This window comes from Thiovibrio sp. JS02, from assembly GCF_053485635.1.
The window spans coordinates 1,076,643-1,134,313 of sequence record NZ_CM130715.1; the positions used below are offsets into that span (position 1 = coordinate 1,076,643).

Annotated in this window: 52 protein-coding genes and 1 tRNA gene (2 of these 53 cut by a window edge); 44 read left to right on the plus strand and 9 right to left on the minus strand. The window is 53.5% G+C overall.

Annotated features, from left to right (window positions below; translation table 11 throughout):
- Window positions 1–269, plus strand: partial view of a GTP 3',8-cyclase MoaA gene (gene moaA / locus ACUUL3_RS05155; protein ID WP_448555213.1) — the 3' end only. It extends 811 nt beyond the left edge of the window; the window shows 269 of its 1,080 coding nt (coding positions 812–1,080); its start codon lies beyond the left edge, outside the window; it ends in the stop codon at window positions 267–269.
- 105 nt (window positions 270–374) lie between these two features.
- On the opposite strand, the gene pheA is transcribed toward moaA, so the two are convergent.
- Window positions 375–1,460, minus strand: a complete 1,086-nt coding sequence (gene pheA / locus ACUUL3_RS05160; RefSeq protein ID WP_448555215.1) for a prephenate dehydratase — start codon at window positions 1,458–1,460, stop codon at window positions 375–377.
- A gap of 403 nt (window positions 1,461–1,863) precedes the next feature.
- On the opposite strand from pheA, the gene ACUUL3_RS05165 reads away from it, so the two are divergent.
- From ACUUL3_RS05165 to ACUUL3_RS05185, 5 genes are all read left to right on the plus strand, one after another.
- Window positions 1,864–2,463: a CBS and ACT domain-containing protein gene (locus ACUUL3_RS05165; protein ID WP_448555217.1), complete on the plus strand. Its 600-nt coding sequence runs from the start codon at window positions 1,864–1,866 to the stop codon at window positions 2,461–2,463.
- A 41-nt stretch (window positions 2,464–2,504) separates the two neighbouring features.
- Window positions 2,505–3,674 carry a homocysteine biosynthesis protein gene (locus ACUUL3_RS05170; protein WP_448555219.1) on the plus strand — a complete coding sequence of 390 codons (1,170 nt, stop codon included), beginning with the start codon at window positions 2,505–2,507 and terminating at the stop codon, window positions 3,672–3,674.
- Window positions 3,675–3,683: 9 nt separating this feature from the next.
- Window positions 3,684–4,472: an ATP-dependent sacrificial sulfur transferase LarE gene (locus ACUUL3_RS05175; protein WP_448555221.1), complete on the plus strand. Its 789-nt coding sequence runs from the start codon at window positions 3,684–3,686 to the stop codon at window positions 4,470–4,472.
- 197 nt (window positions 4,473–4,669) lie between these two features.
- Window positions 4,670–4,942 carry an HU family DNA-binding protein gene (locus tag ACUUL3_RS05180; RefSeq protein ID WP_448555223.1) on the plus strand — a complete coding sequence of 91 codons (273 nt, stop codon included), beginning with the start codon at window positions 4,670–4,672 and terminating at the stop codon, window positions 4,940–4,942.
- A 165-nt stretch (window positions 4,943–5,107) separates the two neighbouring features.
- Window positions 5,108–5,184 (plus strand) — tRNA-Pro (locus ACUUL3_RS05185).
- Window positions 5,185–5,314: 130 nt separating this feature from the next.
- Here ACUUL3_RS05185 and xseA read toward each other — a convergent pair.
- A complete protein-coding gene (xseA, locus tag ACUUL3_RS05190; protein WP_448555225.1) occupies window positions 5,315–6,670 on the minus strand; it encodes an exodeoxyribonuclease VII large subunit in 1,356 nt (451 codons plus the stop codon).
- A 173-nt stretch (window positions 6,671–6,843) separates the two neighbouring features.
- On the opposite strand from xseA, the gene ACUUL3_RS05195 reads away from it, so the two are divergent.
- The 15 genes from ACUUL3_RS05195 to ACUUL3_RS05265 all read left to right on the plus strand — a co-directional run bounded on the left by ACUUL3_RS05195 (window position 6,844) and on the right by ACUUL3_RS05265 (window position 20,120).
- Window positions 6,844–7,518 carry a YfgM family protein gene (locus ACUUL3_RS05195; RefSeq protein WP_448555227.1) on the plus strand — a complete coding sequence of 225 codons (675 nt, stop codon included), beginning with the start codon at window positions 6,844–6,846 and terminating at the stop codon, window positions 7,516–7,518.
- A gap of 42 nt (window positions 7,519–7,560) precedes the next feature.
- A complete protein-coding gene (gene panC / locus ACUUL3_RS05200) occupies window positions 7,561–8,421 on the plus strand; it encodes a pantoate--beta-alanine ligase (protein WP_448555229.1) in 861 nt (286 codons plus the stop codon).
- 50 nt (window positions 8,422–8,471) lie between these two features.
- Window positions 8,472–8,852 carry an aspartate 1-decarboxylase gene (gene panD / locus ACUUL3_RS05205; protein WP_448555231.1) on the plus strand — a complete coding sequence of 127 codons (381 nt, stop codon included), beginning with the start codon at window positions 8,472–8,474 and terminating at the stop codon, window positions 8,850–8,852.
- 27 nt (window positions 8,853–8,879) lie between these two features.
- Window positions 8,880–9,527: a futalosine hydrolase gene (mqnB, locus tag ACUUL3_RS05210; RefSeq protein ID WP_448555233.1), complete on the plus strand. Its 648-nt coding sequence runs from the start codon at window positions 8,880–8,882 to the stop codon at window positions 9,525–9,527.
- A 15-nt stretch (window positions 9,528–9,542) separates the two neighbouring features.
- Window positions 9,543–10,406 (plus strand): 1,4-dihydroxy-6-naphthoate synthase, encoded by an 864-nt coding sequence (locus ACUUL3_RS05215; RefSeq protein ID WP_448555235.1) that lies wholly within the window; start codon window positions 9,543–9,545, stop codon window positions 10,404–10,406.
- Between the two features lie 220 nt (window positions 10,407–10,626).
- The gene (ilvB, locus tag ACUUL3_RS05220; protein WP_448555237.1) at window positions 10,627–12,327 is read left to right on the plus strand and encodes a biosynthetic-type acetolactate synthase large subunit; all 1,701 of its coding nucleotides are present in this window, start codon (window positions 10,627–10,629) and stop codon (window positions 12,325–12,327) included.
- A gap of 32 nt (window positions 12,328–12,359) precedes the next feature.
- On the plus strand, window positions 12,360–12,842 hold the full coding sequence (ilvN, locus tag ACUUL3_RS05225; RefSeq protein ID WP_448555239.1) for an acetolactate synthase small subunit: 483 nt from the start codon (window positions 12,360–12,362) through the stop codon (window positions 12,840–12,842).
- 146 nt (window positions 12,843–12,988) lie between these two features.
- The gene (locus tag ACUUL3_RS05230) at window positions 12,989–13,633 is read left to right on the plus strand and encodes a phosphatidylserine decarboxylase family protein (protein ID WP_448555241.1); all 645 of its coding nucleotides are present in this window, start codon (window positions 12,989–12,991) and stop codon (window positions 13,631–13,633) included.
- Window positions 13,634–13,735: 102 nt separating this feature from the next.
- A complete protein-coding gene (gene pssA / locus ACUUL3_RS05235; RefSeq protein WP_448555243.1) occupies window positions 13,736–14,512 on the plus strand; it encodes a CDP-diacylglycerol--serine O-phosphatidyltransferase in 777 nt (258 codons plus the stop codon).
- Between the two features lie 60 nt (window positions 14,513–14,572).
- Complete coding sequence (locus tag ACUUL3_RS05240) at window positions 14,573–16,105, plus strand: 2-isopropylmalate synthase (RefSeq protein ID WP_448555245.1); 1,533 nt, start codon at window positions 14,573–14,575, stop codon at window positions 16,103–16,105.
- Window positions 16,106–16,198: 93 nt separating this feature from the next.
- Window positions 16,199–17,227, plus strand: a complete 1,029-nt coding sequence (locus tag ACUUL3_RS05245; RefSeq protein ID WP_448555246.1) for an aspartate-semialdehyde dehydrogenase — start codon at window positions 16,199–16,201, stop codon at window positions 17,225–17,227.
- A 158-nt stretch (window positions 17,228–17,385) separates the two neighbouring features.
- Entirely contained in the window at window positions 17,386–17,970 is a 585-nt protein-coding gene (gene rsmD, locus ACUUL3_RS05250) for a 16S rRNA (guanine(966)-N(2))-methyltransferase RsmD (protein ID WP_448555248.1), read from the plus strand.
- The gene (gene coaD, locus ACUUL3_RS05255; protein ID WP_448555250.1) at window positions 17,963–18,487 is read left to right on the plus strand and encodes a pantetheine-phosphate adenylyltransferase; all 525 of its coding nucleotides are present in this window, start codon (window positions 17,963–17,965) and stop codon (window positions 18,485–18,487) included. Before rsmD ends, coaD begins: the two co-directional genes overlap by 8 nt.
- 193 nt (window positions 18,488–18,680) lie before the next feature.
- Complete coding sequence (locus tag ACUUL3_RS05260; RefSeq protein WP_448555252.1) at window positions 18,681–19,115, plus strand: QcrA and Rieske domain-containing protein; 435 nt, start codon at window positions 18,681–18,683, stop codon at window positions 19,113–19,115.
- A 168-nt stretch (window positions 19,116–19,283) separates the two neighbouring features.
- Window positions 19,284–20,120 carry a cytochrome b N-terminal domain-containing protein gene (locus ACUUL3_RS05265; protein ID WP_448555254.1) on the plus strand — a complete coding sequence of 279 codons (837 nt, stop codon included), beginning with the start codon at window positions 19,284–19,286 and terminating at the stop codon, window positions 20,118–20,120.
- 30 nt (window positions 20,121–20,150) lie between these two features.
- Here the strand turns inward: ACUUL3_RS05265 and ACUUL3_RS05270 are convergent, their stop codons facing one another.
- The 7 genes from ACUUL3_RS05270 to ACUUL3_RS05300 all read right to left on the minus strand — a co-directional run bounded on the left by ACUUL3_RS05270 (window position 20,151) and on the right by ACUUL3_RS05300 (window position 29,235).
- Window positions 20,151–21,821: a two-component system sensor histidine kinase NtrB gene (locus tag ACUUL3_RS05270; protein WP_448555256.1), complete on the minus strand. Its 1,671-nt coding sequence runs from the start codon at window positions 21,819–21,821 to the stop codon at window positions 20,151–20,153.
- 84 nt (window positions 21,822–21,905) lie between these two features.
- Window positions 21,906–23,276, minus strand: coding sequence for a sigma-54-dependent transcriptional regulator (locus tag ACUUL3_RS05275; RefSeq protein ID WP_448555258.1), 1,371 nt, complete (start codon window positions 23,274–23,276; stop codon window positions 21,906–21,908).
- Between the two features lie 192 nt (window positions 23,277–23,468).
- Window positions 23,469–25,232 carry a sodium:solute symporter family protein gene (locus ACUUL3_RS05280; RefSeq protein ID WP_448555260.1) on the minus strand — a complete coding sequence of 588 codons (1,764 nt, stop codon included), beginning with the start codon at window positions 25,230–25,232 and terminating at the stop codon, window positions 23,469–23,471.
- A 65-nt stretch (window positions 25,233–25,297) separates the two neighbouring features.
- A complete protein-coding gene (locus ACUUL3_RS05285; RefSeq protein ID WP_448555262.1) occupies window positions 25,298–25,552 on the minus strand; it encodes a DUF4212 domain-containing protein in 255 nt (84 codons plus the stop codon).
- A gap of 338 nt (window positions 25,553–25,890) precedes the next feature.
- Window positions 25,891–26,604, minus strand: coding sequence for a 3'-5' exonuclease (locus ACUUL3_RS05290; protein WP_448555264.1), 714 nt, complete (start codon window positions 26,602–26,604; stop codon window positions 25,891–25,893).
- A 39-nt stretch (window positions 26,605–26,643) separates the two neighbouring features.
- Window positions 26,644–28,581: a DUF294 nucleotidyltransferase-like domain-containing protein gene (locus ACUUL3_RS05295; RefSeq protein WP_448555266.1), complete on the minus strand. Its 1,938-nt coding sequence runs from the start codon at window positions 28,579–28,581 to the stop codon at window positions 26,644–26,646.
- 396 nt (window positions 28,582–28,977) lie between these two features.
- Window positions 28,978–29,235, minus strand: a complete 258-nt coding sequence (locus tag ACUUL3_RS05300; RefSeq protein ID WP_448555268.1) for a ComEA family DNA-binding protein — start codon at window positions 29,233–29,235, stop codon at window positions 28,978–28,980.
- 396 nt (window positions 29,236–29,631) lie between these two features.
- Here ACUUL3_RS05300 and ACUUL3_RS05305 point away from each other — a divergent pair, with 396 nt between their 5' ends.
- From ACUUL3_RS05305 to ACUUL3_RS05415, 23 genes are all read left to right on the plus strand, one after another.
- Entirely contained in the window at window positions 29,632–30,693 is a 1,062-nt protein-coding gene (locus ACUUL3_RS05305) for a Wzz/FepE/Etk N-terminal domain-containing protein (RefSeq protein ID WP_448555270.1), read from the plus strand.
- Window positions 30,674–32,113, plus strand: a complete 1,440-nt coding sequence (locus tag ACUUL3_RS05310) for a mannose-1-phosphate guanylyltransferase/mannose-6-phosphate isomerase (RefSeq protein WP_448555272.1) — start codon at window positions 30,674–30,676, stop codon at window positions 32,111–32,113. The genes ACUUL3_RS05305 and ACUUL3_RS05310 overlap by 20 nt, the downstream gene beginning before the upstream one ends.
- Window positions 32,114–32,231: 118 nt before the next feature.
- Window positions 32,232–33,344 carry a polysaccharide biosynthesis protein gene (locus tag ACUUL3_RS05315; protein WP_448555274.1) on the plus strand — a complete coding sequence of 371 codons (1,113 nt, stop codon included), beginning with the start codon at window positions 32,232–32,234 and terminating at the stop codon, window positions 33,342–33,344.
- A 3-nt stretch (window positions 33,345–33,347) separates the two neighbouring features.
- Window positions 33,348–34,496, plus strand: a complete 1,149-nt coding sequence (locus tag ACUUL3_RS05320; RefSeq protein WP_448555275.1) for an NAD-dependent epimerase/dehydratase family protein — start codon at window positions 33,348–33,350, stop codon at window positions 34,494–34,496.
- 245 nt (window positions 34,497–34,741) lie between these two features.
- Window positions 34,742–36,103: a transposase gene (locus ACUUL3_RS05325; RefSeq protein WP_448555277.1), complete on the plus strand. Its 1,362-nt coding sequence runs from the start codon at window positions 34,742–34,744 to the stop codon at window positions 36,101–36,103.
- A gap of 54 nt (window positions 36,104–36,157) precedes the next feature.
- Window positions 36,158–37,279, plus strand: coding sequence for a non-hydrolyzing UDP-N-acetylglucosamine 2-epimerase (gene wecB / locus ACUUL3_RS05330; RefSeq protein WP_448555279.1), 1,122 nt, complete (start codon window positions 36,158–36,160; stop codon window positions 37,277–37,279).
- Window positions 37,267–38,523 (plus strand): UDP-N-acetyl-D-mannosamine dehydrogenase, encoded by a 1,257-nt coding sequence (gene wecC / locus ACUUL3_RS05335; protein ID WP_448555281.1) that lies wholly within the window; start codon window positions 37,267–37,269, stop codon window positions 38,521–38,523. The genes wecB (ACUUL3_RS05330) and wecC overlap by 13 nt, the downstream gene beginning before the upstream one ends.
- A gap of 109 nt (window positions 38,524–38,632) precedes the next feature.
- The gene (locus ACUUL3_RS05340) at window positions 38,633–40,729 is read left to right on the plus strand and encodes an alginate lyase family protein (protein WP_448555283.1); all 2,097 of its coding nucleotides are present in this window, start codon (window positions 38,633–38,635) and stop codon (window positions 40,727–40,729) included.
- Between the two features lie 112 nt (window positions 40,730–40,841).
- On the plus strand, window positions 40,842–41,540 hold the full coding sequence (locus ACUUL3_RS05345) for a class I SAM-dependent methyltransferase (RefSeq protein ID WP_448555284.1): 699 nt from the start codon (window positions 40,842–40,844) through the stop codon (window positions 41,538–41,540).
- A 61-nt stretch (window positions 41,541–41,601) separates the two neighbouring features.
- The gene (locus tag ACUUL3_RS05350; protein WP_448555286.1) at window positions 41,602–43,041 is read left to right on the plus strand and encodes a lipopolysaccharide biosynthesis protein; all 1,440 of its coding nucleotides are present in this window, start codon (window positions 41,602–41,604) and stop codon (window positions 43,039–43,041) included.
- 23 nt (window positions 43,042–43,064) lie between these two features.
- A complete protein-coding gene (locus tag ACUUL3_RS05355; RefSeq protein WP_448555288.1) occupies window positions 43,065–44,420 on the plus strand; it encodes a hypothetical protein in 1,356 nt (451 codons plus the stop codon).
- A 15-nt stretch (window positions 44,421–44,435) separates the two neighbouring features.
- Entirely contained in the window at window positions 44,436–45,674 is a 1,239-nt protein-coding gene (locus ACUUL3_RS05360) for a glycosyltransferase (RefSeq protein ID WP_448555290.1), read from the plus strand.
- A 191-nt stretch (window positions 45,675–45,865) separates the two neighbouring features.
- Entirely contained in the window at window positions 45,866–46,969 is a 1,104-nt protein-coding gene (locus ACUUL3_RS05365) for a glycosyltransferase (RefSeq protein WP_448555292.1), read from the plus strand.
- A gap of 30 nt (window positions 46,970–46,999) precedes the next feature.
- Window positions 47,000–48,151, plus strand: a complete 1,152-nt coding sequence (gene wecB, locus ACUUL3_RS05370; RefSeq protein WP_448555294.1) for a non-hydrolyzing UDP-N-acetylglucosamine 2-epimerase — start codon at window positions 47,000–47,002, stop codon at window positions 48,149–48,151.
- Complete coding sequence (locus ACUUL3_RS05375; RefSeq protein ID WP_448555296.1) at window positions 48,148–48,768, plus strand: acyltransferase; 621 nt, start codon at window positions 48,148–48,150, stop codon at window positions 48,766–48,768. The genes wecB (ACUUL3_RS05370) and ACUUL3_RS05375 overlap by 4 nt, the downstream gene beginning before the upstream one ends.
- Entirely contained in the window at window positions 48,761–49,768 is a 1,008-nt protein-coding gene (locus ACUUL3_RS05380; RefSeq protein WP_448555298.1) for a Gfo/Idh/MocA family protein, read from the plus strand. The genes ACUUL3_RS05375 and ACUUL3_RS05380 overlap by 8 nt, the downstream gene beginning before the upstream one ends.
- 189 nt (window positions 49,769–49,957) lie before the next feature.
- Complete coding sequence (locus ACUUL3_RS05385; protein ID WP_448555300.1) at window positions 49,958–51,316, plus strand: SGNH/GDSL hydrolase family protein; 1,359 nt, start codon at window positions 49,958–49,960, stop codon at window positions 51,314–51,316.
- Between the two features lie 40 nt (window positions 51,317–51,356).
- Window positions 51,357–52,457, plus strand: a complete 1,101-nt coding sequence (locus ACUUL3_RS05390; RefSeq protein WP_448555302.1) for a DegT/DnrJ/EryC1/StrS family aminotransferase — start codon at window positions 51,357–51,359, stop codon at window positions 52,455–52,457.
- A gap of 27 nt (window positions 52,458–52,484) precedes the next feature.
- Complete coding sequence (locus ACUUL3_RS05395) at window positions 52,485–53,723, plus strand: glycosyltransferase family 4 protein (RefSeq protein ID WP_448555304.1); 1,239 nt, start codon at window positions 52,485–52,487, stop codon at window positions 53,721–53,723.
- Window positions 53,716–54,435, plus strand: coding sequence for a class I SAM-dependent methyltransferase (locus ACUUL3_RS05400; RefSeq protein ID WP_448555306.1), 720 nt, complete (start codon window positions 53,716–53,718; stop codon window positions 54,433–54,435). Before ACUUL3_RS05395 ends, ACUUL3_RS05400 begins: the two co-directional genes overlap by 8 nt.
- Before the next feature lie 58 nt (window positions 54,436–54,493).
- Window positions 54,494–55,669, plus strand: coding sequence for a DegT/DnrJ/EryC1/StrS family aminotransferase (locus ACUUL3_RS05405; protein ID WP_448555308.1), 1,176 nt, complete (start codon window positions 54,494–54,496; stop codon window positions 55,667–55,669).
- Window positions 55,666–56,265 carry a sugar transferase gene (locus ACUUL3_RS05410; RefSeq protein ID WP_448555310.1) on the plus strand — a complete coding sequence of 200 codons (600 nt, stop codon included), beginning with the start codon at window positions 55,666–55,668 and terminating at the stop codon, window positions 56,263–56,265. Before ACUUL3_RS05405 ends, ACUUL3_RS05410 begins: the two co-directional genes overlap by 4 nt.
- A gap of 83 nt (window positions 56,266–56,348) precedes the next feature.
- Window positions 56,349–57,671, plus strand: the 5' portion of a protein-coding gene (locus ACUUL3_RS05415; RefSeq protein WP_448556438.1) for a polysaccharide biosynthesis protein. Its footprint extends 579 nt past the window's final position; only the first 1,323 of its 1,902 coding nucleotides appear in the window; its start codon is at window positions 56,349–56,351; the stop codon falls past the right edge of the window.

Sequence of the window (57,671 nt, forward strand, 5' to 3'; positions counted from 1 at the left end):
CGGTGGGAAGTCTTGGCTTCATCAGCCCCATCAGCCATCATTTCTGTGACCGCTGCAACCGGCTGCGGCTTACCTCGGAAGGCAAGCTGCGCTCCTGCCTCCTCTCCGATCAGGAGACGGACCTCAAGGCCCGGTTGCGTGGCGGGGCCACGGATGATCAGCTCAGGGAGCTCATCGTGGCCACCATTTTAAACAAGCCCAAGGGCCACACCCTTTCAACGGAAGGGGGCAGCAACTGTCACGGCAAGATGTCGAGGATCGGCGGGTAGTCGCGGTAGAAAAGACATCGGGCCGATGTCTGACCGCAATGCGCGGGTCGGTACCATTGCCTGGCGAACCGAGACAGAAGAGATTTTTCACCCCGTCGCTGCCGGCTAATCGCTCACGCGCGGGTAGGAGCCCAGCCACTCGAAGTACGAGCAGATTCCCTTCAGTTTTCCGCAGCCCTCCCGGACAATGTCGTCCTCCATGTGTCCCAGCATATCGATGAAAAAGAGGTAGCGGCCAGGTTCATCCTTGACCGGGCGGGATTCGATTCTGGTCAGGTTGATGGAGCGCTGGGCGAGTATGGCCAGGGCCTCGTTCAAAGCGCCGGGACGATCCAGCAGCCCCACCAGGATCGATGTTTTATCCTTGCCGCTTTTGGAGGGGGAGTCCTTGCCGATCAGGAGGAAGCGGGTGGTGTTGCCCCGGTAGTCCTCAATGCCCTTGGCCACGGTCTGCAGCCGATAGGTTTTGATGGCAAGGGCGCTGGCGATCGCCGCGGTGCCCGGATCCTCGGTGGCCATCCTGGCGGCGACGCCGGTGCTGAATACGTCCTGGGTCGGGATGTTGGGCAGGTGCTTCTTCAGCCATTGCCGGCATTGGGCCAGGGGTTGCGCGTGGGAAACCACCAGCCTGATATCAGCCATCTCCCCGGACTGGTTGACCAGATTATGGACGATGGGGAGGTTCAGTTCCCCGCAGATTTTGACGTTGTATTTGATGAAGGAATCAAGCGTCGAGGTCACCGCGCCTTCGATGGAATTCTCCACCGGCACAATGCCGTACTCGGTGCGGCCTCTTTCCACCTCGATAAACGTATCCTCAATGGTTTCCATTGCCCGATAGATGGCCGCGTGGCCGAAATATTTCACCCCGGCCAGGTGGGAAAAGGTCGCCTCGGGACCAAGGTAGGCCACCTCCACCATCTTCTGGGAAAGGCGGCAGGTGGTGATGATTTCATGGAAGATGCTCAACAGGGCCTGCTCGGGGAAAAGGCCCTCGTTTTCGGCCAGCAGGCGGTCAAGAATCTCCCGCTCCCGCAGGGGATCCCATTTCGCCTTGTTTTTCATCGCCTTGAGTTCGCCTATTTTTCTTGCACACTGGAGGCGGTCTTTGAGGAGGCCTAACACCCGGCTGTCGATGGCATCAATCTGGCGGCGAACATCGGCCAGGGTAAGTTCTTTTTTCTTTTCCATAAGGAGATTGCGGTGTGGGGTTGGGGTTTCAGCTCAGCGCAGGGTTGTTGCCTGCCGCGAACGCTGATTTTTTGCCGTACGCATGCGAAAATAAGGAAAAGCCGCAAAACGGCGACATTGAGTCAGTGGCCCGCAACAGGGAAAACCGTTCCCGCGGACCTTGTCGCGACGCCACCATTTGTTAATCATATCCTGCCGGAAAATAAAAGGGAAAAGTGTTTGCCTAAGGGAGTTGAAATCATGACACGAAGCGAGGGGGAGGGTTATTAACTTCTTGCTTCTCTTGGAAGATAGAGTATCTTGAATTCATGAAAAATTCTGGGCTTTGCCGTGTTGTCACTGCAAGGCCCCTTTTATTCGAGGCAAATGAACGCCTTGGCAATTTGTCTTCCAGGCCGCGACCATGAAAGTTAAAAGCTGCATGCACAAAGACCTGATAACCATAGGCAAGAACGCCCTGCTTCAGGAGGCGGGTGTTTTGATGAAAAAGCATTCCATTCGTCATCTGCCTGTGGTTGAGGATGATCAGATGGTCGGTTTTATTACGGAAAGCGACTTGCGGCAATATTCCTTCCCTTCCCTGGAGAAGGATATCTATGTGCATGAGGTAATGGTCTTGAATCCCATTACCATCAATGTGAACGCCAGTATTGAAAGCGCGGCCCGACTGATTCACGATTATAAAATCGGCGGGCTGCCGGTGCTCGACAAGAAAAAACTGGTGGGGATCATCACCGCCATCGATCTGCTTTCCGCCTTCATCGACATGATGGGGCTGCTCCGCGCCTCGTCGCGGCTTGATGTGCTGGTTGCCAAAGGCAGCGGGGTCGAGGATGTGACAAGAATAATCAAAGAACATGGCTGCGAAATCATCAGTGTTGCGACGGAGAGCCACTCCTCACGCCGGAAACTCTACTGCTTCCGCCTGGAAAAAGGCGAAATCGACGAGGTGATTGAATCCCTTGAAGAGGCCGGACACAAGGTTGTTTCCGTGGTTGACTGAATTTTCGTTTCCACTGTTTTCCCCGATAAGGAGTTTCATTCATGACTGAATTCAAGGTTCAGAAAACATACGAAGAAATCAACGCCAGGATCAAGGCGGGCGAGGCCGTGGTTGTCACCGCCGAGGAGATGGTCGGCATCGTCAAGAAAAACGGAGCCGTTGAGGCGGCGAGAAAGGTGGACGTGGTCACCACCGGCACCTTTTCTCCCATGTGCTCCTCCGGGGCCTTTATCAATTTCGGCCATGCGAACCCGACCATCAAGGCCTGGCGGGCGTGGTTGAACAATGTGCCGGCCTATGCCGGGCTGGCCGCGGTTGACGTCTTTATCGGGGCGACCGAGCCGACGGAAGACGATCCTTTGAACAAGGTGTTTCCAGGTGAGTTTTTGTATGGCGGCGGGCATGTGCTTGAGGATCTTGTTGCCGGGAAGAAGGTACTTTTGAAGGCCATTGGCTACGGGACGGACTGCTATCCCAACAAAAACGTCGAGAAAGAGGTGACCCTGGCCGAGCTGCCCTACGCGCTGCTCGTCAATCCCCGCAACTGTTATCAGAATTACAACTGCGCCGTGAACCTTTCCGAGCGGACCATCTATTGCTACATGGGCACCCTCAAGCCCCACGGCAGGAACGCAACCTACTGCAGCGCCGGTGAATTAAGCCCCCTGATGAACGATCCCTTCTATAAGACCATCGGGCTTGGCACCAAGATTTTTCTGGGCGGCGGGGTCGGTTATGTGACCTGGCACGGCAGTCAGCATAACCCAAGGGCCATCCGCTCTGAAAACGGGACCACAAGAAGGCCGGCCGGGACCATGATGGTTCAGGGCGACCTGAAGCAGATGTCTTCCCGCTGGCTCAAGGGGGTGAGCATGCAGGGGTATGGCAGCTCGTTGGCGGTCGGCATCGGCGTTCCCATTCCCATCCTCAACGAGGAGATGGCCGCCTATACCGGTGTTTCCGATGCGGAAATCTTTACCCAGGTTGTTGATTATTCCTATGATTATTCCCATGGCGTGGCCCGCAACTACGGCGAGGTGAGCTACGCGCAGTTGAAGAGCGGCCAGATCGAGGTGAACGGGAAAATGGTGCCCACGGCCCCGCTTTCCAGCGTGGTGCGTGCCCGGGAGATTGCCGTGACCCTCAAGGATTGGATTGTCAGCGGGAAGTTCCTCCTGGAAAAGCCGATCCGCACCCTGCCCAGCGAGTAAGAACACTTTTTGCAGAGTAAATATAAAAAGCTCCAGACCATCCTCGCGCAACATGCCTCGGTTGCGGTTGCCTATTCCGGCGGCGTGGACAGCACTTTTCTTCTCCACACCGCCTGTGCGGTGCTGGGCCCCGGCAAGGTGACCGCCTTGCATGCCAAATCCCCCCTTCTTGCCCGGCAAGAGGCGGGACGGGTCAGCGTCGTCATCGAGACCCTTGGCTGCCAGGCAGCGTATTTCCAGGTAGATCCCTTCATCTGGCCGCAATTTGTCGCCAATCCCCCCAATCGCTGCTATCTCTGCAAAAAAAGGATTTATCAAACCATTCTGCGGAGCAGGATTCTCTCCGGTGGCGCGGTGCTGCTTGACGGCACCAACCATGATGATCTTCAGGAGTCCCGGCCGGGCCATGCCGCCATAGCCGAGTTGCGGGTGCAAACACCCCTTGCCGCCGCCGGGCTCACCAAAAAGGAAATTCGACGGCTCAGCCGTGAACACGGCCTTTCCACCTGGAATTCCTATTCCGCCTCCTGTTTCGCGACGCGAATCGCCCATGGTGAGCCCATAACCCCGGGAAAAATTTTGTTTGTCGCCAGCTGTGAATCATTTTTGGCAACGCTTGGCTTCAATGGCGTCCGGGTAAGGCTTTCCGGGCAGGTGGCCACCCTGGAGGTGGTGCGTGATGATCTTGACCGTGTTCAGGAAAAAGACGTAATTTCAATGATAAGCAATGAGTTTATGCGTTTGGGGGCAGGCCGGGTTCAGGTGAATCCCTGCGGAAGGCCCCCTCTTGACTTGTGACAAATATGTTATTTTTGGCCGGTTTTTAGGGGGGGCAATCAGCCGTTTTTTTCATATTTCATGGTACTTTTTGTTTGACAGCGCGGTTTTTTTGTTTGACAATCACATCACATGAGGCTAAATCCTCAGTAAGCAACTTACTTACGGCTTTGTAGAAGGCAGAGAATCTCTAAATTCACGAGGAGGAAGGAAAGGAAATGAACAAGAGTGAATTGGTCGAGAAAATGGCAAAGGCTGGCGGCATTAGCAAGGCAGCAGCTGAAAAGACCCTTGGTGGCATGCTCGACGCAGTTACCGCCGCATTGAAGAAGGGTGACAAGGTGACTTTGGTTGGTTTTGGTACCTTTTCCGTCGCCAAGAGGGCTGCTCGCCAGGGTCGCAATCCTCAGACCGGCAAGCCCATCACCATCAAGGCTCGTAAAGTTGCTCGCTTCAAGGCTGGCAGCAAACTTGCTGACACTGTAAAGTAATCTGATCAATTCAGACTCTTTACTGCAGTAAAAACAAAGGCAGGCATCCGCGGCGTGGGTGACTGCCTTCTTTTTTGTTGACGCCGGGAAATTCTCTGGTTACATATGGACCTCACTTATTTCCGACCGGAAGCGGTATCGGAAAAGAGGCGACCAAGACGATGTCGGGATGTGGCTCAGCCTGGTAGAGCACATGCTTCGGGAGCATGGGGTCGGAGGTTCGAATCCTCTCATCCCGACCAGAAAAATCAAGGGCTTGCGGGTTTTTCCGTGAGCCCTTTTTTTGTGGTTTGTCTGCACCTGATTACGCTGGGGGGGGGCACCCCCAGTTCCCGCCCTCTGCGGACCTGTTCTTTTCCGGTTTTGCCGGGGTCAGGCAGGCCTGTCGGCTGGAGTCTTACCGCTTACCGTGCAGGCGATTTCCCCCTGATGGAGGGTGATGGACAGCTCCTCGCCCATGTCAACCTCCGCCGCGCTTCGCACCACCGTTTCACCCCGCGTTTTTTTGACGATGGCATAGCCTCGGGCCAGGACGGCCAGAGGGCTTACCGCGTCAAGGATGCCGACGGCTCTTGCGAATCGGTTTTCACCGTCTGCCAAAAGGCGTTGCATGGCGCCCGTCATCTGCCTCTGCAGTTCCTGCACCCTGTATTGCTGATGATTGAGGCGCAGGGACGGATCCTGGCGGCAGAGGCGGTTGCGCATCCTTTCCAGGGAAAGTTCGTGGGCGTGGATCTGGCGCGAAAGTGCATATTGCAATGCGGCGGAAGCATGATCGGTGGCCAGGCGGAAATGGTCAAGCAGCGAGGTCGGATCCCCCAGAATCCTTCTTTGCGCCTGGACGGTGTGGCGCAGGGAGGAGAGCCTGTCTCTCATCGTTCTGGCGAGTTGCCTTGAGACGTTGCGGACCTGCGCCTGCAGCTGTGCCTGATTGGGGATTATCGCCTCAGCCGCTGCGGAAGGGGTTGGCGCCCGGAAGTCAGCCACGAAATCGGCGATGGTGAAATCGACCTCATGGCCGATGGCGGAGACGACGGGGATGGCGGAGTCGGCAATGGCTCTGGCCAACCGCTCTTCGTTGAAGGTCCACAGATCTTCCAGCGAGCCGCCGCCGCGGCAGAGAACGATGAGGTCGCTGCGGGGGCCCTGGTTGCAGAATTCGATGGCTGCGAGGATATCCTCAAGCGCGCCTTCTCCCTGAACCCTTACCGGTACGATTTCCAGGGGCAGCGAGGGGAACCGCTGGCCGGCTATCTTGAGAAAGTCATGCAGCGCCGCTCCTTGCGGAGAGGTGATCAGGGAGATTTTTTCGGGAAGCAGGGGCAGGAGCCTCTTCCGCTCCGGGGCAAAAAGCCCCTCTGACGCGAGCTTTTCCTTCAGCCGTTCAAAGGCGAGCTGCAGGGCGCCTGTCCCCTTGCCTTCCATGGTGTCGACAATGAGCTGGTACTCCCCCCTCGGCTCATACAGGGATATTCTCCCCCGGCACACCACCTCCATGCCGTCTTGTGGCTTGCAGGCGAGATAGCGCTGCTGGGTTTTGAAGAGCACGGCCTTGAGCTGCGCCGCCGCATCCTTGAGGGTGAAGTAGAGATGCCCTGAAAACGGGGTGCGCAGGTTGGAGATCTCGCCCACCACCGAGACAAAGGGGAATTGCACCTCCAGTACCCCGCGGATGGAGCGGGTGAGTTCGGTGACCGTCTGGATTCGTTCCTGGGTGTTCAATTGCATTTCAGATACCTAGCACAGGGGCGGGCAGGGAAACAAGGATTTTGTTTGCCCGGCCTCGGAGAGGCGTACCTGCGGTATCATCTGTAAATCACGGGTGATTTTTTTGCACCCACCATGTATAGTGTCTGAAAAACAGGGTCTATTTGCGAAAATAAGAAAAAGAGGATGAATGCATGTCTGACCAGGATACTTATTTTCAACAGGAAATACTGAACAAGCCGCTCCAGAAGCATGGTCTGCTTGAAGAGCTGAATCTGCCGCCCAAGGCGATCAAATTCATCCGGGAAAACCGCCGCAATCTCTTCATCGCTCTCTGCTGCCTGGTCGTCTCCATCCTGGCCTGGTCATCCTACACGCGCTATACGGCAAACCGGAACGACCGGGGGGCGGCGATGCTTGCCGAGGCCATGGCGCAGAATCTTCCGGAAAAGCGTCAAGAGCTTCTGAAACAGGTTCTCGCTGAATATGGGCGCACAGGTTCGGCAAAATGGGCCACGGTCGAACTGGGCCATCTTGCCTTTGAGTCGGGAAATTATGAGGAGGCGATCCGCAACTACCAGGAGGTGTTGCGCGATATTTCCGCGAAAAGCCCGTTGTTTCCCCTGGTGCAGCTGAATCTGGCCCAGGCCTATGAAAATAAAAAAATGCTGACCGAAGCTCTGGCCGCCTATCAGAAGCTTGCCGAGAAAAAAGGCTTTGCCGGCGAGGCGTATCTCGCCATGGCGCGGATTCATGAGGAGCAGGGCGCCCTGCCTCAGGCAAAGGAGATGTATCAGAAGGTGCTTGCCCTGGCGGAGACACCCGCTGCCAGCAAGGATCTGGTCCAGGCTAAACTTGACCGCCTGTGATCCGGGGCGTTTTGCGCAGTCTGGCAGGGCGGGGTGGGCCTGATGAGGATTATTGTCGAGCCGACTGAGATAACCGCGTGGGCGAACCAGGCCTTGCGGACAGGGAAGAGCATCGGCCTGGTGCCGACCATGGGCTACTTCCACGAGGGGCATCTCGCCTTGATGCGGCGGGCAAAAGAGTTGGCCGATCAGGTTGTGGTGAGCCTCTTCGTCAACCCGACTCAGTTCGCTCCTGGCGAGGATCTTGCCCGTTATCCAAGGGATTTCGTCAGGGACCGGCAACTTGCCGAGGCGCAGGGGGTGGATCTTCTTTTTGTCCCGGAAGTTTCCGGTATGTATTCCGAGGAAGCCAGGACCAGGGTGGTTGTTTCCGGTATCAGCCAAGGCCTGTGCGGCCGCAGCCGTCCCGGCCATTTCGAGGGGGTTGCCACGGTTGTCGCCAAGCTTTTTAATTTGGTAAAACCTCAGGTGGCCGTGTTCGGGGAAAAGGATTTCCAGCAACTGGCGGTTATCCGCAGGATGGTGGCGGATCTCAACTGGGACATCCGCATTGTCGGCCATCCCATTGTCCGCGAACCCGACGGGCTGGCAATGAGCTCAAGGAACTCTTACCTTTCTCCCGCGGAGCGGCGGAAGGCCCTCTGTCTGTATCAGGCCATATCCCATGCCCGCAAACGGTTGCGGGAAGGACTTTCCGAGGCAAAGGTGCTGCTCGCCGAGTTGCAGGAAATAATTTTGCGGCAGGAAGGGGTGGAAATAGATTATATCAGTTTCGTTTCCCCAGACGAGCTCACCCCGGTGGGTGTGCTGCAAGATGGAATTGTGCTCGCCATGGCCGTCAAGGTCGGCAAGACGCGGTTGATCGACAATGATACGCTCAAGGGGCCTGAGTCTTTGCCCTGAGGATTCGCGATCTTTGCTTTAAATTTCTCCCCAATCTCAAGAGACCGAAAATGCTGCGATATATGCTGAAATCCAAGTTGCACCGAGCCACGGTGACCGATGCCAACCTCAATTACGAGGGGAGCCTTACCGTGGACAAGACCCTGCTCAAGGAGGTGGATCTCTATCCTTCCGAGCGGGTGAAGATTTACAATGTCAATAACGGTGAACGTTTTGATACCTACATCATTGAAGGACCCGCGGATTCAGGGGTTATTGCCCTGAATGGCGCCGCCGCCAGAAAGGGCATGCCGGGAGACCTCATCATCATTGTCAGCTATGCCTTTTATACTCCCGAAGAGTTGCTTACCTATCAGCCCAAGATCGTTGTCCTTGACAAGGATAACCTCATCAAGAAGATCGTGCACACCGAGAAACTGCACCTCGAGTAAGGGGTGGCGCCTCTCCTTTGAAAAGAAATGATTTTACTGGTAGCAGCCACGGAAATGGAAGCAGCCCCCTTTCTTTCTCTCCGTAAGGGGGGAGGGGTGGAACTGCTTGTTTCCGGGGTGGGCCTTCTTGAAACCGCCGTCCGGCTCGGGCGGCGACTCTGCGAGGGCGGTGGCGATGTTTCCCTTGTCCTGAATTTCGGGGTGGCTGGCGCTTATCCTGGCGCGGGTGCGGAGATGCTTGACCTCTGCCTTGCCGAACAGGAGGTGTTGGGGGATTTCGGCATCTGTCATGGCGAGACCACCGAGCCTTTTGGCCATCATCTGGCAACGCGGGCGGTATTTTCCTTGTCTTCTTCCCATCTCGATCAGGCGGCGGATGTTCTGGCCGGCCACGGCTTTGCGGTGAAAAGGGGCGGCTTTGTCACGGTGCACGGAGCGAGCGCCACGGCCAGTCGTGGCCTTTCCCTGCAGAGGGCCCATGATGCCCTTTGTGAAAACATGGAAGGGGCGGCGGTGGCTCGGCTCTGTGCCGAGTTTTCAGTGCCCTGCCTTGAGTTGCGTGCGGTAAGCAACATGGTTGAAGACCGTAACCTGGCCAACTGGCAGCTCGCGGCGGCGAGCGAAAGATGCGCGGCCGCCGTTTCCGTGCTGCTTGCCGAACTGGCGATCAATTAGGCCCCGAGATTCCCCGTGACCAGCCCCCCGGAAAAACTCAGCATCGGCTTTTCTCCCTGCCCCAACGACACCTTTATCTTCCATGCCCTGATGCATGGCGAGACCGGCCTGACGTGGCCGGTCTTTGCCCCTGAAATTCTCGCCGACGTGGAAACCTTGAACGAGTGGGCCCTGGAGGGACGGCTGGATGTGAGCAAAATCTCCTTTCATGCCCTGGGGCATGTGCTTGACCGCTATGTGCTGCTCACCGCCGGCAGCGCCCTGGGACGTGGTTGCGGGCCGCTGCTGGTCTCCGGCCGTGGTTACGGCAGGGGGGAGGAACTTGGTGGGCTGAAGATCGCCATCCCCGGCCGTTATACCACGGCGGCATTGCTTCTGCGGATGTATGCCGGAGAGCCTCTTGAGACCACGGTGATGCGTTTCGACCGGATCATGCCCGCCATTGCCGCCGGTGTGGTGGATGCCGGGGTGATCATCCACGAGAGCCGCTTTACCTTTCAGGAACATGGTCTGCATCTCCTTCAGGATCTCGGGGTCTGGTGGGAGGAGGCGACCGGTCTTCCCATTCCCCTGGGCGGCATTGTCGCCAAGCGTTCATTGGGGAGCGAAAGGATCAGGGCCATTGACGCCTGCCTTCGGGCAAGCGTCAGGGCCGCTTTTGCCAGGCCGGAGCGCGGCATGCCCTACATCCGCCAACACGCCCAGGAGCTTGATGAGCAGGTTATCCGGGCCCATATCGGCCTTTATGTAAATCCCTTTTCCCTTGCTCTCGGGGAGGAGGGGCTGGCCGCGGTGCGGCAATTTCTGGCGAGAGGAAGGCAGGCTGCCCTCCTGCCCGACGATTTCAAGGATTTCCCCCTGAGCTGCGACGAGTTGTAGTCTCCTTGCCTGCAATGCGGCCCGGCCTGCCCGGGCTTTGGCTCGCTCTTTCCCGCCCTGGGCGAGAAACCTACTTGACAAGATATATATTCATAATATATTCCAGAGTTCCCTGTTTTTTTGAGGCTCGTCCTTCTTGATCTAGGCCGGTCTTCTTACTGGTAATCAATGCATACGTTTTAGATAGATTCGAGTTGAATTTAACGGTAAGGAATACAGTATGAAACTCACAGGTGCGCAGGCATTTATAAAATGTCTGGAAGAACATGGCGTGGAGGTTATCTTCGGGTATCCGGGCGGAGCAATCATCGATATTTACGATGAGTTGATGCAGAACGACAAAATCAAGCACGTTCTGACCCGTCACGAGCAGGCCGCGGTGCATGCCGCCGATGCCTATGGCAGGGTCAAGGGGGAAGTCGGCGTTGCCCTGGTGACCTCCGGCCCCGGCGCGACCAATGCGGTAACCGGCATTGCTTCCGCGTATATGGATTCCATTCCCATGGTGGTTTTTACCGGCCAGGTTCCCACCAAGCTGATCGGCAACGATGCCTTTCAGGAGGTGGACATCGTAGGCATCACCCGCCCCGTGACCAAACATAATTATCTGGTGAAGGATGCGGGCGAACTGGTGGCGGTCATCCGCGAGGCTTTCCACCTGGCCCGTACCGGCCGACCGGGTCCGGTTCTCGTCGATCTGCCCAAGGATGTCCTTGCCACGCGGATTGATTATCCCGAGGCGAAGCCCATCAAGATGCGTACCTACAAGCCGACCTACGAGCCGCATCCCGGTCAGATCGAAAAGGCCTGCCGGGCGATCCTGAAGGCGAAAAAGCCGGTCATCTATGCCGGCGGGGGCGTGATCCTCTCCAACGCCAACGAGGAGCTCACCGAACTCGCCAGAAAGCTTGATGCGCCGGTTACCATGACCCTCATGGGCCTGGGCGGTTTTCCGGGTACCGATGCTCTTTCCATGGGCATGCTCGGCATGCATGGCACCTATTTCGCAAACATGGCGGTGGCCAATTGCGATCTTCTGATCGCGGTGGGCGCCCGCTTTGACGACCGCGTTACCGGCCGGGTCGATGCCTTTGCCCCCCATGCGGAAATCATCCATATTGACATCGATCCCTCCTCCATCAGCAAGAACGTCAGGGTGGACATCCCCATTGTCGCCGATTGCAAGCATGCCCTCACCGCCATGAATGCCTGGTTCAACCGCTGCGAGGAGTTTAATGCCAAGGATGCCGCCGCGCAGCATAAGGCCTGGCACGAGCAGATCAAGGAATGGAAGAGCAAGCATCCCCTGGGATATGTCGAGGAAACCGGCGTTATCAAGCCTCAGTTCGTTATCCAGAAGCTTCATGAGCTGACCGGGGGGGATGCCATTATCACCACCGAGGTCGGCCAGAACCAGATGTGGGCTGCCCAGTTCTACCATTTCAACAAGCCGCGGCACTTCATGACCTCCGGCGGTCTGGGCGTGATGGGCTATGGGTTTCCCGCCGCCATTGGCGCGCAGATGGCGGCGCCCGGCAAGGTTGTCATCGACATTGCCGGTGACGGCAGCATCCAGATGAACATCCAGGAGCTGGCCACGGCCAGGCAGGAGCGGTTGCCGGTCAAGGTCGCCATCCTGAACAACGGCTACCTCGGCATGGTCCGGCAGTGGCAGGAGCTTTTCTACAACAAGAAATACTCCCAGACCGTCATGGAGGTTGCCCCTGATTTCGTCAAGGTTGCCGAGGCCTATGGCGCGGTCGGCCTGCGGGCGACCACGCCCAGCGAGGTGGAGCCTGTCATCAAAGAGGCATTACGAATCGACAACACGGTCTTCATGGACTTTGTCATTGCCCGGGAGGAAGGTGTGTATCCCATGGTTCCCGCTGGTAAGGCCACAACAGAGATGCTGTTGGTTTAAATTAGAACTTCGAGAAAGAGTAGGTTAACGCGATGAAACATACCATTTCTGTCCTGTTGCAAAACAAGCCCGGCGTGCTGTCCCGGGTTACCGGCCTTTTCAGTGGACGCGGCTTCAATATCGAGAGCCTGTCCGTCGCCCAGACCCTTGATCCTGAGGTTTCCTGCATGACCCTGGTGACCTCGGGCGACGACATGATCATAGAGCAGATCACCAAGCAGCTCCATAAGCTCATCGACGTCATCAAGGTCACCGACATGTGTGAGCATGAATACGTCGAGCGGGAAATGGCCCTGATCCGGGTGAAGGCCGAGGCGCATACCAGGGCCGAGGTGCTCAGGATCATCGACATTTTCCGCGGCAAGGTCATTGATGTCGGCCCGAAAAGTTATATCGTCGAGGTTACCGGCAAGGCGAGCAAACTGCAGGCTGTGATCGACATCCTGCGGCCCATCGGCATCCAGGAGATTGTCCGCTCCGGCGCCATCGCCATGACCAGGGCGAAAAAGTCGTAACGATCGCCTTTTTTTCAACGTTTTGCATGTGAATGAACTGACAGGCTGCCCGCCCCAATCCGGGCCGGCAGCCTGTCAGTTCATTTTTATATGGGCTCCGGATAACCCGGGCCTTCAAGTTCGCAACCCTCAGTGACGGGGAAGATATGAAAAGACCGCAAGTGCCGGTGGCCCTGGAAGGATATCCGTTCATCGGTTTTACGGCGTTGACGACGCTTGTTCTTGCCGTGCTTGGTCATGATTTGAGTGCTCTTTTCGCCCTTGCGCTGACGGGCTTTGTCCTTTACTTTTTCCGGGATCCGGAACGGATATTCCCCGAGGATGAGGATGTTCTCGTCTCGCCGGCGGATGGGAAAATAATTCTCATCGAGAAGGTTTTTGACGACAAGTTCGTGAAGGAGCATGTCTATAAGGTGAGCATCTTCATGAACGTCTTTAATGTGCATGTGAACCGGGCTCCCTACTCGGGCACCGTGACAAAGGTGCAGTATTTCCCTGGCCAGTTTTTTTCCGCCAATACCGAACGGGGTGCTCTTGAGAACGAGTCCTGCGCCCTGACCATCGAAACCAGGAACAACCGGAAAATGGCGGTGGTGCAGGTGGCCGGGCTCATTGCCCGTCGCATCGTCTGTTGGGCCGGCAAGGGGGATACCCTGGTGCGCGGGGAACGGTTTGGCCTGATCCGCTTCGGCTCCCGGGTTGACCTCTATCTGCCCCAGCAGGTGCAGCTCGAGGTCGCGGTCGGGCAGAAGGTGAAGGCCGGGGAGACCGTGCTCGGGTATCTGGCCTGAGTAGCCCGTGATAGTGCTTTATAAAAGAGGGCTTTTCCTCTAAAATGAAGCGTCCAACAAATTGTGCCGTGTTCACTGTTGTGTGGTAACGAGGAGAACCGTATGACAAAGCATCATAAGAACAAAAACGCAAGTCCCAACAAAAAAGGCAGGATTTCGCTGCTGCCGAGCATCCTCACCACCGCCAGCCTTTTCAGCGGCTTTTACGCCATTGTCTCCGCGATCAACGGTCAGTATCTCCATGCCGCGGTCGCCATCATTGTTTCCGGGGTATTTGACGGACTCGACGGGCGGGTTGCCCGGCTGACCGGCACCACCAGCAAATTCGGCATGGAGTATGACTCGCTCTGCGATCTGGTCGCCTTTGGCGTGGCTCCGGCCATCCTTGCCTATGAATGGGTGCTGCGGCCCTATGGCCGCTACGGCTGGCTGGCCGCCTTTCTCTACGTGGCCACCACGGCCCTGCGGCTTGCCCGCTTTAACACCCAGGACACCGGTTCGGCAAAAAACGAATTTACCGGCCTGCCTTGTCCGGCGGCGGGCGGCATGATCGCGACCTCCGTGATGTTTTGCGGGTTTTTCGATATTACCGGTTCCGTGAAGAGTATCGTCATGCTGGTGGCGGTCTACAGCCTTTCCTATCTCATGGTCAGTTCCGTCAAGTACCTGAGCTTCAAGCACCCGGAAACCGATCGGGCAAAGAAGTTTCAGGTTCTGGTCGGGCTTGTGCTGCTCATCATGGTCCTTGCCACCGAACCCCAGGTTACCCTCTTCGTCCTCGGCGCCACCTATGTTCTATCCGGACCGCTTGCGGCGGTGTATCATTTGCTGGTAAGGGACAAAAAAGTGGTTGAAGAGGAACAGGAAGACATGGTCTAGCCGTGTCCGCCCGGTCGCCAGGGTGGTTGGGCGCGGCTTTGGCCGTAAGGAGCGATAACGATGTCTGAAAAAATAGTCATCTTTGATACGACGCTGCGTGACGGGGAACAATCCCCCGGCGCCAGCATGAATATGCAGGAAAAGTACCGCCTGGCCCAGCAGCTGGTCAAGCTGAAGGTTGATGTCATAGAGGCGGGCTTTCCGGTTGCCTCGCCCGGTGATTTCGAGTGCGTGAAGAACATTGCCGAAAATATCAGGGGCGCCCAGATTGCCGGCCTTGCCCGCTGTAATGTCAAGGATATCGACACCGCCTGGCAGGCACTCAAGGGCGGGGAAAACCCGCGAATCCATACCTTTCTCGCCACTTCGGACATCCACCTGAAGCATAAGCTGAAGATGAACCGGGATCAGGTTCTGGAGCTGGCCGTTGCTTCCGTGCGGCATGCCGCCGGGTATACGAGCAACGTGGAGTTTTCGGCGGAAGATGCCTCGCGCAGCGATCTCGATTTTGTCTGCAAGGTCTTTGCCGCAGTCATTGAGGCGGGCGCCACCACCCTGAATTTCCCCGACACCACCGGCTATGCGCTGCCCGACGAATTCGGGCGGCAAATCAGCTATCTGATCGCCAATATCCCCAATATTCACAAGGCGGTATTGAGCGTGCACTGCCACAACGATCTGGGGCTGGCCGTGGCCAACTCCCTGGCCGCGGTGAACAGCGGGGCCAGGCAGGTGGAGAGCACCATCAACGGCCTCGGCGAACGGGCCGGCAACACGGCCATGGAAGAGTTTGTCATGGCGATTCGCACCCGGGGGGAACGGCTGCCTTTTTACACCGACATCGTCACCGAGCACATCTACCCGACCAGTCGTCTGGTGAGCACCATAACCGGCATGTCGGTGCAGCCCAACAAGGCCATTGTCGGCGCCAACGCCTTTGCCCATGAGTCCGGCATCCATCAGGACGGGGTGCTCAAGGAGCGCACCACCTATGAGATCATGAATCCGGCCGACGTGGGGATCTCTACTGGCAACATCGTGCTGGGCAAGCACTCCGGTCGCCATGCCCTCAAGGATCGTATCGCCGCCATGGGGTACAGCCTCAAGGAAGACGAGTTGAATCGGGTTTTCGCCCGCTTCAAGGAGGTTGCCGATGTAAAGAAGGAGATGTTTGACGAGGATCTGGAAGCGATCCTCATGGACGAGGTGCTGCGGATCACCGAGGCCTTCTCCCTGCAGCATCTCTGCGTGATGAGCGGCAGCAAGACCCTGCCCACCGCAGCGGTCAAACTGCTCATCGACGGCAAGGAGGTGGAAAAGGCCACCATCGGCATCGGTCCCATCGACGCCACCTTTCGCGCCATTGCCGAGCTGACCGGCACCAGGAGCAAACTCCTCTACTTTTCGGTAAGCTCCATCACCGGCGGCACCGATGCCCAGGGCGAGGTGCTGGTGCGCATCGAGGACGGGGGCAAGGTTGTGGTCGGCCAGGGCGCGGACCCGGATATCATCACCGCCGCTGCCAAGGCGTATCTCAATGGCTTGAACCGGCTGATGTTTTTGAAGAGAGAAAGCATGAGGCAGGGAGACTGAAACGCGCCTGTTTCGCGTGTCGCGTTTTTTCTGCTGATATTTATGAAATTGCCGGGCCTTGGGCCCGGCTTCTGAATTGAAGGATCTATGCAAATGAGTGCTGCGAACAGGAAGTTTAATGTAGCTGTTGCCGGAGCCACCGGTGCCGTGGGTGGCGCAATGCTTGACGTGTTGGCCAGAAAGGATTTCCCCCTGGGCGAGTTGCGCCTTCTCGCCTCGGAACGTTCCGTGGGCAAGAAGCTTGCCTTCCAGGGCCGGGAGATCGCGGTGCAGCAGTTGACCAAGGATGCCTTCAGCGGCATTGATATCGCCCTTTTTTCCGCCGGCGCCTCCCGCTCCCTGGAGTTCGCCCCGGCCGCCGCCGCCGCCGGCGCCGTGGTCGTGGACAATTCCAGCGCTTACCGTATGGACCCTGAGATTCCCCTGGTGGTTCCCGAGGTGAATCCCCATGCCATTGCCCAGTACAAGAAGCGGGGGATCATCGCCAATCCCAACTGCTCCACCATCCAGATGCTGGTGGCCTTGAAACCCATCCATGACAAGGTGCGCATCAAGCGCATCGTGGTTTCCACCTATCAGGCCGTCTCCGGCACCGGCGCCAAGGCCATTGAGGAGCTGGAAAAGCAGGTGCGCGACTATGTGGCCGGCAAGCCCATCGAGAAAAAGGTCTATCCCCACCAGATCGCCTTCAACTGCCTGCCGCAGATCGACAGCTTCCTTGATAACGGCTATACGAAGGAAGAGATGAAGATGGTCAACGAGACCCGCAAGATGTTTGAGGATCCGACCATCGGCGTCACCGCCACCACCGTGCGGGTTCCGGTATTTTACGGCCACTCCGAGGCGGTGAACATTGAAACCGAAAAGAAGATCTCCGCCGCCGAGGTGAAGGCGCTTCTGAAAGACGCCCCGGGTGTGAAGCTGGTGGACGAACCCACCTTGAGTCAGTATCCCATGGCCATTGACTGCGCCGGCAGGTTTGAAACCCTGGTCGGTCGCATCCGCGAGGATGAGTCCATCGCCAACGGCATCAACCTCTGGGTGGTGGCGGACAACATCCTGAAGGGCGCCGCCCTGAACGCCGTGCAGATCGCGGAAGTGCTCATCAAGGATTACCTGTAATCGGTTGTCGGTGAGCCGGCGGTGGCTGGTGGCTGAAAACGGTCGGGACGGATTTTTTTTAGCATTCCGCTACGGCGCGACCTCCACCGTGGCGACGTTATCGGGCACAGATCCCTTGGGTCTGTGCCTTTTTCCCTTTGGCTGGGAGACCATTATCATTGCGGATTATCGCGGGAAGCGCCAGGGGGCGGAAGCTGCAGGCGCCGGGAGACCGGTTCGGCAAGCTGATCCGCCCCACCTCGGACAGAGCCCGCGAGGCCCTTTTCAGCATCCTCGGCAGCCGGGTTGTGGGCGCCAAGGTACTGGATCTTTTCGCCGGCACCGGGGCTCTTGGCCTGGAGGCCTTGAGCCGTGGGGCAAGTCAGGCGGTTTTTGTCGATGGCCATCGGGAGGTGGTCGGGTTGATCGGCAAAAATATCGCTCTCTGCGGTTTTAGCGAGCGCGCGCTTGTGCTGCGGCGCGATTTGCGCAAGGGGCTTGCCTTCCTTGCCCTCGGCCTTGCCCCGGCAGGATTTGATCTGGTTTTTCTCGACCCGCCTTACGGCAAAAAACTTGGCCATGAGCTTCTGGCCGCTCTCTCGGGCGGGGAGCACCTCGCCGCCGAGGCAATCGTGGTTGTCGAGGACGGCGCGGGCGAACAATACCCTGACCAGGCAGGCTCTTTGTGCTGCTATGACCGGCGGCGTTACGGCGAGGCCTGTTTTTGGCTCTACCGCACCCAGGAGGCGGAGATCAGTGAGTAACTACGAACCGTTTGTTTCGGAAAAAACAACCGATTCAATCGCCGTTTATCCCGGCACCTTTGATCCCATCACCAACGGGCATCTCGATATCATCCACCGGGGCCTCAATCTTTTTGACCGCATCATCATTGCCATAGCCAGCAATCCCAGCAAAACCCCTCTTTTCACCCTGGAAGAGCGGCGGGCCATGATCCGCGACTGCTTCCCCTCCGACGAGACCCGCGTCAGCGTGGAAGATGTCTCCGGGCTCCTGGTGGATTTTGCCTACAAACGCGGGGCCAAGGCCATAATCAGGGGCTTGAGGGCGGTTTCGGATTTTGATTATGAGTTTCAGCTGGCCCTGATGAATCGTCGGATCGAGCGTGAGGTGGAAACGGTTTTTCTGATGACCGGGTTCCGCTGGATCTTCATCAGCTCAAGCATCATCAAGGACGCCGCCCGGCATGGCGGCGATGTGAGCGGCCTGGTTCCGGACCATGTCTGTGAAATGTTGCGTGCGCGGTATCTGACCCCGTAGCCAGGCGGTTCCGACTGGGTTCGCCCCTGTTTTGCCCGAAGAGAATTTACTTGCCGCGGTCATTTTTCGTCCCGCGTCCTTTTTCCGCGAATCTTTTGATTTTCCCTGACGGACCTGTTACTCTTCCCCTCGCTTTGGCCGCCAGGTGCTGGCCCTGCCGTTTTTAAAAACCATTGCCCTTGCCGGTGACAGCATGACGGAACGTAATGAGAACAATGGGGTAAGCAGACGTTTTGTCCTAGCCGAGTCCTGGACATGGCTGCGCTGGTTTGCCTGGGCGACGCTCATCTATCCCGTCTATCGGTTTCTTGCCTACCGGACTCCCAAGCAGCCCCGCTACGTCAAGGTCGACAAGGTGGTTCCCACGGGCGGGTTCGCTCTGGAGCATGATTTCATTCTCTTTGTGGATGAGACCGGCCCATGGGCTGTTTCCCGAAAATGCACCCACCTGGGCTGCCGGCTCAATTATCAGGACAAGGAAGGGATTCTGCTCTGCCCCTGTCATCAGAGCCGCTTCAGCAAGACCGGCGAACGGATCAGCGGTCCGGCCCGGAAAAATCTGCCTCGCTTTGCCGTGGCCAAACGGCAGGAAGGCAATGTTGACAAAGGCTACATCGTAACCCTTTGACAGCCCGTTGAAAAACGGGCCGTCAAAGGCAGAGGATGTGTCGGCGAATGTTGCCGGCACTGAAAGAGCCGGGAAATTCGTGAGGTCGGCCAAAGCCTTTTTGGGCCGGCCGGCAGTTGAGAAAGCCAGGGATGGTTTCAGCAACGGACTGTTGGATCACGGGAACGCATGGATATCCGCAATTTCATCACTGAAACCAGATGGGGGGCAAAGAGTCTTGTCGCTCTGTATGTTTCGGTATTGTCCGGCGTGGTCGTTGCCCTGCAGTATGATCCGGCCACTCCCTTTTTTTCCACCAGCACCCTGGAGGTGCTGGTGCCGTTCGGCCGCTTCTGGCGGGCATGCCATTTCTATTCAAGTCAGCTTTTTTTCCTCTGCCTTGTCCTGCATGTTTTCGCTGTCGTTCTGGCAAAGCAGGACGCCGGTTTGAAGCGGGCAAGATGGCTGCTGCTGATCGGTTCTCTGCCGCTGTCACTCTTGCTCCTGTTCAGCGGCTATGTTCTGCGTGCCGACGCCACCGGGGAGGCGGCCGGCGTTATTGCCGAGAATATCACCCTTGCCATTCCCTATCTGGGCAATCTTTTCAATTCACTTCTTTTCGCCATCGATGCCGAGGGGATGAAGCGGGTCTACGCCAATCATCTCATCGGCCTGGGGGTCTTCTGGGGGATCTGTTGCTGGGATCATCTGCGCCGTTACCGGGTGCGCATGCGGTCCCATGGGCTTTGGATCGCGGCCATGATTTTTTTCAGTTTTCTGGTGGCTGCCCCCATGGAGCCGGCCCGCCTCGGCGTCTTCCACATCCAGGGGCCTTGGTTTTTCCTGGGGTTGCAGGAACTGCTGCGCTATATTCAACCGTTCTGGGCAGGGGTGGTTTTTCCCTCTCTGCTCATCGCGGCCCTGGCGGCGGTGGTGATCCCGTCCTGGCGCGGGCGGGCACTGTTGGTCGTCTCGGGCTGGTGCGGTCTGTATCTGATTCTCTCCGTCATCAGCGCCATGCGCTGAGAGGAGGAGGGGCAACGCTCTTTCAGGGCATCAGGGCAACGGCAGGCTGACGCGGAAACGTACGCCCTGTGGAGCGAGAGGGGTGTAGTCGATCCGGCCGCCATGGCTTTCCACGATTTGACGGACTATGGCAAGGCCAAGACCAGTGCCGTTTTCCCTGGTGGTGAAGAATGGGGCGAAGATCTTTTCCCGGATGGCATCCGGGATGCCGTGGCCATTGTCTTCAACCTGCAGAATGATCGCCTCTTCGCCATGCACAGCACCGGGCATGCTTTTCTCCTCGGCCCGAATCACGATTCTGCCGGCCGTGGTTCTCCGGCAGGCGTTGGCGCTGTTGGTGAGGAGGTTGAGGAGAACCTGCCTTACCAGCTGAGGGTCTGCCCAGCATTCGAGGCTTGCGGGGATATCGACAAAAACGGTGAGATCCTCATTCCAGGCCGGGTTCTGGCTTAAGGTTTCCATGGCCTCATTGGCCAGGTCCCGCAAGGAAAACCATTCCTTTTCCGGGATCACCGGTTTTGAAAAGAGGAGAAATTCGTGAATGGTTTCCTCAAGTCTGTCGCATTCGCGGATGATGATGTTGAAAAGACGCCGGTTTGCTGATAGTTCGTTAAAGTCCTTTTCAAGAAGCTGCGCAGCCCCCGAGATCGCGGCCAGGGGATTTCTGAGTTCGTGGGCGATCCCGGCCGCCATTTCGCCGATGGTGGCCATTTTCGCCGATTGCTGCACCTTGGCTTCCATTTTCTTTATCTGACTCAGATCCTGCAGGGTATAGACCTTGCAATCATCGCAATCGTCCGGAGTGTTGAGCTTTGCCCAGGAATAGCCCACCGGAATGGTTTCGCCGTCTTTTTTCGTCAGCATCGCCATGGGCCGGGAATTTTCCTGCGGTGATTGGGTAAGGTCCGGAAACCGTACGGAAATATCCTCGCCTATTGCCTCGCCGGCGGAATAGCCGGTGATCACTTCCGCGGCGTGGTTGAAGGAGGTGATGCGGTTGTTCGCTCCGATTGTGATGATGCCGGTGTTGATATCGTCAAAAATCTGTTTGTAGAGAAAGGAAAGACGGTCGTAATCAGAGGCGGTCTGGAAGAGTTGCGCCTCGGCTTTTTGCAGGCGGGCGGAGAGCATGGTGCTCAGGATGGCGACCAGGAAAAAGGTGAGCCCGTGAATGGCGAAATAGTGGAGGACAACCTGCATGTTGAGCAGGGGGGTGGCTTCTGGTGGCAGGTATCTGGGGACAAGGCCGTGATACTCGACAAGCAGGAGTCCGCCGTAGGTAAGGGTGGTGATTACGGCAAAGAGCATGCCGCCCTGCCGGAACAGCATGAAGGCGCCCATGACAATGGGGAAGAAGTAGACCACGCTGAAGACGGATTGGCTGCCGCCGGTAAAAAAGACCAGCAGGGTGACCAGCAGGGTGTCGACCAGGATCTGCAGGTAGCCGAACCGGCTGTAGCAGGAAATTTTTCTGAGAAGCAGGGCTGAAGCGATGGTGAACAGATAGAGGCCGGCAATGAAATAGGTTATGTAATGGATGGCCGGCAGCAGTATCGCGGACCCTTCCGACTGGAGAAGGACGCTGGAGCCAAGCATGAGGGAGAGAAAGAGAACCCTGAGAAAGAGCAGCCATTGGATCTGCTTTTTCAGATGATCGTTGGCTGCCGGGCTGCCGGTGCGGGGACAAAGAGATTTCAGCACTTCAGTGCCCGTGCGGGATGGAGTCAGGGGGATAGCCGGCCTGAGCGAAGCCGGAACGGAGATGCATTGGGCAGAAGGCGGGCATCAGATATTGTATTTTTTTACCTTGTAGCGGAAAGAACGGAAGCTCATTTTAAGAAGCTCGGCCGCCCGCATCTTCGAGTTGTTCGTCCTGGCCAGTGCTTTGGCAATCAAGCGTTTTTCAATATCAATAACATACTGCTCAAGGCCGATGTCAAAGGCGACGTCATCGTTGGCCTCCGAATAGTCGCCTGCTGAATCGCCTTCGGCGCGCAGGCTTTTGCCCTTGCGGTGCATGGAAAGGGTCAGGCTTTCCGGCAGAATGATGTTTGACGCCTCCAGGGCCACCCCGCGCTCGATGATGTTTTCAAGTTCCCGGACATTGCCGGGAAAATCATAGCCCATGAGGACTTCCATGGCATAGGTTGAGATCTGCTGCACCTCCTTGCCGAAAAGCCTCGCATATTTTTCCAGGAAATGGTTCACGAGCAGCGGCACGTCCCCTTTGCGTTCACGCAGGGGCGGCATTCTGATCGGCACCACGGCCAGGCGATAAAACAGATCTTCCCGGAATCTGCCGGCCATGACCTCTTCTTCCAGGTTTTTGTTGGTGGCGGAAATGATCCGGACATTGACCTTGATGTTTTCCGTGCCGCCAACCCGTTTGAATTCACGTTCCTGGAGAACGCGCAGCAGTTTTGTCTGGATGAGGGGGTTGAGTTCGCCGATTTCGTCGAGAAAGGCACTGCCGTTGTTGGCCAGCTCAAAGAGACCGGTCTTGTTGGCGATGGCGCCGGTGAAGGCGCCCTTGGCATGGCCGAACAGTTCCGACTCGATGAGGTTTTCCGGAATGGCGCTGCAGGTGATGGGCACAAAGCTGTTTTGCGCCACGTTGCTGTGGTTGTGGATGGCCCTGGCAACCAGTTCCTTGCCGGTGCCGGATTCGCCATAGATGAGGACGTTTGCCGGGGTCGGGGCGATGCGCCTGATCAGATCGTAGATCTTGAGCATCTCCGGGCTTGCGCCGATGATGCCCTCGAAGGTGGCGCCGTTTTTGTCAAGGGGAGTCACTTGCCTGCTGCCCAGGGCGGCGTCGATGACGCCCAGTATGTCATCGACCTTGAAAGGCTTGGTGATGTAATCATAGGCGCCATTCTTCATGGCCAGGACGGCATCTTCCGGCGAGGCGTAGGCGGTGATCAGAACAACCGGGATGTTGATGTCGTTTTCCTTGATGTGTTCCAGCAGGGCAAGGCCGTTGAGGTCCGGCATGCGGATATCCGAAATAACCAGAGCAAAGGACTGTTTCGCAAGCTGCTGCAGGGCCTCGGCGCCGCTTGCCGCGGTGGTGATCGTAAAACCCTCCTTTTCGAGAAGGATTTTGAGAAACTCCCGCATGCTCGGTTCGTCATCGACAATGAGAATCGCGGACATTGACACTCCATGTGTACGGATCAGGCTGGTTAATTGGTATGACGCGTTCTGAATCGCTCCTGCAACAGTCGGTCTGTTAACGGGCTGTTGGCGGTTGATGCTAGGTCATAATAACAAAAAACGCGCAGGTTGCCCTACGCGTTTTTTGTTATTGTTATGAAGACGGTTATTTTTTTTGCGTTGCCCAAGGCCTCAATGGTCAACGGCACTGCCGGCGCCACGGGGGAAGCGGATGCTCTCCACCAGATCCTGGACTTCCTGGGGCGGCGGGGAGGTGAGGCGGGAGACGATCAGGGTTATCAGGAAGTTGAGCACCATGCCCACCGTGCCGATGCCTTCGGCGCTGATGTTCATGAACCAGGCGCTGCCGCCCATGAACTTGATGTTGACGATGTAGAAGAAGGTGAAGCAGATACCGATGACCATGCCGGCGATGGCGCCTTCCCGGTTGGTGCGCTTGTCAAAGATGCCAAGCACGATGATGGGGAAGAAGGACGAGGCTGCGAGACCAAAGGCAAAGGCCACCACCTGGGCGACAAAGCCCGGGGGGTTGATGCCGAAATAGCCGGCGATGCAGACCGCGATGCCGATCATCACCCGGCCGACGGTGAGGCGCTGGGCCTCGGTGGCCTGCCGGTTGATCATCCGGTAGTAGAGGTCATGGGAAATCGAGGAGGAAATGACCAGAAGCAGGCCTGAGGCGGTGGACAGGGCCGCGGCCAGACCGCCCGCCGCAACCAGGGCGATAACCCAGGGAGGCAGATTGGCGATTTCCGGGTTGGCCAGGACGATGATGTCGTTGTCGATATACACCTCGTTGGCCTCCGCAGTCAGCTCGTTGGTGACAAGTTTCTGGCCGAAGGGCCCCGGCTCATTGGCGAACTTGGGCTTGTCCTTGAAGGCCGCACCCTTGCTGTACTGGATGATGCCGTCGTTATTCTTGTCCGCCCAGGCAAAGAGGCCGGTTTTTTCCCAGTTCTTCACCCAGCTCGGCGCATCGGCATAGGCGGTGTTGTTGATGGTATTGATCATGTTGTAGCGGGCAAAGGAGGCCACGGCCGGCGCGGTGGTGTAAAGCAGGGCGATGAAGAGCAGGGCGTAGCCGGCGGAAAGCCGGGCGCCGCGCACGCTGGGCACCGTGTAGAAGCGGATGATGACGTGGGGCAGGCCCGCGGTGCCCACCATGAGCGCCATGGTGATGCAGAAGACGTCAAGCATGGATTTGCTGCCCTTGGTGTAGGCGGCAAAACCGAGGTCCGTGTTCAGGGTGTTGATGGTGTCCAGCAGGTATTTGCCGGCATTGACGCCTTCGCTGATGGTGCCGCCGAAGCCGAGCTGCGGGATGGGGTTGCCGGTGATCTTCAGCGAAATGGCGATGGCCGGGATCAGGTAAGCGACAATGAGCACCAGATACTGGGCAACCTGGGTGTAGGTGATGCCCTTCATGCCGCCAAGCGCCGCATAGAAGAAGACGATGGCCATGCCGATGAGTACGCCGGTGTTGACGTCCACCTCAAGAAAACGGGAAAAAACAATGCCGACGCCGCGCATCTGGCCGGCGACATAGGTGAAGGAGACAAAGATCGCGCACATCAGGGCCACGAAGCGGGCCACATTTGAATAGTAGCGGTCGCCGACAAAGTCGGGCACGGTGAATTTGCCGAACTTGCGAAGATACGGCGCCAAAAGCAGGGCCAGGAGGACGTAGCCGCCGGTCCAGCCGAGCAGGTAGATGGAGCCGTCATAGCCCAGAAACGAGATCATGCCGGCCATGGAGATGAATGAAGCCGCGCTCATCCAGTCCGCCGCGGTGGCCATGCCGTTGGCCAGCGGAGAAACACCGCCGCCGGCAACGTAAAAGCCCTTGGTTGTTTTCACCCGGGAAACCCAGGCAATGGTCAGGTAGAGGGCAAAGGTTATCCCCACCATGATATAGGTCCATGTCAGAATCGACATAATTCCAATCTCCTTCTCTTTATAAGTGTATGGTTGAAAACAAAAGAGGGCTTCTGTCCTGCCGGTTATTCATGCACGTCATATTCCCTGTCCAGCTTCTGCATGAGCAGGTAGTAGACAAAGATCAGGACCACGAAGACATAGATTGCCCCTTGCTGGGCGAACCAGAAGCCGAGCGGGAATCCGCCGAGCCTGATGGCGTTGAGCTGTTCCGCGAACAGCATGCCGCAGCCATAGGAAACCACCGCCCAGATGGACAGCAGAACCACCATGTACGTCAGATTTGTCTTCCAATACTGTGCCAACGATTTTTTTTCCATCTACTTCCTCCTTCAGAGTTTCGCACAAACTCGTGTTGTGTGTTGATGCGCATGCTTCCCGGGCATGCGCATATCCTCTGTCTCATTCTCCCCGCCCACCGAATGAGTACATATACCCAGGGTACTACTACCGACACGCCACTTTAGCAGAATAATTTAAAAAGACAACAGCAAAAAACGTCCTCCCGGGAGGGTGATGCATGGTGAGGATCAGAAGGGGAAAAGCAGAGTGGGAAGTATGCGCGACCGCTCACCGTCGAGCGGAAGACAACCCATGGCCGGGAGCCGATGCCTCAGTCCGTTGCAGAAGTCAGGGACGGTTTTTGGATAACGGACTGTCAGAGGATCCAGCGCCAATTTTGCCCGGCGTTGAAGAGATCCTTGAGGGTGACGATCCCCTGGTTCCGCATTTTTTTGACAAGATACAGAAAGAGGTAGGCGGTCTGCATGGCGTCCTCCAGGGCATCATGTTTGCCGAAGGCCGGCAGGCCGTATTCCTTGCCGAGGTCCGAGAGATTGTAGGAGACATTCATGTCAAAGCGGTCATGGTAACTTTCCCAGGTCATTTCCTTGTATGCCTGGGCCAGGCGCAGGGTGTCGAGGCAGGGGTTGTGGAGAGCCGCGCCGAATATCCGCTTGGCGGCACGGTTCACAAAGGAGGTGTCCAGCCCCACATAATGACCGACCAGAAATGCCTTGCCGCAAAATTCGACGAACCGGGGCAGGGTTTTCTCCAGAGTCGGTGCGCTTTCAAGCTGCTGCGGGGTAATGCGGTGGATGAGGGTGCTGTTTTTGGGAAGATGATTCTGGGGCTTCAGAAAGGCCTGGAAGGTCTCGCCGACCATGATCCGCAGGTTTTTGATCCGCACGGCGCCGATGGAAACAATCTCATCCTTTTTGGGGTTGAGACCGGTGAGTTCGGTGTCGAAAACCACGAATTCGTATTGCTCCAAGGGCTGACCCTGGTCGAGATCCTTGAAATAGGCCAGATTTTTCACAAAGGAGGGGTGCTGTTTTCGGGAAAGCTTTTCAGACAAGGCTTTTAGAAACATGGGACCCCCATTGCCGGTTCAGTATGTGCAGGCTCAGTCTCATGCTTCGCCCAGGCGGAATTCCTGCTTGATGTAGCTCTGGATGCGGCGGACTACCTCGAAGGATTCCTTGAGGGTCTGCTTTTCCAGGTCTGAGAGGTCGGCGGGATTGATGAAGTTGTCCGGGTTCTTGTTGTCTTCCAGCATCTGCATCTGATGAATAAGTCGCAGTTGCATGAGAAACTCATAGGCCTCGACAGCCTGGCCATGCAACTCTTTCGAGATATGGTGCCCTTCGGCGAGCAGTTGCAGGCGGCCCAAGGTATTGCTTTCCTTGATCCCGCACTTCAACGACATCAGCCGGGCGAAATCGACAAAGGGAACAAGCCCCTTGGTTTTCAGGTCCAGCAGGTTTTTGTGGGCGCCATCCTTTTCCACGATCAGGTTGCGGAAAAAGGATAGGGGGGGCCTGGCTTCCAGGCAGTCCTTGGCAAGATGCATGAGAAATATTTCCTTTTTGCGGGCCTGTTCCGCCAGATGTTGCCTGAGTTCGTGCGCCAGGCCGGGCGTTCCGTAGCCGCCCCGGAAGTCGAAAAAGATGGTGGAGTGCAACACGTCCTTGGGTTCAGGGGTGACGAGCCAGTTGTCAAAGCAGCGTTTCCAGAGACGGGCCGGTTGCCGCCATTTGGGGTTTGAGGCCATGATCTCGCCCGGGCAGCGGGGGTAGCCACAGGCAACCAGATGCTCGATCGCCTTTTCGGCAAGCAGTTTGAAGTAGGTTTCCGCCTCCTGGGCCTGCTTTTCGTTCTCCGGGTCGGCATAGATGAGGGCATTGTCCTGATCGGTCTTAAAGGTCTGCTCCCGGCGGCCTTCGCTGCCCATGAGCAGCCAGCAGAAGGGCAGCGGCGGCGGGCCGATCTCGGCAATGAGCAGGGTGAGGATGCGGTCGAGGATATGATCGTTCAGAATGGTGATCATCCTGGTGATGTTGTTCGCCTTGGCCCCTTCCTCGATGAGGGAGCGGATCACCTGGGGTACTTTCCGGGAGAGGCTGTACAGCCCTTCGATCTTGCGCTGGGCCACGATTTCCCGGAAAAGATAGAGCGGCGATGTCCCTTGCAGGAGCATGATGTCGTGGGTGGTTACCACGCCGACGATTTTTTCCTGCTGTTCCACGGCCAGATGGTGAATGCGCTGTCGCATCATTTTCAGCATGGCGTCGAAGCAGACTGCCTGGGAAGGGATGGTCTCCACCGGGCTTGCCATGATTTTGGCCACGGGGGTCTGATAATCAAGGCCGGCGGCCACCACCTTGGTGCGGAGATCCTTGTCCGTGATGATACCGACGATCTTTCCGTTCGCATCCTGGACCAGGAGGGAGCCGATGTGCAGGTCCGCCATGCGGAGAGCCGCGTTTTGCACCGTGTCGTCGGTTGCGATGGTGTATAGACTTTTGCCCTTGATGGTTTCTCCGACCTGGGCGGAAAAGAGGTAGAGGGCGCTTTCCGTCCTCGGATTGACCCTGTGCCGCCTCAGTTCCGCGTAAGCGGTGTTCACCAGTTTTTCCGACATGCTGCGCAGGAAGTAATGGGTGACCTTGGGGCAGGACTGGATCAGGGTGAGAAAGGCTTCCTTGGCAAAGAGGAAGCAGAAGGTGTCCTCCACGGTTTCCACATTGAGGTTGGCTTTCGTGTTCTGGATGATGGGCAGGGCGCCAAAATATTCACCTTCTCCCCGGAAATCCTTCAAGGTTACGGTGCTCTCTTCATCCTTCAGATATATCTTCACCCCGCCTTTCTGGATGAGATAGAAATGGTTCACTTCGGTTTTTTCCTGCCTGAAGATCATGGTTCCCTTCGGGAAAAAATCGATGATGCAGTGTCTGGCAAGGTGGGTGAGGGTGGCGGGATCGAGTTCGTTGAAGGGCAGGGTCTTGGTGAGAAAGGAAAGAACAATCTCAGGAGCAACGGCATGGGCATCATCGGCGGTGGGGCTCATAAATCCTCATGGTATAGGTATAAGTTCGCATCTGTCTTAATGAAGTACACAACTCCCTGGGCCCGGTCAAGGGGGAAAGAAGATGCCCGGGGCTGTCCGGTTTTGGGGGAGAGGCAAGAGCGACGGGAATTCCGTGCGTAAATTCCGCTGACAGTCCGTTGAAAAAGCCGTCCCTGGCTGTTTCAACCATCGGGGGAGGCCAACGACGCTTCGGTCAGCCTCCCGGATTCTCTGGCTCTTACAGAGCCGGCGAAATCGGGCGACACATCCTGTGCCGTGAAGGCGCTCCGGCCCGAGCCGGGCATTTTCACCGAACGTGCCATGGCGGATCAGGTTTTGGCGGCGCAGTGGTTCTCTTGGTGGCAGGACAAAAAAGACATGGCGGCAACATGGTTGTTAATTTTCGATGGTGATTTCCTTGCCGAGTTTTTCCACGGTCTTGCTGCCGATTCCCTTGACCTTTGTCAGGTCGGCGGTCGAGGCAAAGGAGCCGTGCTGGGTTCGATAGTCGACTATGGCCTGGGCCTTGGCCGGCCCGATGCCGTTCAGTTTGGCGATTTCATTGACAGTCGCGGTGTTGATGTTGACTGCGGCAACCGCGGCGGTTGCCATGAGCAGAACTGCGCAGAGTGCGGAGAATAGAAATTTACGCATGCTTACCTCCTGATTTATGTAGTGCGTTGCCGCCATGTCTCTGACCTTGCGTTGCGCTGCCGGGCTTGTGATTTCCACAGGTTGCCCGGAGTACCGATCCCTGCTGGGCGAGGGTGTGAATTTCAGATCGAGGGTATCATTGGGATAGGCTTTGTGTCAAGGGAAAGTTAGGTGCTCTGTTTTTATTCCGGCAAATCTCCCAGAAAAGTCGTGACGATTCACGTGCGATCCGCGCGAACGGTAAGCGTCATCCTGGGAACGTTGGGGAGCGTTGTCCCGGACAGACTTTACGCGATAGGATTTCCCGCTTGACATGGTGTCCGTATAGCAGGTAAATGTCTATGTTTTCCAATTTTGGAAAATTTCCTACGAATTCCCCAAGGCGCCAAAAAAAGTATGGATCAACAGACGGAAAATTTCCACCCGGAACAAGGTCGGCGTCCTCATTGCGATGACGAGATCGATCTGATGGATCTGGTCGATGTGGTTGTGCGCAAAAAGATGCTTGTCGTTTTCATCACCTCTTTCGTGACCCTGGTCGCCCTTGGTTACTCGCTGTTTTCCCCGGATCGTTACTGGGTCGAGATGACAGTTACCCCGGTTTCGGAACGGGTTCTGCAGCAGATCAACGTCAATGTCGACAGTAAATTCAAGTTCAGCTCCGACGAGGTGTTCAAATTGTTTTTGGATACCTTTCAGGGTTTGAAAAACTCACCCGACGCAAAGGAGCGACTCGGCGCCTTGACCCCGGAGGAGATCGGAATGCTTGGGGGGATCAGCTTTGAGCTTCCCGGCAAGAGAGATCCTGCTGGCGTGGTCAAGCTCGTCATGGTTGGGCAGGATCCCAAGGCCCTCTCCCAGGTTCTCAGCAAATATGTTGATGCCGCGAACAGGCTCACCGCGGAAAAGATCGGCGGCCAGTTGGCTTTGTTGCGGAACACTGAAATGGCACGATTGAGCGCGGAAATCGAAGAGGACAAGACAAATCTGCTGTACTGGCAGCAGGTGCGCTTGCAGAATATGCGGGACGCGCTCCTGGTCGCGCGCAGGGCAGGGATCAAAACAATGCCGGATGTTTTGCCGGAAAAGTACCAATTGTTCATGCTTGGCGAAAAGATCCTGCTTGCGGAAGTCCAGTCGTTGCAGGAGAAAATTCAAAAGGGGGACATCGTGGCCACCACTGTTTTGGATGATGGCGACGCCCTGTTCCTGCAGGGAGGGATTCTGAAGAAACAACTCAGACTCAAATCTCTGCAGAACGCGAAATATGAACCGACCATTGCACCGCTGGTGGATGCAGAGAATGCGTCCTCCCAGTCGCGATCGCTCAAACCGTCCACTGCAAAGGTTGTGTTGCTTGCCTTTGTCGTCGCGTTTTTGTGCAGTATTTTCGCCGTGTTTGTCGTGAGTTTTTTTGAATCCCTTGCTTTGCGGAAAAATGATGCCTGCAAGCAATAAAATTTTTCCGGTGATCCTGGCCGGAGGATCCGGCACCCGCCTCTGGCCTCTCTCCCGCGAGCAGTACCCGAAGCAGCTTCTTGCCCTGGTCAATGAAAAAACCATGCTGCAGAATACTCTGCAGCGTGTGCTTGAGATCGAGGGGGTTGACCGGCCCGTGGTGGTCTGCACCGAAGAGCACCGTTTCCTGGTCGCGGAGCAGGTTCGTGACCTGGGGATTGAAGCCACCATTCTTATCGAGCCGGTCGGTCGTGATACCGCTCCTGCCGTGGCCGCGGCTGCCCATGAAGTGCTGACCCGAGACAGGGAGGCGGTTCTGCTTGTCCTGCCGGCCGACCATGTCATCGGTGACACAGGCAAATTCGCGGCGGCGGTGCGACAGGGCCTGGCCCACACCGGCGAGGGAAATCTCGTTACCTTCGGCATTGTTCCCAACTTCCCCCACACGGGATACGGGTACATCAAAAAAGGCGCGGCAATCGAAGAAGGGCAGGGTGATGGTCGCGCCTTTGTCGTGGAAAGATTTGTCGAGAAACCTTCCCTTGAAAAGGCGCGGCAATACGTGGGTGATGGGTATCTGTGGAACAGCGGCATGTTTCTTTTTACCGCCGCCGGTTACCTGGCCCGGTTGCAGAACCTTGAACCGCAGATGGCCTCATCTGTCAGTCAGGCATATGCCGAAAGAAAGAATGATCTTGATTTTGTCCGCCTGGCTGCCGGACCTTTTGCCGAAAGCCCGGCCAATTCCATTGACTATGCGGTTATGGAAAAAACAGACAACAAGATCGTTGTCCCCCTTACCTGCGACTGGAATGACGTGGGTTCATGGGAGGCACTCTGGGAGATCGGCGCCAAGGATGACAAGGGTAATATCTTTGTCGGCAACGTGCTGGCCGAGGATGTGACGGATTCCTATATCCATGCCGGTGAAGGTCTGGTCGCGGCTGTCGGCTTGCAGGGATACGTCATCGTGGAAACCAAGGATGCCCTGCTGGTCGTGCCCAAGGGCAGATCGCAGGAAGTGAAAGCCATAGTCCAACGTCTGCGGCGTGAAAAGAGCGATAAAGCGCTGCTCCACAAAAGGGTTTTCCGGCCCTGGGGATCGTATGAGACACTTGACTGCGGAGAGCGGTTCCAGGTGAAACGGATCATCGTCAAGCCCGGTGCCAGCCTTTCCCTGCAACGTCATTTCCATCGGGCCGAGCACTGGGTGGTGGTCAAAGGCACGGCTCATATTACCAACGGCAGTGCAAATATTATTTTGAGTGAGAACCAATCCACCTATATCCCCCTTGGCGAAAAACACCGGCTGGAAAACCCCGGCACTATCCCCCTTGAAATCATCGAGATCCAGACCGGCAGCTACCTGGGCGAGGATGATATTGAGCGGTTTGAAGATGTGTATGGGCGGGCGCTGTGACATACTGCGAATCATTCGTTGAAACCATAAAAACAAACCCTGTTGTTGCCGTCGCCGGCAGCGGTGACGTTGTAACGGCTATTGAGTTGTCATTTCTTTGATTTTTGGCGGATTCATCATGACCGAGACTAAGGAAAATCTTTCGTTAAAAAACAAACGTGTTCTGGTCACCGGGGCCTGTGGAACGGTGGGCTCGAAATTGATAGAGTTTTTGCTGGAAGGCAATTACGATACTGCGGAAGTTGTCGGTCTGGACAACAATGAGAGCGGGCTCTTTTTTCTGGAACAGCAGTTTCTGCGAGATAAGCGAGCCCGTTTTTTTCTTGCCGATATCCGTGATCGCGACAAGTTGCGCCGCAAGATGCGTGGGATCGACATAGTATTTCATGCGGCAGCCCTCAAGCATGTAATCCTCTGTGAACGTTCTCCTTTTGAAGCTGTTCAGACGAATATCAATGGCGTTCAAAACATTATTTATGCTGCCTGTGAAAATAATGTCGAAAAGGTGATTTTTACCAGTTCAGACAAGGCGGTCAATCCCACCAATGTCATGGGTACGTCCAAACTGATGGGTGAGCGGCTCATGACCGCGGCCAACAGTAATTTTCATGGTGATGGTCCTATCTTTGCGTCCACAAGGTTCGGAAATGTTCTTGGCTCCAATGGATCTGTCGTGCCCATTTTTCATAAGCAGATTGCCAAGGGAGGGCCCGTTACCCTTACGCATCCGGAAATGACCCGTTTTGTCATGAGCATTGACCAGGCGGTGCGTCTGGTTATTGATTCGATCTCGCTGGCGCGTGGCGGTGAAGTTTTCATTACCAAGATGCCGATTATTCGCATTAAGGATTTGGCAACGGTGATGATAGAAGAGTTGGCAGAAGCCTACGGCCATGACCCTCGACGGATTGAAGTCACCGAAATTGGAGTCAAGCCTGGGGAAAAACTTTATGAAGAGTTGATGAGCGACGAAGAAACTCATCGCGCCATAGAGCTTCCCAAGTATTTTTTGGTACTACCGGCGTTCCGAGGGCTATATAACAAAGTCACATATGTGTACTCCGACATTGTATCCCACACGGTTTCCAATCCCTATATCTCTTCACGTGAGACGCCGTTGTCAATTGAAGAACTAAAACTTTTTCTTCGCAGCAACAATCTTTTGTCCATGGATTTTATGTCCAACAAACATCCTGACAGAAGTTATTGGGATCAGAAGGAGAACAACTGACGTATGCGTATTTTGATTTTAGGCGGTGATGGCTATCTCGGTTGGCCAACTGCAATGCACCTGAGTGCCAATGGGCATACAATTGCTGTCGCAGACAACTATCTGCGAAGGAAGTTGGTCAGGGAGGAGGATGTGTCTCCTCTCTACAGTGTTCCCAATCTCCACGAACGAGTTCGCTTGTGGCGTGAATGCGCCGGGCATGAGATCAAGTTATTTATTGGAGATCTTGCTGATTGGTCTTTTACAGCTGAAGTTTTTCGCGGGTTCTGCCCTGACGCTGTCATTCATTATGCCGAACAACCGTCTGCCCCCTATTCGATGTTGAGCCGTGAGGCCGCGACTCTCACATTACGTAACAACTTGGAGGTGACGGCTAATGTTATTTTTGCAGTTCGGGAATTTTGTCCAGAAGCTCACATTATCAAGCTCGGGACGATGGGAGAATATGGCACCCCTAATATCGATATTGAGGAGGGGTGGCTTGAAATCGAACATAAGGGGCGGCGAGAGAAATTTTTATATCCTCGTCAGGCCGGGAGCCTCTACCACACAACCAAGATTATGGATACGGATCTCCTCTGGTTCTATGTGAGGACATGGAATCTACGCGTTACCGACCTGATGCAGGGCCCTGTTTATGGGATCTTCACCGACGAGACCATTGCTGACGAGCGCCTTCTGCCGTTCTTCAACTACGATGAACTATTTGGGACCGTTTTAAATCGTTTCGTTGTGCAAGCATGTGTCGGATATCCCTTGACTGTCTATGGAAAGGGCGGGCAGACCCGAGGTTACCTAAATATTAAGGACACGTTGAACTGTGTTCGTCTCTCCCTGGCAATTCCTGCCGAAAAAGGCGAATTGAGAATATTCAACCAATTTTCGGAAACCTTTACCGTGAACGAGCTTGCAGAAAAAATATTAGGGGTAGGGAGGCACTTGCGCCTGCCGGTGGAGATTCGCTCTCTCCCAAACCCACGAAAGGAACTTGAGGAGCATTACTATAATCCCCGACACACGGGTCTTTTGGAGCTCGGCTTTGAACCGCATTCCCTTACTGATGATGTTCTGGCTGAAATGCTGGAGTTTGTTCTGCGGCACAAGGAGGGAGTCCAGGCACACCGCATTTTTCGAGGAACGACCTGGGATTAATGCTGCACCCAAAAGAGCGGGAGAGGGCGGGAGAATGATAACGGCCCAATTGATGTCACAATTCGCCAGACCAAATGACTCCGAAGCAGTTTCGGTAGCAGCGTGACGGGAGTCAGAAATTTCTTGTTCAGCTTGTCCAGGGGGTAGCAGCCCGTTGAAAAACTTTACCTTTCCCCCACAAAGCAGTTGAGCCATGCGGTTGATCGGGTAAAATGCGGAACACAATAACCAGACAGGGAATACTCATGGCCATTGGCAAACGCAAAAAAATCAAACAGCAGCCGCTCTGGATAGCCCACAGCGACCTGGCGCCCAGGGGCGGCCACCCTTTTCACGCCCGGCTCAACCGTCTTCTCGATGACGACGGGTTCGATACCTGGCTGGAGCGTGAATGCGCCCCCTATTTTTCCGAGGTCGGCCGCCCCTCCATTCCGCCGGGGGTCTACTTCCGGATGCTCTTCATCGGCTACCTGGAAGGCTTTGCCTCCGAACGCGCAATCGCCTGGCATTGCTGCGACCGTATGTCTTTGCGGGAATTCCTGGGCTACCAGCTCCATGAGAAAACACCCGATCATTCAAGTTTCACGGTCTGGCGCCAGCGTCTGCCCCTGGAGTTTTACAATAGGGTCTTCCAGCGCATTCTCTGCATGGTGCATCGGCACGGCCTGATCGATGCCTACGCCACCGGAGTGGGTTCCACCACCCTTGAGGCCAACGCTTCCCTGCGGCGGCTGGCCCGGAAGGACACCGGCGCCACCTACAGGGAATATGTCAAGGAACTGATGCGCGAGGCCGGCGAAGACCCCACCGATGCCGCTGCCGTTGTCCGTTTCGACAAGAAACGCAAGGGCAAGAAGCTCTCCAACCGGGAGTGGCAATCGGAGACCGATCCCGACAGCCGCATTGCCCGGATGAAGGACGGCACCACTCATCTTGCCTACAAATCAGAACATGCCATTGACCTTACCACCGGCGCCATGCTGGGGATCAAGGTATACCCGGCCGACCAGGGCGATACCGCCAGCGTGGAGGAGACCCTGGAGACCGCCGAGGACAATCTCGCCTCCCTTGGTGACGAGCCACCGGAACTGCTTTGCGTGGTGACCGACAAAGGCTACCACCAGGCCGATCTCATCAGAAATCTCAACGCAGACAAAGGTCTCACCACCTATATCCCGGAACGGCGCTCAGGCCAGCGCCGGCACTGGCATGGAGACGCGGAGGCCTGCCGGGAGTTTCATGGCAACCGCCGCCGTACCCGAGGCAACGAAGGCAAGCGGCTGGGGCGTCTCCGGTCCGAGCTGGTGGAGCGAAGTTTTGCCATGTTCAAGCGCAGTGGCAACCTTGGGAGAATGACCCTGCGCGGTCTTGAGAACGTAAGCAAACGCTGCCTGGTCCATGCGGTCGCCTACAACCTGGGGCTGCTAATGCGTACGATCTTTGGCCAGGGTACCCCGAAGGGGATGGCAGACGCCTTGGTGCGGCTTATTTTCTGGTTGTGGAACCTCCTTGCGGCCATTTTCGCCCCGCCTGAGCCACAGGGCGGGGCAAAACAGGCGGTCAATTCAGGATTGCCGTATTTATCCATGGCCCCTGCCGGCGGTTGACATTCTGCCGCAACAGGGGGTTTTTCAACGGGCTGTTAGGAGCGGCCTACTAACATGAAAATTCTTGTGATTATTGGTACTCGACCGGAAGCTATCAAGCTTGCTCCTCTCGTGAGGCTTGGCAAGGCGACGACCGGCCTTGAGGTTGTCGTATGTTTTACGGCACAACATCGGCAGATGCTGGACCAGGTGGTAGAACTTTATCAAATTTCCCCGGATTACGATTTGAATTTGATGAAAGAAAATCAATCGCTTACGACTTTAACTTCCGGGGTGCTGTCCGGAGTGACGGAAGTAATAGCGTCTTCCCGACCGGATATGGTGGTAGTCCAGGGCGATACCACCACAACTATGGCATCTGCCTTGGCCGCCTTTTATGAAAGGATTCCAGTAGCCCATGTCGAGGCTGGCCTTCGCACTGGTGATATCTATTCTCCGTGGCCGGAAGAGGTGAATCGGCGTATTTCAACCAGTATTGCTTCCCTTCATTTTGCTCCTACTGTCTTGTCAAAACAGAATTTGCTTAATGAGGGGATCCCGGAGAAATATATTGTCGTCACGGGGAATACGGGCATAGATTCTTTATTCACAATATCGGAAATGATTGACCAGCGACACGATATCTCTGCAGCACTGGATAATACTTTTTCTTTTCTTGGCGATGACCGAAAGAATATTTTGGTCACAATGCATCGGAGAGAAAATTTTGGCGGCTGCTTTGAAGATGCTTGCAACGCTATTAAACAGATAGCGTGGCGGAAGGATGTGCGCATCCTTTATCCGGTGCATATGAATCCGCATGTACGTGAACCCGTGACTCGCATTCTGTCTGGTATAGAAAACGTATATTTGTTGCCGCCTTTGGACTACCTGCCATTCGTATATCTGATGAAAAAAGCTTTTATGCTGATCACGGATTCTGGGGGGGTCCAGGAAGAGGCTCCGTCTTTAGGGAAGCCGGTTATTGTTACACGAAAAAACACGGAAAGACCAGAAGCGATAGAGGCGGGGACTGTTGTTCTCGCCGGGACCGACACGGAGAGGATAGTGACCGAGGCTTCGCTCCTGTTGGATAATCGTGAAGCATATGCAAGAATGAGCATGGCGCACAACCCATATGGTGATGGGAAGGCGTGCGAGCGGATCATAAAGGAACTTTTGGCGTGGCACAGATAAAACGGGTTAATGTGATTGGCCTTGGATACATTGGCCTCCCAACTGCGGCTATCCTGGCGCTTAAAGGATTCAGCGTCATCGGTGTGGACACGAATGAACGTGTTGTTGAAATTATAAATTCCGGGAAGGCGCATATCGTCGAGAAAGACCTCGACGCTGTAGTTTGCAAGGTTGTTTTTGAAGAAAAATTTATAGCCCGCCTTCGTCCCCAACATGCCGATGTTTTCATCATTGCTGTTCCAACCCCAACCCGGAATGGCAACCAACCAGACCTTTCCTATGTGGAGGGAGCTGCTAGGGATATTGCTCCGGTACTCGAAAAGGGAAATCTAGTCATACTGGAATCCACATCGCCAGTCGGATCCACCGAGCAGTTGTGCCACTGGTTTGCCGAAGAGCGTCCCGACTTGACTTTTCCCCATCAACATGGCGGCACTGCCGATGTACGAGTGGCGCACTGCCCTGAACGGGTACTTCCTGGCAAGATATTGCGTGAATTGGTTGAAAACGACAGGGTAGTCGGTGGAATGTCCCCTGTCTGCTCCAAGTGTGCCGGAGATTTTTATAGTTCATTTATCGACGGGGAGTGCCTGTTGACCGATGCCGCAACTGCCGAAATGTGTAAATTGGCAGAGAATGCTTTCCGGGATGTCAATATTGCCTTTGCCAACGAGTTGTCCCTGATCTGTGATCGTCTTGGCATCGATGTGTGGAGGCTGATAGCGTTGGCCAATAGACATCCCCGCGTCAATATCCTGCAGCCGGGGCCAGGGGTGGGAGGCCACTGCATCGCGGTTGATCCGTGGTTCATATATAATTCCGCTCCCGACCAAGCGCCGCTTATCAAGGCTGCGCGATTGGTGAACGATGGAAAACCAGAATGGGTCATCGGTAAAGTGAAATCCGCCGTCGCAACTTATCCTGAAACGCCGACTATAGCCTGTCTCGGTCTGGCCTTCAAAGCTGATGTCGATGATTTGCGAGAGAGTCCTGCGTTGGCTATAGTGCAAAGGCTTGCTTATGAAGGAGGGGCACGACTTATGGTTGTCGAGCCCTACATAGATTCCTTGCCGCTGCAGTTGGCGCGCGCCGAAGGTCTCGAAATGGAAGACGATGCGGCCACTGCTATAGCAGCGGCAGACATTGTCTTGTTGCTTGTAGACCACAAACCGTTTAGGGATATCACTCCAGAACAGCTTGCGGGCAAGGTTGTCATTGATACTCGCGGTATTCTGCGGCGTTGATGCCCTATGAGAGCCCTTCCAGTGACCGTGGTGTACCTTAATTTTATTGTAGAGCCTTTCGTTTTTGAATTTTCCCCTCCCTCGGTTAGGCATAGTTGGAGGCGAGCCGTTGTTAGCCAGTGAGTTCAAGCACCGTGTTATCCATGTTCTTCGCCGTCTAGGAGAAATTGGAGTCAAGGAGGCGGGACGGTTAGCGCTCACACGCTTTGCCAAACAGGTGAGAAATTTTTGCGAGGCACAGATTTATGAAAGGTGGGCGACGGATTCACTCAGCCTTTGTGTTTACCGGCGATTGATCGCGCCGGGAGCGGGAGAGATTAATGCTGCCGGCCTGGTGTCTCGTCCATTTCTGCTTTCCGATCCCGCCTTGGCCCCGGACCAGGTCGGGAAGGACTGCGTGGCGGCGGCAGTTAAGGATGGCAGAAGGATTGTTGATGGATACTTTAGGATTTTCGGGCTTGACCTCTATCTCGGTCAGGAGATTTCGTGGCACCAATGTCTGCCTGAATGCGGGCAATGGCCACACGGCCATTTCAGTCGCCTGCGGTCTCGCTTGTTTGCCAATGATTTTGGTTGTAAGGAATATCTAGGCGATATTCTTTATTCTTGGGAACTGGGAAAGCATCCGTATCTTTTTGCCTTGGGCCGCGCTTATCGATTAACCGGCGACGAAGTGTATGCGCAAACTTTTATGCGGCATTTCCGGTCGTGGCGAGAACAAAACAATTACATGTGCAGCATTCATTGGATGAACTCGTTACTTGTTACGCAACGCGGTATTGCCTGGCTGTTTGCCTTGGATTTTTTTGCCCCTGTATTGAGCCGACATAATACCGAGGCGGAAAGTTTTTTGGGAGAGTTGTATCTGCATGCCAAGTATGTGTATGAAAATCAGGAGCATTATATATATAACAACAACCACTTGTTCTCGAATATCGCTTTTCTTTACACAGTTTCTCTGGCGTTTCCAGAGTTTGCAGATGCCTCTAAATGGCTGCGGTCGGCTAAAGACCTTCTATATGTTGAGCTAAAGAGGCAGGTTTATGAAGATGGTGTTAATTTTGAACAATCTTCGATATATCACCGTTATGTAACAGAATTTTGTTTGTTGATGCTTTTGGTAGCAGAGCGATTCGGAGAAAAAAAAGATGCGGAGTTTCTTCGGAATCGTGTCGAGAGAATGGTCGAATTCATGATGTGCATCGCCGATCCATCCGGTGATCTTCCTGTTATAGGAGATAACTATCAGACTCGAGTTTTTTCGCTTTCTTCCGTCTCGATCAACAACGTGAGAGATTTATTCGCGATTGCCGCTGTTATATTCGCTCGTGCTGATTTCAAGGCGGCCGCCAATGGCGAACATGAGGTTGTGGCTTGGTTGTTTGGCAGGGATGGACTGGAAAAGCTGGCGCGTTTACCGCCCCCCCCCCCCGTTGAACCATTGAAAGTTTTCCCCGACGGAGGTTTTTTCGTCTTTCGTGATGGTCGAGGAGAGGACGCTTCTTCTTTGATCTTCGATTGTGGTTATATTGGGTTGGCCAAGACAGGGATTAATCGGCCTGCCCATGGGCATAGTGACACGTTGGCGGTCGTTGCCACTATCCGCGGACGACCGTTCCTTGTTGACAGCGGGAGCTATGCCAACACCGGTTCTCTCTATTGGCATAATGCCCTGCGTACTACATGTGCTCATAACACAGTGACCGTGGACGGACAAGATCAGTGCGGCTTGGGGTCTTTTTGGGTATATAGGCGGTACGCGGAAGTCGTGCACAGAGGGTGGCGGACGGGTGAAGAAGGCCTCCCTTTCGCTTTCGGGGTTCATGATGGATTCTCCCGGAAAGACGCGCCCCTGCTTCACCGCAGGGAAGTCGCGAAATGCTGCAATGGCAATGGGTGGGTCATCCGGGATAGTTTTGATAGCCGGATTTTTCATGAATATGTCAGTCGTTTCCATTTCCATCCGGCAGTCCGGCTGAGTGTCGACGAGACAAACGGGAAAGTGAGCGCCACGCGGGATGGAAGACATCTCGTTTTGTCGGTGACCGCGGAGTATTCAGATGGGAGGCGATTCGTTCCTTGCTTTGCTCATACTAGTGGGTGGTATTCTCCCGATTACGGAATCAAGGTTCCTTGCCCGTTACTTGAGATTTCTTGGCGAACCCCATTGTCATTTGTTGTATCCGTTGAGATGCTGTATGATTGATGTTTATTGATGTAATCATCTCAATGAGATAGAAAGAGAATGGAAACTTGTGATTATTGTTGGCATGGTAATTTTTGTGCTGAACACTAGCGATAGTTGTGAGGGGGAGTGAATGAGTGAACGAACCAGCAACGAACTTTGGAATAGATCTTGGGAGAAAAAGTCCGATGTGTTGCAACTTGACTTCATGTCTCAGGAGATTTTTAGATATATTGCACATTACGTTCCAATCAAAGGGAAGACTTCAATAGAGTTGGGATGCGGGCTTGGCCGGCTCAGTTACATGATGGCCGAAGCCGGGGCCGCAGAAGTTGCATTAGTTGATTTTTCTGAAAAAGCACTTCATGTGGCCAGAGAGCTTCTGGCAGGTCGAAAAAATGCTTCATTCATTCAAGGTGATTTTCTTGATATGCAACGGCAGGAGAAGTACGATATTGTTTTTTCGTCCGGTGTTATTGAGCATTTCAAAGGCGACGCATTGGTCCAGGTGGTTAAGCAGCATCGCAATTTTTCTAAAGATTATGTCGTGTTTGTGGTTCCTTCGGATACTTTTTTTAACAACCGTCGTTCCGTTCAGCCAGAAAATCTTAAAGATGTTGGATATCAGTTTCCAATGGGGCCAAAACATATGGAGATCCTTTGTAACATCGCCAAGTTGGATATAGTCGTCAATAGAAAGATTATTTTTAGCTATGGCTTTCCCCTTCCTTCAATGAGAGGGCGAGGTATTATGCGATATATGCTTACTCGTATTGCGCGGCCACTCGATATGCTTTCTGGGGGGTTGACATTGACAATTTGCAAAGTTTAGGGCCTTTGCTTTTGTTGTCGATTTTTTATGGCTCCAAAACACTAGGCCAGAAACCATCTTCATGCTTTTAAAATTAATTTCCTATCTGCCAGCAACAATTATTCCGGCTGTTGCTGGTTTTCTGATGGTCCCGCTTGTTACGCGTGCTTTGTCCCCTCGAGAGATGGGTATCTATTCGTTGGCATTGGGTATTATTGGTCTGTCTGTTGGGTTTGCAGGTTCATGGTTGACGACTAGTATTCTACGATTTCACTTAAAGTATTCAAAATTTCATTCTTATGGTGGGACGTTGTGCCGACAAACGGCCCTGATGTCAATTTTAGTTGTGTCTGTCTGCTTGGCCAGTACTCCTTTTTTTATTTCAGGAACAGATGTGGAGGGATTGGCTTCGTTAGCGTTCCTGATTGCTGTAGTTGCGGGAATGCGTCTTTTGATACAAACCGTTCTGCAGATTTATCGTTCAGCCGAACAACCTTTAGCTTACACTATTCTTCATGTGTGGCGTACGGTAATGCCATTTTTATTGTTGTATTTTTTGAAGGACATTACCCCCCTAACATCCCACGGTATTTTTGCTATTTTTCTCATCTGCCAATTGTTGGCGATGCTTTACTTGTTGTTCCGTTACCGTATTAACTTTTATGCTTACCTCCAATCCGGATATGACTGGCCAATGGTTCGTCAGTTTTTAAAATATGGTTTTCCTCTTAGTATTATTCAAATTTCCGCTCTAATTATCGATATAGCGAGCCGTTTCATTTTGAAATATTACGCTGGATTGGGAGCAGCTGGTATTTTTTTTGTCGGATATTCTATATGTCGAGCCCCTGTCGCTTTGTTTACAGAGTTGCTGGCGACATCACTGGGACCAGTTAATGTCAAGATATGGAGTGAAGAAGGGAAGGATGCGGCGCTTATCTTTTACGCAAAACAAATGCATTTTGTTACCGTTATAATTTTACCATTAATAGCCGCTATGACTTTTTATGGTTCGTCGTGGCTGGTTGATTTAACAACAGTACAATATGCCAGTGGGGCTGCACTTATTCCTTGGCTGATGGTCGGTTTCCTTTTTAATTGTTACCAATGGATTTTGCAGCGACCATTAAGTATGTTGTTGAGGTCTAGATTGGTTATGATTATCTACCTCCTAGGAATGATTTTTTACATTGGGATCGCATGGGTGCTGACTAAAAATTATGGAATTGCAGGATGTGCCTGGGCAACATTCTTTTCTAATGCGTTTATTTTTTGTTTTGTTGATATGGCATGCCGTAGGCTTGGGGTAATGGTCCCATATATGACGTGGCGGTTCGTAGTAGCCTGGGTTGTTGTGGGCTTGCTGCTTTTTGTAATGCCGCGTGGCGAATGTCTTACTCATTGGTTCATAGAAGGGCCTGTGATGTACTTACTGTTTTTGGTTTTGGTCGGTCTTGTCTTGTATCCAAGGAGCGAACTTGTTACCCTCCCTAGGATGTTGGAAGGATTAATCCGCTCCTGATTCTATGTAGCATTTGTTATCTTATGGAAAAGATAGTTGTTGCCATTTTACATCTTTTGGTATTCCTCATCTCATGGGGGATGCTTCGTCTTACTTGGGGCCCTTTTCAGTTTTTTAAACTGCCATATTTTTTTGCCTTACTTTATTCTCTGACAATTTATGGCGGGGCAATCGCAGGCATTCTCACCGGTATGTATACTAATTCGTTTTATTGGCTTGTTGTTCCTCTCTTCTTTTTCCTGTTTTCCTTCAACGGTTATGTCATGGCACGGTTGTCTGGAGTAACCACTGGGTCCATCGAGGCGTATGTCCACCGTCCAATTGAGGACGACTTGGGGATTCCTGGAATTTTATTTGTTCTTTTGGGGTGTTTGGTGTGTATTCTGGTGTACTTGCTTTACCTTAAGATGACCGACGGAGCGGGCACCAAGATTCTGTTTGAAAAAATGACTTTTGCCGAGATGGCTGAATTGCGCAATTCTGCGACCACGATGTTTCGTACAAAAAAATTAAATATTTTCGGCTACTTTTCCGGAGTTTTTAAAGGTGTATTGCCGGTTTTGTCGTTGTTTGTGATGCTTTATTTCGCGGGACGGCCTCAGCGAAGAGGCTTCTTCTGCGGACTGTTTTTTGTCATTTTTTTTAGTTGCACGATTATTTTGCTTAGCTTGTTGATCAAAGCTGAATTTGTGAAATACTGGGTGCTGGTCGCCATTACGTTCGGGGTCATACGACAGCGTTTTGCGTTTTTGACACAAGTGTCTTTGATGGTTGTTTTGATACTGCTGCCGATGGGTTTTATGTATGGGCTTTATAGCTTAAGTGGAAATACTGAGAACGTTTTGGTCAGAGTTCTTGTGGGCATGGGAAATCGCATGACCATGACGTATAACAATCTCCTGCATCTGACGTTCGAAATTTTTCCTTCCCGATTTGAATTTCTTGGTGGTGTCAGCATGCCGAATCCATTAGGGATACTACCATTTACACCCGTGAATTTTTCCTATGTTCTTTATGACGTTTACAAGCCGTTAAGTCAGGTAAGAGGAAGCGCTCCAACCGTTTTTTTTGCAGAGGTATACGCCAATTTTGGAATGCTGGGCTGTGTGTCTTCAATGTTATTTGTGAGTTTTTTCGTTAATGGATGTTATCTATTTTTTTTGCAAGTCCCAAAAACCATTTCGTCGGTTGCCTTGTATGCCTTTGTTACCTTGACAGTGGCGCAGCTTGCCGTTGGATCTTTATGGGGGGTCTTGTTGAGCTGGCCGAGTATTGCCGGAGTCGCCACCGTTCTGACTGTCGTCGCTGTTTCGAATTCATGGCGATATCTTAAGTCCTCATCTAACAACCGTTGTGCTCATTGCGTGCCGACCAGATAATCACTTGTTGAATATATGGACTCCAATAACATTTTTAATTCCCGAACTGGCCTGATGCGCATATTGATGGTTAGGCTAGCGAATTCCAGTATTCGCAATGACTCGCGAGTGTTACGTGAGGCTGAGTCATTGCAGTCTTTGCCCGCCGAAGTGAGTATCCTGGAAGCTGAAAATAGCCACTACCAAGCCGGGAATTCTTTTGAAGTGTGCGGCATTCCGGTGGTGGTACTCCCGATGCGCACGAAATTTTTGCGTATGGGAATGTTTGGATGGCTTGTCAAGTATCTTGAATACTTTTTTCGTGTTGTCGGAGCCATTCTGCGGCGTCGACCCAATGTGGTGCATGTTCACGATCTCGACCCCCTGCTTCCGTCTTGGGTCGGAGCCCGACTCTGTGGGGCTACCGTTATCTATGATTCGCACGAACTTTATACCGAGCAGGATGGGCAATCAAAGGGATTAAAAACAATCTGGCGGATTGTCGAGAGGTTTTTGCTCATCCGTGTTGACGGAGTCATAGCCGCCAACCGGTCTCGCGCGAGGATCATGCACGAGGAATATGGTGCTCCCCGATTGCCTTCCGTGGTGATGAATATTCCGGCTCCCCCGGCAGATGAGCCGGCAAGCAACCGGAATGTCCTGAGAGATTATCTGGCGACACGGGTGGGCACTCTGAAGACAGGCGGTTGGATCGTGCTTTATCAGGGGGGGTTGGTGCCACTACGCGGTCTTGAAGAGCTTGTTGACGCCATGAAGCTGGTTCCGGAAGGAATCTATCTTGTTTTGATGGGGTATGGCCCCCTGACACAATCCTTGATGCAACGTATCGAAGAAGGTGGCTTGCAACATCGTGTTTTTTTGCATCCGGCGGTGCCTGCCAATGTATTGCATGGATACACTTCTTCCGCCGACTTAGGTGTAATTACCTACAAGGCAACTTGTCTTAATAAATATTATTGTGCTCCCAATAAGTTATTCGAGTATGTTATGGCGGGCATTCCCTTTGTCGGCGCGGACTTGCCGGAAATCCGTCGGATAGTCGATGGGTACGGGGTTGGGCATCTCTTCGCTCCAGACTCTCCGGCCAGTATTGCTCAAGCCATTGTGACGCAGCTCAATGTGATGAAAAAAAATCGGGAAGCTTCCGAAAAGGGACTAAGGGCAATCAGGGCGGACTATACGTGGCAACATGAAGAGGAGACTCTTCACTCTTTGTACGGTGAGGTTGTGGGACGGGGCGGGATGAAAACGTAGTTCTTCATTATGGCAACCCTGCACGTAACCCTGCAATGCCGTCCAGGTTTATGGTCGGCCTGCTATGCTTGAGCCGAAGCCCATTTGGATGTTTGATCATCATGACAAATAAAAGAGTTGTCTTTATACTTTTTGGGCCTCAACTCACGCCTCGGCAACAGCTAATGGCACGAGGACTATCGGAGCGCGGGATGCAAGTCGTGGTACTGGCATGGGATCGTTCGGTGAGGGGGGAGGCATGCAATACAGGGTTGCCTTTTGTTGCCGAGTGGCGAACGGTCCATCTCCCGGCGCCGACTTGGAGCGCACGGTTGATTTTTGTCCTCCCTGCGCTTTACCGTTTGCTGTGTCGAGAGATCGGGACGCTCTCCGACGTGTCCATGATCGTCGTTACCCATTTTTTTCTTCTGCCGCTTTTGCTGCGCATTCACCACCGGGTGGTGAAAATTTATGATGCGGCTGAAATGTATTCCTTCGATGTTTCGCTCTATTTTGGTCATTTCAGTGTCATCGCAAGACCATTCCTTTATTTACTCGAGGGGGTAGCCTTGCTTTCTGTTGACGGTATCACCACAGTGGATTCTAGGCGCGGGTGGCTGGTAAGGCATTACCGGCGGTGGTGCCGTAACGCGCAGGCTATATGGAATGTCCCCGCTGTATCGGATGCCCCTGACCTGGAACGAGCGACTACCTTTGCGACGGAGTTCCGCGATCGTCAGGTTATTGCTTTTGTCGGTGGGTTAATGCGGGAAAAGGGGTTACGGGTTGCTTTGGAAGCAACGGCACTGGTTAGAAAAACGAATCCACAAGTATTGTTGTTGTTGATCGGGCCGCTGAAGGATGATCCGGTTGAAATTGAAAAAATGATTCGTTGCTTAACATTGCAGGATATCGTAATCAATATCGGACCAAAACCATATGACGTCATGATGTCTTATTTGGCGATCTGTACGGTTGGGCTTGCGCTTCACCAGAAAGGGCGCATATACTCGCGGGTGTCTGGGGGGAATGGGCGTAAGTTTTTTACATATATGCAAGCCGGGCTTCCTATTGTCGGACCGAATTTTGGTGAGGTGGGGATAGCCGTCAAGTCCGCAGGTTGTGGTGTATTGGTGGACACTGAGTCCCCTGAGGCGGTGGCGGCAGCGGTGACGGCGCTCTTGGATGATCCATCAAAAGCAAAAGAGTTGGGCGAGGCGGGTAGACGCAAGATTGATGAGGTATGGAATTGGGAAATGGAGAAAAAGAAATTTTTCTCTGTAATTGACGCTGCTTTTTTTAACAAAAGGATATGATCTTTCTAGAAAAAGATCAATTTGGACCTCATGGAACAGAAACGGGAAATCAAAGTGTTGTCTAGGGACCGGCTGGAGAAGAAAATCGGAGTCGTGGTCGGTACGAGGCCTGGAATTGTAATGTTCGCTCCTATAATTGCTGAATTGCGACGTACGGCCACCCCTTTTTTTGTCGTTCATACCGGACAACATTACTCATCCAATATGGATTCACAATTTTTCAAGGACCTGGAGCTTCCTAGCCCTGATTTTAAAATACAGGGGGTGGCCGAAAAGAAAACTCACGGCGCTCAAACTGCCGCGATGCTCGAAGGGACCGAAAAAATTTTGCTTGAGGAACGACCTGCGGTTGTGCTTGTTGGTGGTGACGCGAATACAAACTTGGCTGGGGCTCTTGCCGCCCGAAAACTCCGAATGATTGTGGGGCACGTGGAAGCCGGAGAGCGATCGGATGACTGGCGGATGCCGGAAGAACATAACCGTCGCATTATTGACCATATTTCCGATGTGCTGTTTACGACGGGAGCGAAGGGCGAGGCGCGTCTCAGGCAAGAGGCAGTGCAGGGTGAAATCTATGTGACTGGAAATCCTATTGTCGATGCCTCCTTTCAGCACCTTGACATTGCCGAACGCAAATCGGATGTTCTTGATCGCTTTGGCGTGAAGGCCAAAGAGTATGCGCTGGTGACCATGCATCGTGAGGAAAACGTTGATTTTGAAGACTTACTCCGTGATGCCCTTTTGGGAGTTTCGTCCGCAGGTCAACAAGTAGGCCTGCCCGTTTTGTTTTTGGTGCATCCGCGAACAAGGAAACGGTTGCACGAATTCGATCTTTGGGCGTGGGCTAATGAGTTGCCGGCACTTCGTCTTGAGGACGCCATTGGCTATCTGGATTTCCTCAAGTTGATTGCGCATGCGCGGTTGGTATTTACCGATTCTGGCGGAGTGCAGCAGGAAGCGTGTATTCATCGGATACCTTGTGTGACTCTGCGAGAAAATACGGAGTGGGTGGAGACGCTGGAACAGGGGGCCAATCGGCTGGTTGGGACTGCTGCCGGGCGAATTGTCGCCGGTGCGCTTGATGCGCTTGAGGCCCGAACTTCGTGGGATATCCCTTTCGGTGATGGCAACGCAGCTAAATTGATCGTTAAAATTGCTAGGGAGAAAATGGCGCAAATATGAAGGGGCTATTTGTCAACAAAAGTTGTGCCATTGAAGTACAGGAGAACTGTATTGTCGGCTTGCAGTATAAGGAGGGCTGCCGCCCGGTTTTTTTTGGCGACAGGGCAAAAATCCGTTCTGGGTCTGTGATATACGCTGATGTGACGATCGGTTCTGATTTCCAAACCGGGCACAATGTCATGATTAGAGAAAAAACAGTCATCGGTGATCACGTTGTTGTCGGCACCAACACAGTGATTGATGGAAACGTCGAAATTGCTGACTTTGTCAAAATCGAATCGAATTGTTATATCCCAACGCATGTTAAAATTGGGACTCGCGTTTTTTTGGGACCCAATGTTGTCTTGACGAACGATCGCTATCCGCTCAAGGATAGGGAAAATTATACCCCGGAGGGTCCGATTATTGAGGACGCCGTTACTCTTTGTGCCGGGGTGGTAGTGACTCCTGGGGTTCGTATCGGACGAGGGTCTTTTGTGGCCGCAGGCGCAATCGTCACACGGGACATCCCCCCCGCGAGTATGGTTTTGGGAGTGCCGGGACGAATAATGCCGTTGCCTGAAAAATTGCGAGAGCTGAACATGGCACTGTCTTGGAGAAAATATTTGCATGAATAGAACAAAGGTGGCGCTAATTGGTTGTGGGAAGCAGGCTCCAAAGCATATCAGTGGCCTCAGAAAAATTCCCGGCGTTGATATTGTTGTCGTCGATGTGAACGAGTCCCTAGCCAGACGATTGGCAGAGCAGGAGGGGGTTGCGTGGGCAAGTCATGTAGACGCCGTTTTTGCTGATGATTCTGTGGATGCGGTTGATATCTGTACCCCCACTCCGACCCATGCGTCCTTAATCCATCGGGCAATTGAACGCGGCAAGGATTTTTTCTGTGAAAAACCACTTTGTGAGGGATTGGCAGATGCACGTGATTTAGCCCGGGCTGTCGAGATCTCTGGCCGTGTAGGTATGATCGGATATATTTACCGATTCGCTCCTGTCTTTGAGAAAGGTTTGGAACTGCTTCAAGGAGTGCGGACAACTGGGGTTAGCCCGGTTTTGGGAAGGGTTGTTTTAGCCCATTTCAGGTTGGGTGGACGAGGATCGCATCAACTTTGGAAGCATCAAAAAGCATCTGGGGGAGGTGCGATCAATGAAATGCTCGTTCACATGGTGGATCTGGCGATTTGGTTTTTTGGTCCGGTGCAGAAAGTTTCGGTGCTTTGCTGCGATATCTTGCGTCCCCACCGGATGATTCTAGGAGAAAATCATGTGGTGGATGCCGAAGATAACATTCAGGTGCGCTTGGAGATGAAGAATGGTATCGTCGCGTTGTGTCAGGCAGACTTGTTGACCCCCGCCTTCACACAGTTTGTGGAAATACAAGGGGATGAAGGAACATTTTGGGGGTCAATTCAGTCGGACATGCCGAGTTTTTTGTTTTGTAATCGAGACAGGGGCGGTTACCCTGCCGGAAAAACCATGTTGAAATTGGGGGGGGGGGATCTGTTCGAGGCACAAATGGCAGAGTTTGTCAGTGCAGTTCGAGAGGGCAGGCCGCCGTCCCGGTCCTCGGTGCATGATTCCGTCGCACTCATGGAAGTGATGGAGCAAATTCGATTTTGAGTATTAGTCGGCTGTCGAAAAACTCACGAAAATATGTGACACTGGAAGCGCACGTGATATTATTTAACGATTCTAAATCGTTAGGGAGTTTGTCGGGCTTCCTCATTTAGGAAGCTCGGCTTCGTCTTGGGCGGTCCTATTGCCGAAATTTCTAGTTTTGCGTGTCCAGATTTTGGGTGAAGCTCAAATATGAGAATGAAAATTTTGAACATTGTCCATATGTCTTGGATTGTTGTAGGTTTGACTTTTTTAATACTTATGTCTGTCGAATGTTGTTGTCGTATTTACTACTACTTGGGGCGGAACAATCCTATTGCCGGGAATGCAAATATAAATGGCGATGTCTTAACTGCAGATAGTTATGTTGGGCAAAAATGGGTGGCTAAGTATGCAGAGGAATTTAAAGATTCCAGCCGGATGCATTGGGTTCCTTATGTATACTGGAAGAGAGATCTTTTTAATGGTGAATATATAAATATTAATAACAATGGGATTCGCAATACTGTTCAAATGGCCCGCTCAGGGAGCAAGGGGAAAAATAAAATTTTTATGTTTGGTGGTTCAACATTGTGGGGTACAGGCGCTCGAGATGAATTTACTATCCCGTCGCTGTTGGCGAAGGAATTAGCAAGTCACGATATCGATGCTGAAGTTACAAATTTTGGCGAAAGTGGCTATGTAAACACACAAGAATTGGTTGCATTGATTGTTCAATTGCGTAGTGGTAATGTGCCTAATACTGTCATTTTCTATGATGGAGTAAACGATACATATTCTGCATATCAGAATGGCGTCGCTGGAATTCCGCAGAACGAAATAAATCGAGAGGTTGAATTTAACATATCAAAAAGATTGCCAGTGGTTATCAATAATTTTTTGTCGAGCAATCAATTCTGGCTGAATATGATCGGGGACAACTTATATTCCGTTCAGGTATCAAAGAAGATTGTTAATTATCTATATTCAAATTTTTCTCATGGCGATTCGCAACAATATGAAAAGGATAATAATCGTTCATTGGGAGAATTAATAACTTCTTCTGTGTTGCATACTGATAAACTTTCTTATAAGGTAATGGAATTCGAAGATGCAAGACAAGCAGAACTCGCGGATTCTGTTCTGGATAAGTACAGGGCTAATTTGGAAATTATCTGTTCATTGGCAGAGAAATTTAATTTTCAGGTGGTATTTTATTGGCAACCAACAGTTTTTGCAAAAAAAATACTTACAAAATATGAGGAAATTCAAAAAAATAACAAAATGTGGGCCACTTTTTTTGAAGAAGTAAATAATAAACTCAATTCGTCTTCTGATAAGTTTGCTCATTATAGATTTTTTGATCTTACTAATGTATTCGATGATCGTGCTTCCCCAGTTTTTATAGATTGGTGCCATCTGTCAGAAGAAGGGAATCAACTGATCGCCCGTCGTATTTCTTCTGATTTGTTGAGTATTTTTAGTGCTAATTCTCATGGAACTTCAGCCGTAAAAACCAAACCGAATGAAGAACACATCATAAGCAAACATCAGATGTCTCTTGGGCTATGAGTAATTAGTCATTGTGAGTAAAACGTTGAGGTAATTTATTGTGCTAACTGTAAAAATTTCCGAAATTAAGTTGACTGACAATGAAATTCAGGCTGCGGTTGATGTTCTTCGTTCTGGCTCATTGAGGCAAGGAAAACAATGCGATGAATTTGAACGGGAATTTGCCCAAAAGACCGGCGCTGCTCATGCGGTGTGCAGTTCCAACGGTTCTGCCGCATTGCACCTTGCATATATGACCTTTCTGGAACCGCAAGATGAGGTTATTGTCCCGTCTTTTACTTTTATAGCCACGGCGAGTATGGTTTCCATGGCCGGTGGACGTCCCGTCTTTTGCGATGTTGATCCGGCAACTTTTTTGATCGATTTAGATCATGCTGAATCTCTTGTCACGGCAAGGACTCGGGCAATTTCCCCTGTGCATCTGTTCGGTAATCCATGCAACATAAGGGCGGTCATGGCTTTTGCTGAGAAACACAATCTGAAAATCGTCTGGGATGCGGCCCAAGCGCACGGGGCGACATTTATGGGCGCGGATATAGGTTCCTTCGGTGATTTTGTTGCCTACTCCTTTTACCCTTCAAAAAACATGTTCGTGGGGGAGGGGGGGATTACATGTGTAAATAATGCCGATTTTGACTACAAGATGAGATTCTTGCGTTCTCATGGCCAGACCGGAAAATATTATCATACCATGCTCGGGCTCAATTACCGGATGACAGATGTCGAGGCCGCCATCGGCCGTCAACAGCTCATAAGGCTCGACGACATGCTTTCGGTACGGAGGCGGAATGCGGCTATCCTGAACGACGGGTTGAGTGAGGTAGAGGGGATCATTCCTCAAAAAGTCACTGACGGGGGTGTCTCTGCGTGGCACCAGTATTCCGTAGTCGTAAATCCTGATGTGTTCGGCTTCGATCGTGATGAGCTTGCTGCGCGGCTGGCCGAGTTGGGAATTGCCACCGGTGTGCATTATCCGCGAGGGGCGCATCAGCAACCTATATTTGAAAAACTTTATGGCGCGATTGAGTTGCCGGTGACGGAGGAGTTAACTTCAAGGATTTTGGCATTGCCAGTGCACCATGGTTTGTCAAGCGACGATGTTCTACGTGTTGTTGACGCAGTGCTGGCGTGCAAGTCATAGGGAACGGACGAGTTGAGATAACAGTTCATGCATGAACAGCTGTCGCACCGAGTTCTTTTCTTGTCTTATCATCTCCCCATGGCGGGCGAGCCAGGGGCTTTCCGGCCCTGGATGGAGGCAAGGCTTCTTCGTCTGGCTGGTCTGGATGTGACAGTTGTCACCTCCGGCGTTCAGTACATGACCGGGAAGGACATTCGGCCATCCCGAGGCTGGTGTACAGAAGAGTACATTGATGGTGTGCGGATCCTGAGGACATGGGCACCTAGTGACCACCGAAGTTCGTATGTGCGGCGCCTGTTCAATTACGCGACTTACACCGTATTGGCGGGCGTTGTTTCGGTGTTTAGAGTTGGTCGCGTATTTTCCGTTTTTGCCGGAACGGATCCCATTGTCATGATGCCGATGGTCTATCTTGTTGCCAAGTTGAAAAAGGCTCGGCTAGTGCTTGACGAACGCGATCTCTTCCCTGAGACCGCCGTTGCTTTGGGTGCTCTTCGCGAAGGGATACTGACAAGGTTGTTGTTTTCGCTGCAGCAGTACTTCAGACGCCGAGCCATTAGGCTGGTCGCTGCGACCCCAGGAATTAGCGATCGGTTGATTGCCTATGGTCATCCTGAAGAGAAGATTCGATTGGTATATAACGCTGATGCTTTCCTTGATCACGATATGGCAGAGAATGGCGATATTGGTGTTGTCGATCTCCGCAGTATGACTGGTAAAGCATTTTTGGTCGGTTACGCGGGCGGACTGGGCCTCGCCAACGATCTGCAGACCTTGATGAATGCTGTCCCGTTACTTCGGGATATTGATGATTTCGGTGTTGTAATTCTTGGGGAAGGCGAAAAGCGACCACAGTATGAAGAGTTTTGTCGCGAAAATAATTTGAGCTGTGTTCATTTTCTGGGAGCAGTGCCACGGCAACGGGCGAGATTGCTTGTTCGGCAGTTCGATGTTTGCGTTCAACCGCTGCCTCCCGATAAGCATTTTAGTCACACGTTGACCAGTAAAACCTTTGATTATCACGGTCTCGGCCGGGCGATGATTTTTTGTGGTCAAGGTGACACGGTGAAGCTTCTTCAGGAAAGCGGGGGTGGGATGGTTGTGGGTTCGCGTGATGATGAGGCGCTTGCCGAGGCCATTCGAAGCCTGTACCACGATGTCGAAAAACGTAAAAAAATGGGCGAGTCTGCGCGGCACTGGTTTATTGCCAATGTGAGTGTCGATAGGGCCTCTGCAATACTCAGAGAGGTAATATCTGGTGCCTGAAAAATTTGAAAAAGAGTCGGCGAGAATTCGCGATTCATATGCCCGTCGGGATGCATCTGGAAAAACAGAATATTATACCTGGACTCGTCCGGATGTTTTGCTGACCCAGTATCGCAGGCTGGAGGCAATTGTAGACTTGTTACAGACTATGGGCTGGAAAAATTTCGCTGGTAAAGATTGTCTTGATGTCGGTTGCGGTTCTGGGGCTTGGTTGCGTACTTTACAAGAATGGGGAGGGGACCCTGACCGGTTGCACGGGGTTGACCTCTTGTCAGACCGAATCGAAAAAGCACTTTCTTTATCGCCGCACATAGATTTTCGCCTTTCCGCGGGATGGTTCCTGCCGTTTGGTGACCTCTCTATGGATTTAGTTTCTGCTCAGACAGTTTTTTCATCTATATTAGACCACAATGCTCAGGCTGCACTCGCAAAAGAAATGGTGCGTGTCCTGCGGCCAGGCGGCCTGCTCATGGTCTATGATTTTTGGATAAGCAATCCGCGTAATGTTGATACGGTGGGGATCGACATTGTAAGGATGAAAAGCTTATTCCCCAATATGCCTGTCCACTGGAAAAAGGTAACACTTGCGCCTCCCTTGCAGCGTCCAATCGCCCGCCTGTCCCCTCTGGTGGCTCATCTTCTGGAAGCTGTTTTTCCTTTTTTGAGAAGCCACGCTGTTTATTTGTTTCAAAAAACAGGTGAGGTGGATTAAAAAGTGGATGCTTTGTCTCACCTTAAACGGATTTTGATTTTTAGTGTTGGGGGTCGTGTTGAGGAAAAATGATATTTTTTTGCCTTTCGCCCTCCCGGAAATCGGTGAGGAAGAAATCGCCGAGGTGGTTGATTCTTTAAGATCCGGATGGGTCACCACCGGGCCAAAGACCAGGCGATTTGAAACCGAATTTGCAGATTGGCTGGGAGGGGGAGGCGAGGCTGTTGCCGTTAACTCTGCCACCGCCGGGTTGCACTTAGCCTTGGAGGCCGTCGGGGTTGGCCCCGGGGACGAGGTTATTACCACGCCCTATACCTTTACCGCTACGGCCGAGGTCGTTCGATATCTTGACGCCCACCCCGTTTTTGTGGATGTCGACCCCCGCACCCTGAATATCGATGTTTTGAAAATCGAGGCGGCAATCACCGATAAGACCAGGGCCATCGTTCCGGTACATTTCGCCGGTTTACCGTGTGCGATGGATGAAATTCTGCAAATCGCCCAAAGGCATAATCTGAGGGTCATCGAAGACGCCGCGCACGCTTTGCCGGCCCGGGCAAATGGCGGACTTGTAGGTTCGCTGGCGAGTGATGCGACTGTTTTCAGCTTCTACGCCACCAAAACGATCACCACCGGCGAAGGCGGAATGGTGGTGACCCGCAACCCCGAGATTGCGTCGCGTTGCCGGGTGATGAGGTTGCACGGGATAAGCCGTGATGCCTTCGACCGTTACGTTTCATCCCGGCCCGCCTGGCAATATGAGGTGATTGCTCCGGGTTTTAAATACAACATGACCGATATTGCCGCGGCAATGGGCATCCACCAGTTGAAAAAGGCGTGGGATTTTCAGAAACGTCGGCAAAAGATGGCGGAGCAGTATCACCGGGAGCTGACCGGCCTGCCCTTGGACTTGCCGCCGTCCGCCCCTAAGGGAGACGTTCATGCCTGGCATCTTTATGTCGTTCGTCTTCAACTTGAAAAGCTTTCCATTACCCGGGATCGTTTCATCGAGCTTATGTTCGAGGCGAGCATAGGAACCAGTGTGCATTTTATCCCTCTCCACATCCATCCTTACTGGCGTGATCGATACGGCCTTGCCCCTGACAATTTCCCCGTTGCCCTTGACGGGTATCGGCGGGCCGTAAGCCTGCCCATTTATCCCAAGATGACGGACGGCGATGTTCAACGTGTTGTTGGCGCTGTGAGAACAATCCTTGAAAAGTATGCGCGATGACGCCGGGAAAGAGAATATTCGACGTTCTCCTGGCTTCGTTCGGGATGTTGATACTCTGGCCCCTTTTTCTGGTGCTGGCGATTTGGATCAGGCTGGATTCCCCCGGGCCGGTTTTTTTCCGCCAGGTCCGTGTGGGAAGGAACGGTAAGGAGTTCCGTATCTTCAAGTTCAGGACCATGGTTGCCGACGCGGACAAGAACGGCATGAAAATCACGGTGTACGGAGACCGGCGCATAACCAGGAGTGGCAGATGGCTGAGAAGATACAAGCTGGATGAACTCCCCCAGTTATTCAATGTGATCAAGGGAGAAATGAGCCTGGTTGGCCCCAGACCGGAAGTGCCGGAATATATTGGTCATTATCCTGAAAGTGCGCGGGAGGTCATTCTGTCCGTCCCTCCCGGTTTGACAGATTTTGCCGCGATCGAGTTTCGAAACGAAAACGAGCTGTTGGCGAATTGTCAGGACCCGCGGCGAGAATACGTGGAAAAAATTTTACCCATCAAAATTAAATATTATTTACAATACGTTGCAGAGCAATCCCTCTTTCTTGATTTTCGTTTGATTGTCAGGACGTTGCTGAAGATCATTCGCTAGTTGCCTTCATTCTGCATGCATGAATGAAGGCAACAAACCGTGTTGGCGGGTGCCGGTGGCCGAATCGCTAAGGAAATCTGATGATGAGAAAATATTTGCGTAAGATTTTGTTAACACGCTTGACGGCGTTTGCTCATGATCTTGTATGGGTTCCCCTGGCGCTTTACGGCGCCTTTTGGCTCCGGTTCAATCTTCATGGTGTGCCTGCCGCCTCTCTTGCCATGTGCGCCAAGATGGTCGTTGTTGCAATCCCTGTCAATATGATGTTGTTTTGGGCACTCGGCCTTTATCGCGGAATCTGGCGCTTTGCCTCGCTTCCTGATCTGGTTCGGATTTTTCAATCGGTTTTTTTGGGGACTTGCATAATCATCCTGTTTTTTTTCCAGTATAACCGCTTGGCTGAGATCCCGCGCAGCGTGATCGTCCTATATCCCCTTCTCCTCATCTGCGGGCTTGCCGGACCCCGGTTTTGTTATCGCCTTATCAAGGACCGGCACAAGATATTCGGTAAGCAAACGGGCCAGCGGACTCTGATCGTGGGGGCCGGGCAGGGTGGGGAACTGCTGGTGCGGGATCTCCTGCGGCGGTCCGAGTATATGCCCGTTTGTCTGGTGGACGACAACCATGCCAAGCATGGTCGGGAGATCCACGGGGTCCGGGTTTGCGGTTCCCTTGACGATATCGAGGAACTGGTTGAGCGTTACGATATTGAGCTGGTTCTTCTGGCCATTCCTTCGGCCGGCCGCAGGGTGGTGCAGCGGGTTGCCGGTGTTTGTGCGAAGGTCGGGGTTGCCTGCCGCACCCTGCCCTCCATCGAGGAAATGAACGGACATGAGGCCACTTTCAGTCAGTTGCGTCCTCTTACCCTGGAAGACCTGCTGGGCAGGGATGCTGTTCAGCTGGACGCCAGGGCGATCGCCGGGTACCTGAAGGGAAAATCCGTTCTGATCACCGGCGGCGGCGGTTCCATTGGTTCGGAACTCTGCCGGCAGGTTGCCCGCCAGAAACCTGCCCGCCTCATTGTTTTTGACCATGGCGAATACAACCTCTATGCCATCGACCATGAACTGCGTAAGGATTTTGCCGATCTTGAGATCATCGCGGTGTTGGGGGACGTCAAAAACAGGGATCGGGTGGAGTGGGTATTTAAAAAGTTCCGTCCCGAGGTGGTGTTCCACGCCGCCGCCTACAAGCATGTCCCCATGCTGGAATTGAACCCGGCCGAAGGCGTGAAAAACAATGTGAACGGCACCAGGGTGGTCGCCGATGCGGCGGACCGTCACGGCGCGCGCCGTTTTGTCCTTGTCTCCACCGACAAGGCGGTCAACCCCGCCAATGTCATGGGCACCACCAAACGCATAGCAGAACTTTACTGCCAGAATCTTGCCCTGCGCTCGAGCACCAAA

Excerpts from the sequence above, each read along its gene's own strand:
- ACUUL3_RS05310 (WP_448555272.1), top strand. The coding sequence starts at position 30,674 with ATGATGCCTGCAAGCAATAAAATTTTTCCGGTGATCCTGGCCGGAGGA.
- ACUUL3_RS05165 (WP_448555217.1), top strand. The coding sequence starts at position 1,864 with ATGAAAGTTAAAAGCTGCATGCACAAAGACCTGATAACCATAGGCAAG.
- ACUUL3_RS05260 (WP_448555252.1), top strand. The coding sequence starts at position 18,681 with ATGACGGAACGTAATGAGAACAATGGGGTAAGCAGACGTTTTGTCCTA.
- ACUUL3_RS05360 (WP_448555290.1), top strand. The coding sequence starts at position 44,436 with ATGGACTCCAATAACATTTTTAATTCCCGAACTGGCCTGATGCGCATA.
- ACUUL3_RS05410 (WP_448555310.1), top strand. The coding sequence starts at position 55,666 with ATGACGCCGGGAAAGAGAATATTCGACGTTCTCCTGGCTTCGTTCGGG.
- ilvB (WP_448555237.1), top strand. The coding sequence starts at position 10,627 with ATGAAACTCACAGGTGCGCAGGCATTTATAAAATGTCTGGAAGAACAT.
- ACUUL3_RS05325 (WP_448555277.1), top strand. The coding sequence starts at position 34,742 with ATGGCCATTGGCAAACGCAAAAAAATCAAACAGCAGCCGCTCTGGATA.
- xseA (WP_448555225.1), bottom strand. The coding sequence starts at position 6,670 with ATGCAATTGAACACCCAGGAACGAATCCAGACGGTCACCGAACTCACC.
- ACUUL3_RS05295 (WP_448555266.1), bottom strand. The coding sequence starts at position 28,581 with ATGAGCCCCACCGCCGATGATGCCCATGCCGTTGCTCCTGAGATTGTT.
- wecB (WP_448555279.1), top strand. The coding sequence starts at position 36,158 with ATGAAAATTCTTGTGATTATTGGTACTCGACCGGAAGCTATCAAGCTT.
- ACUUL3_RS05275 (WP_448555258.1), bottom strand. The coding sequence starts at position 23,276 with ATGTCCGCGATTCTCATTGTCGATGACGAACCGAGCATGCGGGAGTTT.
- ACUUL3_RS05365 (WP_448555292.1), top strand. The coding sequence starts at position 45,866 with ATGCAAGTCGTGGTACTGGCATGGGATCGTTCGGTGAGGGGGGAGGCA.
- mqnB (WP_448555233.1), top strand. The coding sequence starts at position 8,880 with ATGATTTTACTGGTAGCAGCCACGGAAATGGAAGCAGCCCCCTTTCTT.
- ACUUL3_RS05265 (WP_448555254.1), top strand. The coding sequence starts at position 19,284 with ATGGATATCCGCAATTTCATCACTGAAACCAGATGGGGGGCAAAGAGT.
- ACUUL3_RS05315 (WP_448555274.1), top strand. The coding sequence starts at position 32,232 with ATGACCGAGACTAAGGAAAATCTTTCGTTAAAAAACAAACGTGTTCTG.
- ACUUL3_RS05240 (WP_448555245.1), top strand. The coding sequence starts at position 14,573 with ATGTCTGAAAAAATAGTCATCTTTGATACGACGCTGCGTGACGGGGAA.
- ACUUL3_RS05230 (WP_448555241.1), top strand. The coding sequence starts at position 12,989 with ATGAAAAGACCGCAAGTGCCGGTGGCCCTGGAAGGATATCCGTTCATC.
- ACUUL3_RS05285 (WP_448555262.1), bottom strand. The coding sequence starts at position 25,552 with ATGGAAAAAAAATCGTTGGCACAGTATTGGAAGACAAATCTGACGTAC.
- ACUUL3_RS05180 (WP_448555223.1), top strand. The coding sequence starts at position 4,670 with ATGAACAAGAGTGAATTGGTCGAGAAAATGGCAAAGGCTGGCGGCATT.
- ACUUL3_RS05345 (WP_448555284.1), top strand. The coding sequence starts at position 40,842 with ATGAGTGAACGAACCAGCAACGAACTTTGGAATAGATCTTGGGAGAAA.
- pheA (WP_448555215.1), bottom strand. The coding sequence starts at position 1,460 with ATGGAAAAGAAAAAAGAACTTACCCTGGCCGATGTTCGCCGCCAGATT.
- ACUUL3_RS05320 (WP_448555275.1), top strand. The coding sequence starts at position 33,348 with ATGCGTATTTTGATTTTAGGCGGTGATGGCTATCTCGGTTGGCCAACT.
- ACUUL3_RS05170 (WP_448555219.1), top strand. The coding sequence starts at position 2,505 with ATGACTGAATTCAAGGTTCAGAAAACATACGAAGAAATCAACGCCAGG.
- ACUUL3_RS05375 (WP_448555296.1), top strand. The coding sequence starts at position 48,148 with ATGAAGGGGCTATTTGTCAACAAAAGTTGTGCCATTGAAGTACAGGAG.
- ACUUL3_RS05355 (WP_448555288.1), top strand. The coding sequence starts at position 43,065 with ATGGAAAAGATAGTTGTTGCCATTTTACATCTTTTGGTATTCCTCATC.
- panD (WP_448555231.1), top strand. The coding sequence starts at position 8,472 with ATGCTGCGATATATGCTGAAATCCAAGTTGCACCGAGCCACGGTGACC.
- ACUUL3_RS05395 (WP_448555304.1), top strand. The coding sequence starts at position 52,485 with ATGCATGAACAGCTGTCGCACCGAGTTCTTTTCTTGTCTTATCATCTC.
- ACUUL3_RS05350 (WP_448555286.1), top strand. The coding sequence starts at position 41,602 with ATGCTTTTAAAATTAATTTCCTATCTGCCAGCAACAATTATTCCGGCT.
- panC (WP_448555229.1), top strand. The coding sequence starts at position 7,561 with ATGAGGATTATTGTCGAGCCGACTGAGATAACCGCGTGGGCGAACCAG.
- ACUUL3_RS05385 (WP_448555300.1), top strand. The coding sequence starts at position 49,958 with ATGAGAATGAAAATTTTGAACATTGTCCATATGTCTTGGATTGTTGTA.
- ACUUL3_RS05380 (WP_448555298.1), top strand. The coding sequence starts at position 48,761 with ATGAATAGAACAAAGGTGGCGCTAATTGGTTGTGGGAAGCAGGCTCCA.
- ACUUL3_RS05305 (WP_448555270.1), top strand. The coding sequence starts at position 29,632 with ATGGATCAACAGACGGAAAATTTCCACCCGGAACAAGGTCGGCGTCCT.
- ACUUL3_RS05245 (WP_448555246.1), top strand. The coding sequence starts at position 16,199 with ATGAGTGCTGCGAACAGGAAGTTTAATGTAGCTGTTGCCGGAGCCACC.
- ACUUL3_RS05290 (WP_448555264.1), bottom strand. The coding sequence starts at position 26,604 with ATGTTTCTAAAAGCCTTGTCTGAAAAGCTTTCCCGAAAACAGCACCCC.
- pssA (WP_448555243.1), top strand. The coding sequence starts at position 13,736 with ATGACAAAGCATCATAAGAACAAAAACGCAAGTCCCAACAAAAAAGGC.
- ACUUL3_RS05300 (WP_448555268.1), bottom strand. The coding sequence starts at position 29,235 with ATGCGTAAATTTCTATTCTCCGCACTCTGCGCAGTTCTGCTCATGGCA.
- ACUUL3_RS05280 (WP_448555260.1), bottom strand. The coding sequence starts at position 25,232 with ATGTCGATTCTGACATGGACCTATATCATGGTGGGGATAACCTTTGCC.
- ACUUL3_RS05195 (WP_448555227.1), top strand. The coding sequence starts at position 6,844 with ATGTCTGACCAGGATACTTATTTTCAACAGGAAATACTGAACAAGCCG.
- wecB (WP_448555294.1), top strand. The coding sequence starts at position 47,000 with ATGGAACAGAAACGGGAAATCAAAGTGTTGTCTAGGGACCGGCTGGAG.
- ilvN (WP_448555239.1), top strand. The coding sequence starts at position 12,360 with ATGAAACATACCATTTCTGTCCTGTTGCAAAACAAGCCCGGCGTGCTG.